The organism is Paenibacillus ehimensis NBRC 15659 (assembly GCF_004000785.1).
In the GTDB taxonomy this organism is placed as follows: Bacteria; Bacillota; Bacilli; order Paenibacillales; family NBRC-103111; genus Paenibacillus_G; species Paenibacillus_G ehimensis.
In genome coordinates this window covers 56,054-103,544 of sequence record NZ_BILX01000018.1, presented here as the reverse complement: position 1 = coordinate 103,544, position 47,491 = coordinate 56,054, and the positions used below count along the sequence as shown (strand labels likewise).

Sequence of the window (47,491 nt, the reverse complement as noted above, 5' to 3'; positions counted from 1 at the left end):
AAAAATAAGCGGACAGCCCCTTTCCAAGTCGAAGGTGCTGCCCGCTTATTTTTCATTCATCTTCGATAATTACTTTCTTACACCGAGAAGCTGTACGCCACCTCGTCCGCTTCGTGCCGGACAAGTCCGGTCCATTGCTCCCGCGGCACAAGATCGACCACGGCTTTGACGGCGATCCGGTCGAAATCAAGCTGCGGCACCTGCTGGAGCGTCAGCCGGTCGGTCATCAGTCGGCCCAGCAGGCCGGGAAAGCGGGCTTCCATCTGCTTCAACCGATACAGCCCGGTTTCAAAGTCCTTGCGCGACGCGTTCACCGAGCCGAGCACGCATTTATTCTCCAGCACCAGCTCTTGATTAATCTGGTCGGAGGAAATGCGGATGCTCCGGTTGCCCGGAGTTACGCCGAGAAGTGCCAGCACGCCGTTCGGCCCCAAGGCGGCCATCGCGTCGAACGCGAGCGGGCTGTAGCCCGTGCATTCGAAGATGAGGTCCGCGCGCCGGCCGTTTCGCTGCAGGTACGCCTCCAACGCGGATACGGCAGGAGCGCCCCCAGAGCCTGCCGGGACGGCGGCTTCGTCTTCCGCCCGCGCGTACATCGCTCCGCAGGCCCGGACCAGCTCGGCCCCGACCGAATCGTCCGGCGACTTGGACCATACCACGGTATCCAGTCCCAGGCACCGGCACGTGAGTGCAGCGAGCAGCCCAAGCGGCCCCGAGCCAAGCACCACAGCCGTCCTCGGCTGCCAGACGAGCCGCTGCTGAATGCGCTGCACCTCGGTCCATACCTTCTCGACAATGCTCTGCGGCTCGGCCAAAATCCCGTAAGCGAGACTGCCCGCGGGCACCTTGACCAAATATCTGGCATCCTCGACATAATAGTCCGACAAGTACCCATGCGCGCCGCGGATACCCCGTTCCGTATACTGCCCCGTTTCGCAGAAGTCCTGCTGCCCGTTCCGGCAGTTGACGCATCCCGGGTCCGCACACGGCCTGCGCACCAAGGCGCAGACCGCGTCTCCCGGCGCGAATCCCGTGGCCGGGTCCGCCTCTTCCACGACGCCGAGCGATTCGTGCCCGATCGTCAGCGACGTTTCGCCCTCAGGCGGCACGCCGTACTTGTCGCTCATGATCTCGCGGTCCGTGCCGTCAAGGCCGATGCAGAGCACGCGGACGAGCACGTCCGTCTTCGTCTGCCGTCCGGGGCGCTCGACCTCGATCAGCTCCAGCTTTGGCGACGCCGCCCCGGCTGCCGCTCCGCCCGCGGGTACAAGGCCGGTTACGCGCACCGCCTTCATCGCTTTTCCCCCGCCGCATGGAGCAGCTTCGCGTCGCTCTGATCCTCGCTGCCGCGTTCCCGGTGCCGGAACAGCTTCAGCTTCGCCAAATATTCCTGCACCACCTTGACGAAGGTCGCGTGGGACCAGGTCAGCGGTGAAACGGACATCGGCTCGCCGGTGAACGGATGCACCTGTTCGGCCAAAATCCCTGAAGGCAGCGCATGGCTCATCGTCCATCGCAGCAGATCCGCCGCCTCCTTGAGCTCTTCTTCGCTCTTCGCCGCGGCGATCACGTATTCCGCATACCAGAGCGTGCATATAAACCACGGATTGCCGGGCACCTTGGCGACATCCTTCGTCACCTGATGATAATAGTCGTTGGAATACCGGGCGAGCCCTCCCACCTCCGTCTGTACCCACAGCTGCTGACGGATCGCTTGCATCGTGGCAGCGACCCGCGGGTCGTCCGGCGCAAACATCCCGAAGTCGAATATCGCGTACATGCTCGCATCCAGCGTCAAGTCCGGCTCGTACGACTGCTTCTCGTCATTCCAATAGAGCGAACGGATAAACCGCTCCTCCTGCCCGGAATAAAGCGAATGCTCGACCGCCTGCTTCACGCTGGCTGCCTTATCCCGGTAATGCAGCGCCCTCAGCTTGTCCCCGAAATGCTCGGCGAAGCCCGCAGCGGCGAGCAGCCCCGCGTAGACGCTCGCGACCGTGAACAAATGCACGCCGTAGCGCTCCTCCCACAGGTCGTACGAAGGCAGCGGCAATCCCGAAGCATCGGTATAACGCGCCATGAAATCGGCCGCAGGCAGAACGAGATTGTCGTAGTCGTCGCGCGCTTCGTCCAGCGTCCGGGCCAGGCGGTGGTGATGCCACAGGGCGAACAGCACAAGCGCCGTCTCGTCCTCTTGAATGGCAAGCTGCTTCTCGCCGCGGGCGTTGACCCACGGATGCCAGCTCGAACCGACGGAGCCATCCGGGTTGTACTTGTGGAGCAAATAGCCGTCCTGCGACAATCCCCGCTTGCAAAACTGGAAAAATCGTTTCGTCAGCGCATGATAGCCGCTTCGGTCAAGCGCATGCGCAATCAGCGCGCCATCCCGCGGCCACATGTACGAATACGTATCGCGCGCAAACTTCAAAATGTCCGAATCGTTGGCGGCCAGAATGGCCCCCCGGTTGTCCGTATTCGTACGGACCACGAGCAGGCTGCGCTTGTAGAAGGATGCGATGTCCGGCTCAAGAAGCTTCAACTCGTGCCGGTCCTGCCCGAGCCACTGGCCCCAGTAATTGTACGTGCGCTGCAGCAGCGCATGCGGCGTAGCCGACCGGACCGTGCGTTCCAGCTTGCGGATTTCCTGGTCCTCCCGGGCGAAGCATACCCAGAACCAGGCTTCCTTCGACCCTTTGGCCGGCACCCGCAAGGCCAGCTCGACCGTTCCGTCAACCGACCCTTGCGCAATCGGGTTGCCGCCGAGCCGTCCGTCTTCCGCATCCCGCCATGTCCCTTCGAGCCGGTTCATTTCCTTTTGCCCGGTCGCATACGAAGTAACTCCCGCCTCCTTCTGATCCTGCCCCCGACACGACAACGACAAGTACCGGTGTCCCTTGTAAAATACAAGCGATCGCAATTCCGGGTCGTAGTATACCGTATCGCCCACGCCGTTGCCGTACAAGTGCAGGTCCAGATGGAAATACAGCTTCACCTCGCGTTCCCGGTCCCAGTCGTTTTCCACGACCACCTTGCGGATGAATACATTCTCCTGCACGTCCACGCCGTCGCGAAGCTGCAGCTTGAGGCCGAGCCGCTCGTGCGTGCAGGCGACGTTCGTAATCATGGAATCGTTCAAATAGCCGGACTGCTTTTTCAGCTCCGGATGGTCGATCCAGAAAAAATCTTCCGCCGTCCATACGCCAAAATGCGATAAATGGTCCAGCGCTTGATTCTCCTGACCGACATAAGGGAAATAAATATCCCGAACATTGTAATGAACGTCAAAATTAATAAGCACGTTGCCGTTGCCTATAGGCAAATCACGGGCCATAACGCTTCATCCCCTTCCTGCTCACCCTAATTTTCCCCATGAGTGGAAGGAATTTATGCATTCGACATAAAAACCCGTCGCATCCTTTGGTATATTATGGTATACTTAAAGTAAATGCAAGAAAAGGCCGACCAGTAGAGGTCAGCCTTCGTATGAAAATGGTTATGGGCAAGTGCCGCTTATTTGCGTTTTCTTCCGTGTTTCACTAAGGTCATGCGACGGGTGTGGCGCAACCAGGAATAATAAGCTTTCAGATCACGAAGTTGAATATCCTGAGACACGCGGCCCAAGAACGTAACGACAATCATTTTATGCAGAGGATTGCCTGCGATATCGATTTCATCCTTCAATTCGACAAACTCGGCGACCATCACAAGGTCATCGTCAATCAGGTAAACGTCTTTTTCATTTGCATAATACGGTTGGATTTTACAGTTCTTCAGTCTTTCCCATAAAAAGGAGCAAATATGTTCGATTCCGCCCTGCCCGTTCTCCACCCGCTCCGACCATCGGCTGAGCGCATGGCTGGTAATGACGATATCTGCTACTTTGTAACCATTAAATTCAATATAGTAGGGTTCGTAGGTGCTCCAACGGTTCATAACTTTGTCTCTCATTACAATCCCACCCCCTTTTGTAACGCTAAAAAAGTGTGCTACTTCTAATGTAGTATCCGTATTACATAGAGTCAAGAGGCAGATAACCATGATAAACGCTTTTTTAGAAATTGCTATTTCCTTTCATACGTTTGTCCATTACAATAGTTTCAGAGAGGAGTGACCAGGTTTGGGACAACCTATTCCCGATTTCGGAAAATTTCTTGAGGGTCTTCGAGGCTCGATGTCTTTGCGAGAAGCGGCTCGCAAAAGCGGTCTTTCCCATGCCTACATCCGGGATCTTGAGCTTGAGCGAAACCGTTCGACCAATGACAAAATAACCCCGTCGCCGGATACGCTTCAGAAGCTGTCGGCTGCATACGGCTACCCCTATACCGATTTGATGATCAAAGCAGGGCATCTGATGAGCAGTCATATTTCATCGTCTTTCGCCCCCCAGCGAAACGAGGATATTGACCTGTCGAACGTCTACTTCATCGAGATCGGCATGAAAGAAATTACGTATTACCAGAAAGGAGCGACAATTACGAGGAGCATTGAGTCGCTGCTTGATTTCAGCAGCTTTTTGGACCGGTTGGAAGAGAACGATTTCAAGAAGATGGACACCGATCTTTACGTCAATTTCAATCACATCCGCAAATATGACGAACGGCGCGGCCAGCTTTATTTTAATGAAAACGGCGAGGGCCCGTACGTCACCATCTCAGCAATCCGCCAACGGAAATACCACGAACAACTTCTGCGCAAAGTGGCGATCAACACCAAAAAAAGCCTGGAATTTTCCTTCAGCAAAAGCGGCAAAGCGTCGGCTTTCTCCACTGCGGAGAAGAACGTCTGATCTCAACCTGCATCATCGTGACTATCACCGCCCGCGAGCGCGTACGACTGCCCGCGGGCTACTTTTGTACCCGATTCTGCCAGAAGAAGCGGGAGTGAATATCGGTTAGTATTATTCTATGCTTCCGATCCCTGTTTAGAATGCATTCGCTGAGAGTGTTCATAGTTTTTTAGCCGCTCGCCCGGAGGTTGTCCTTCTTTATTGCTTGCATACTCCAAAATAATCCACGTTACGAAGTTTGTCACCCCCTCAAATCTGTAACCTCCCTCTTAATAAATGCGCACCTGGGTACGAAACAGCTTATCCGTGTCCTCGGGAGCCATGTTGGCTTTGGCCAGCAGCTTATACGCTTCCTTCAGGTACTCGACGGCATCCGTTCCCGGCTGCTCTTGAAAAAACTGAACGACCTCCAGCAGCATCCCGGTACAGCTCTCATCCCCCAAAGCGAAGCGGGCTTCCGATAAAATCAACTTGGCCATATGAATGTTGCGGCTGTTCCAGCTTTGCCCGATAATCTGGCGGCAGATCGTTTCCGCTTCCTCGTATTCTCCGCATCGGTTATGCAGCTTGGCCAGCCGCAGCCGCGCGATCTCGACAAAATAAAGCTGTTTCGTCGCCTCTCCGATTTCCAAGGAACGGCGCTGATGCTCAAAGGCCAGCTTGTACTCTCCCATATCGGCATACAAATCCCCGATATTATTGTTAAAGAGCAGCTCAAACGACGGATGATACGCAAAATAAGCGGCAGTCTGCTTGTATTCTTCCTCCGCTTCCGCATACTTTCCAACGGCCTGATAGCATTTGCCCAGCAGATTATGCGAGCGAAACCGGGAGATCGGGGAAAGCCTTTTCCTGCTTTTGACGGCTTGAAGAAGCGAAATGGCGGTATGGTATTCTCCGATTCCGTAGCGATAGGCGGACATCGTAAGCTGAACCGAAACCGCAAGCTCCTGCGGAACGCTATGGCGCTGCACTAGAGCGTAAGCTTCTTCAATCCATTCGGAGGCATGGCCCGGATCGATGTTCACATACATGAACGAAAGCCGGTTTAAGCCGGCGGCGAGCATGGGCATGTCCTGCAGCTCCCGGGCCAGATCAATCCACTGCTTGTATTCGCTCTCCGCTTCCTTGAAATTTTGTCGAACGTCCTCGACAAATGCCCGGAGAGAATGCAAACCGGCCCGGTACACCGGCTTCACCTCGAAGCGCAGCTCTTTCAGGTGTTCCGTCCATTTCCGGATCGTCTCGTAATCCCTTTCCTTCTCGTACCTTTCCTGGAGGTAATCGAGAATAAGCCCCAGCGCTTTCTGATCGGGGTCCTTCAGGCTCATCCGCTCCAACCAATCGAGAATCGGGACCCCAAGCCGGTCGAGCAGCTTCTCGACAATCGTGATATGCGGAAAATAGTCCTCATTTTCAATCCGTGAAATCATGCTTCGGGTACAAATGCCGGCGGAGAGCTCCTTTTGCAGCATCGAAACGGCTTCGCGTTTGGAGCGAATGAGCTGCCCGAAATGATCCAGATTCATCGTAAGCTCCCCTCCTTATCCGCACCAATAATCCACAGATTGCTGCAGTACGATTTGGTGATCCAGTCAAGCTTGGCGTACGTCTCTTGAGAGACGTGGCTGCTTCGCGCGCCGGTCATGGATCGGATCTTCAGCCCGCAGTCCAAGAGCAGCCGATGCAGCTCGACCGGCATCAGCATATTATAGTTTGTCGTCTCGCCCCGCAGACGCTTCAGCGCTTCTTCGTGAGGCAAATTGCCGGGACCCAGGCAAGCGATGACCACTCCGCCTCCCGGCTTGATCACCCGGGCCATTTCACGGATCATCCCATACGGATTCCGCGCCCACTCCACCACCGTGCAGCAGAAGACATAATCGAAGGTCTCGTCCTCCTCCGGAATCGGATCGCAATCCGATACATACGCCTCGACCTGCCTTGCCTTCGCACTCTCGACCATGGCCGGAGAAATGTCGATGCCCATCGCGAGAAAGCCCATCTCGTTTAAGCGCTTCGTACCGATCCCCGGCCCGCAGCCGACGTCGAGCACGCGCCGTCCTCCATCCCGGACCGCAAACTTCGCAAAATACTTAAGCAGCAAGCTTCGGCTGCCGTTGTCCCACAAGTCTTCATTCGAAAAGAAGGCGCTAAACTCGTCCCACCATGCCCCGCTATATACGTCAACCGTCATTAGGCGCATCCTCTCTTTTTCCCAGATCATCGCTCTATCCCGCTTCGGACCGAGCCGTTCCTATGCCGTAAAACACGGCATAAAGTCGCTTGAAGTTCACTACGGACTCTTGTACACTGTAGCTTTGGAGCAAAAAAAGCCTGCTTTGGTTGCATGCAGCCTCTATCTCTAACACTACCAAAGTCCGGGCTTCTTTGCCATTACTCTTGAACCAAACGTAGCGATAGATTAGAGATTTGCAAGCTTCAGGAAAACTGAATTTGGAGTAAGGAAGTGTTTTATGGAGCACATTGGTCTGTTTTCTGTTTTATGCTTCATATTTTGGTCCTCGGTTTTTGTCCTGACTTTGGCGTTGTTCCGACAAAATGTTAGGCCTCATCTTAAGAGCATTCTCATCAGTGCCCTCATCATGACTCAAATTTCACTCATAACGCAAACCAAAATGCTGCTTTTAGGACTAGCCGTTTTACAACCGTTTTTCACGATTCTCTGTTTCAGTCTTTTTTTCAGGCTTCATGAGCGGCGGGCTTATTTTGTTAACGGCTATTATTTCGTCTTTGTTTGTTATAGGAACCAAAAGCAGTCCGGGAACCGTTCTTTTGATTGCCTTTATCCATTATTTATATGTAAAGGAAGTTGCGGATATATAGGAGGGTGTAAAGAGCCTTTTTAATATTATCGGTAATCGTGGAAGATCATGATTAGAAAGGTGTCCATATCATCAACACTGACAGGAGTAACAAACGTGAATAAACGATATGCGTATATCTTAATAATATTCTATTTATTTTCAGGACCTGGCCCAATATTATTTTTCTTAAACAAATTTACTGTTTCTTTCTTGCCAATCGTTACTCTCGGTGTAATCCTTTTCATATTAAAAAATGAAATACTCTTAATCGATTTCAATCAAGTTATTAGAAATATAAAAAATTATAGCTTAGCTTTTAACGGTTTAAAATATTGCATCTTTTCACATGCCCTGTCAACGTTGATATTTGGGTTTAGTGAAATTGTCACTGACGATTTAATAAACTCCTATCTAATCGTATCTGTGAATACCGTTATTATTGCGCCTATTTTAGAAGAGACGGTATATAGGAAAATTATATTTGGATTTTTAAATAAACGGTATAACTTTTGGATAGGGTCAATCGCTTCATCCTTCATATATTCAATCGGTCATTTAAGTATGGATCGTTTCCTCGCTTACTTTTTAGTTGGGATGATTCTTTGCTTCGTTTATAAAAAGGCGGGCAATCTATTCCCGGCGATGCTAGCTCATGCTTCATTAAATTATATTTCCATTTTAGTAAGAACATTAAATGGATAAATTTCAAGTATGTAACAATTAATATTCGCTAATTTTCGACAAAAATTTTCTTGTGTACTTATTATGTGTATATTAAACTTATCTTGAAGTAAACGATTCTAAGGTTTTCCAAACAACTTTTATGTGATAGGACTTTTTTACCATATATGATAAATTGTAATAACGAAACTAACTTATAGTTTCTCAAAGGGGATTCCTCATGTTTACTTTTCTTGTAAAAATGGTGTCTACGACTATCGAATTTTTCGCAATGGTGTTGTTGGTTTTATCCGCTTTCCGTATATACTTCCGATATGCACTACATAAAGTATTCTTTATCGCTGTAATTCTATCTTTAATTTCGTTTTATGTTCGTGATTTTCTAGGACAGTTCAATTATGCTTTTTTGTCTATATTTGTAATCGAAATCGTGCTGCTAACCTTATTCTTTAGACTTCCTATTATTTTTTCATTTTTCATGTGCATCATTGCCAATATTGCAACAGCCATTTTCGAAGGTCTTGTCACTGCTATAGGTATGCAGATGAATTTAACGTCAGTGCAATTAATACAGACCAATCTAGTTCACTTTGTTACTTGGCAATTAGTTGTTACAGCCCTTCAAGTGCTGCTAATCCTTTTTTTACAACGCTATAAAATAGGGTTTCACTTCACAATAAATGATTCGATGAAAAAATACAATTTTTGGTTGTCAGCTATCCTTATCCTAAGCGTATTCGCACTTCAAGTGCAAACTTTAATATTGGGAGAATTTAAATACCATATTGCAATTCCAATCGTATTGGCAATCATTTTTCTTATTGGTATCGTGCTTTCGTATAAACATAATCAAAAACTATGGAAAGCAAGAAGAGAAAGGCTGTCCAAGAGATGAGCCCTATCGATTCAATGGCAACATACTTGGCAAAAGCTATACGTAAGTATAATGAACATGCCGGATCAGAAATAGCTTTGAAATATGCATTGAGTCTGACAATCAATACGAGCTTTGCTATAACCGTTTCCTTGTTAATATCAGTTATCACAAATCGTCTCGATGAAGCGATGATCGGAATAGTTGTATTTTTGTTGATTCGCTATGTTAGCGGCGGAGCTCATTTGTCTTCTTCACTGGCTTGCTGTATTACTTCAATTTTTATTTTTACAACTATCGCCAATGTGCCATCTAAGTACACAGAAGTATCCATGTATCTAAATATTGTTTCGTTTATGATCTTGCTGTTTACTGCTCCTAACAATATTAAAGATGTCAGCCGAATTCCTCAAAAATTCTATCCTTTATTAAAATTAATTACATTAGTTATCATATCCAGTAACTTTTTTATCAAATCTACAGTCTTTACTGCCGCTTTCATCATACAAGCAGTATTAACAACAAGATATTCCTACAAAATTATTAATTATTTTGAAAGGAGGCAACCGCATTGAAAAAAAAATTAGCTATTATTGCAAACTCACTGCTAATGGCTCTGGCCGCTTTTTTTGTGGGAACAAATTCATTAACTATGAACCGCCCAGAAACACCGGAAGAACTTCTCAAGAAATAACGCCTTAGCTTTCTGGGCTGGTAGTCCGCAGGTCTGCCAGCCTTATCCATGCCCGTCAATGCCCGCTAGGGCATAATTCATTTCTCTCCTTCGAGCGGCCCCCCTCCTCCGATACGCCACAATTTTCCGAATAGTATTTGTGCACATCGTTCAAGAAAGGGACGATTACCAGCCTTCCCGCGACGAAGAGACGGGTAGCGGAATGGCGGTCGTCTTTTTTGAGTTGGAACGCTCTAAAGTCATTATCAATGTGCCCAGTAATGTGCATTAGGGATAAGCTTCCTAAGCCGTGAAGCCGCAGGCTTACCGAAGGCGTTGAGACACAAGACCATCTCGAATTTCTGATCTCTCAAGGCTGCGACAAGATTCAAGTCTGCATGTTGAGTTTTCTCCGTCTTGCAACTTTTTTCGCTTTATTTCGTTTATAAAGGAGGATGGAGTCTAACCATACCATGGAAAGGATTTGAATTATGTCCGTACCGATGCCCGGCAGTCCTCGTACTCAGACGACCGCTGCCGCTGCCGCAAAGAAAAAAAAGAAGCCGGTTAAAAAGAAGAAACGGCGTTCGTCCACTCTGGCCTCAATTACACTCTATACATTCTTTTTCCTATTTTTGTTCGGAAGTGTGTTCAGCTTGTGGTTTTTTCTAACGGAAACCGGCACGAATCTGCGCATGATGATGGCCGATACGATTATTTCGACGCAGCACCGCGATTGGGCGAAATACCTCATCGGCGAGGAAGAGCTCAAAAAACGGGTTGACCGGTACTGGGCGCAATTTGACAAATATTCGGAGATCAAGGATAAAGACCTTGTGCGCGTTGAGAAAAAGCCGGTGGCGGTTGTCGAAAAAAAACCTCCCGTAGAGATACAAGACATTCAGGGAAAAAACTTCAAAGGCAAGCTGCTGATCGTCAACGATCCGAAATCGCTTCGTATCGCCGTCCCGGGCACGCGGGGCAAAGGAGAGAAGGTCTCCTCGATGGTGAAGCGGCTGGGGGCCATCGCAGGCGTCAACGCAGGCGGATTCGTCGATCCGGAGTGGAAAGGCAACGGCTTTCAGCCGACCGGCCTCGTGATGTCAGGCGGGAAAATTTTCTACAACGACGGCGGCATGAACACGCGCAATCATATTGTCGGGATCGATAAGGACGGCAAGATGGTCGCCGGCAAATATACGCCGAACGAGCTGATCAAAATGGGCGTTCAGGAAGCGGTCACCTTCGCTCCGAAGTTTATCGTCAACGGCGTGGGCATGATCAAAAATCAGGCGGACGGCTGGGGGATCGCTCCCCGCACCTCCATGGCGCAAAAGGCCGACGGCACCATCATGTTCGCCATCATCGACGGACGCCAGCCGGGATACAGCATCGGGGCGACGTTGTATGATATCCAGAATATTTTCCTGGAGCATGACGCAGTCACGGCGGCCAACCTGGACGGCGGTTCCTCGACCGTACTGGTCAAGGATAACCAGATTTTGAACAAGCCTTCGAGCGAATACGGCGAACGGTATTTGCCAACCGCCTGGCTGGTGTTCGAAGAGCCGGCCAAAGCGAACATTAAAAACATTTGGGAAGGGCTCGATCCGAGCAAGATCGATCCGTCCAAATGGTAATTCCGACAAAAGCAAACGGGATCTCGGGCATGACGCCGAAGATCCCGTTTTTTTGCATAGCAAGCTTTAGTGCTCCTCGCGCTCGGCTGTCGTGGCGGCGATGGACGCTTCGGCTGCGGCTACATCGTCAGTGCCGCTCTCCGTTTTGCCGCTGCGCCACGATTTCACTTCCTGACTCACTTGAACCGCCGCCTGCTTCGCTTTTCCCGCCATCTCCGATGTCGTGCGCCCGATGCTTTCCGCTGCAGTGTGCGCTTTATCCGATACGGCGGAGACGATCCGCTTCGATTTTTCCGCAACGTCTCCTGCGATTTGCTGCGTCTTCTCGCTCACCTGATGGTAGCCCTCTTTCAGGTCGGCGCGCAGCTCGCGTCCGGATTTAGGCGCAAACAGCAGCGCCGTCACCGCGCCAAGCACGCTGCCAATTACGGCTCCGACGAGCAAGTCTTTATTTCTTTTTTCCTGTGTCATGTTCTTCACTCCTCTGATTTCATGGGTCTGGAAGCTTGCAGGCGATGCCAGAGGTGAAGGCCGGCGGCAGTCAGCTCCATCAGGTCGTTTGCGGTATCCCGATGGCTATGTAACGCTTTGCGCGCCTCAAGTGCCGTGCTCTCTATGGAGAGCGACACGGCTTTCACGATCCGGGATACCCGCTGTACCGCTTCTCCCGTCTCCTCCGCCGCCGCAAACCAGGCATCGACCGCTTGCATTTTGCCTTGCAAATCCTGCATGACCTCCGTCGACACCCGAAGCAAGCTTTCGGTGCTCTCCGTGGTTTGCCGTACCTGCTGCTGCATCGTGTCAAGCGCGGTCTCTGCATGCCTCAGGGCACGGATCGCCAAATACGCCAAGCGTATAGCCAGCCCGATGAGCACCAGAAAAGCAAAAATGCAGACCGCCGCTCCCCATTGCCACCACATGGCCTTCACCTCCGTTATCGGGGCCGCTTCTAGACGAATGCCTATGAGATAGTACAGTATAAGACGGAGGCGCCCAGTTTGACACAACTTCCGGAAAAAAAGGACGGGCAGCCTGCCAAAAAAGACAGCAAAAAAGACCGGATTCCTTAACAGCCGGTCTTAGTTCACCTATCTGGTCAAGCCGTCCGATTTAAAATATACCCTTTGCCCCGCTCGTTCAGCAGGACGGTAGGCTTCTGCGGATCCGGTTCGATTGTGCTGCGGATTTTGTTGATATAAATATACAGAACGCCTTCCGAGGTGCCCAAGTAGTCGACCAGTTCGTTCGCCGGGACATGCTTGCCTGCATTTTGGGTCAAATAATACAACAGCTTAAATTCCAAGGTGGAGAGCAGACGGACTTCCCCGTTCGTATAAATGCAGTGGCTGGCGATATCAAAGAACGTCTGATCGGTTAACATCACTTTGCCGCTAATCTTCGAGAGGCGGGAAGTGTCGTCGGTGAAGTGAAGCGGACTCCGCGTCATTTCGCAAATGGATTGCTCTAAGAGCATGAGCTTTTTCAGCGCGCCTTTCTCATCCGGATTTACGATCATCAACGGGGCCGTCGTTTCGGTCATCAGCGAATCCAGCATACGTCGTCTTGCATTTGACTCGAATCGACCAGAAAGAAAAGGTTTTGCTTTTCCCTTGCAAGGACGGTGCGGAACGCATGACAATCGCGAATTTGAACGAGGCGGATCTGCCGGTTAAAAATATGGCTCGCGTATGTAAAGAAAAAATCGTTATTCGTGTAAATGACCTTAAAAGCGGTTAAGATTCGTTTTTCTGCCAGCAAAAAAAGCCTGGTTGCCCAGGCTTTCAAGTGCGGCTTAGAACAGCCGCTCCAGCTCCCGCTCGATGCGCTCCACGGCTTCATCCGCATGACGGACGCGGAGTCGGATCGGCTCCATGGTATAACGTTCCTCCGCATGCTCGTAGCGCGGATCGTAGTAATATTCGAGCAGCAGCCTTGCGGCTTCCTCGAATTCTCGGTCCAGCAGATGCCGCTCGATTTGCGCGGCAACCGGCGTATGAATCCGGCGGCGAATTTGCCGAAAAGCGGCAAGGCAAGCGTCCGCGTGCTCCTGCGGCCGATACTCCTGCACGATGTGCCGTATCCGCTCTTCCAACGGAACCTCGATCCGGATCGGAATGCCGCTTGCTTTGGCTTCCGCCAGAAAGTCGGGCATGACCGCCCGGCCGATCCGGCGGCTTTCCGCCTCCATCAGCACGAAAGGCCGGTCCTCATAGCGCAGCAGTTCATGGACAAGCAGCGATTCGAACGTCTTTTGGTTGTTCGGCGCAAGCCCGATCTGTCCGAAGATGGAGCCGCGGTGTCCGGCCATCCGCTCAAGATCGAGCACGGGGTAGCCCCGTTCGGCCAGCTTGCGGAGAAGCAGCGACTTGCCGGTGCCGGTATGGCCGGCAATGACGACGACCTTGGGCTTGAGCTCGAACGACTCAAGCGTCCGGACTACCCACTGACGGTAAGCCCGGATGCCTCCGGTCAGCCGGTAGGCGCGGATGCCCATGAGCGACAGCAGCGTGGCCGATGTCCGGCTTCGCATACCGCCCCGCCAGCAGAAGACGGCTTTGTTCGGGCCGAGCGCCTGAAATTCCCGGATAAAGGCCGGCAGCTTGGCGGACACGATCTCAAGCCCGCGCTGCTTAGCCGCTTCGATGCTGACCTGCTTGTAGGTTGTACCGATCTCCGCCCGCTCCCGGTCATCGAAAAGCGGTATGTTCAAGCTGCCGGGGATCGTAAATTCTTTGAACTCTCCCGGAGAGCGGACGTCGACGAGTGTCAGCTCCCGTTCTTTATGCAGGCGCAGGAGCTCCTGCACGGTGATGTCTTGTAGCAACGCGTCCATCGCTCCTTTGCTTCATATGAGGGCTGCGGCTTACAGCGATTCCAGGACGCGGATTTCGCCCGGATGGCCGGCGGTCGTCTCGCCGATGATCGCAGCCTCCACGCCTGCGCGGCGCAGGTCGCCCAGCAGGGCGTCGGCCTTGTCCGCGGCGACGGCGATCAGCAGCCCACCGGAGGTCACAGCGTCGCAGAGAATCCATTGATCTATCTGATCGATGGATTCGGCGAAGCCGACGGTGCCTTCAAGGTGCGCGTAGTTGTTCTTGGTGCCGCCCGGGACAAAGCCCGCTTCGGCCAGCTCACGGACACGAGGCAGCACCGGCACCTGGGCCTTCCCGATGCGCACGCCTACGCCGCTGCCTTTGGCCATCTCGGCCGCGTGGCCGAGCAGCCCGAAGCCGGTCACGTCCGTACAACCGTGCACGTCGTACGGCTCCATCGTTTCCGCAGCCGTCTTGTTCAACGTAGTCATGACCTTCGTGACCCGATCGATTTCTTCCGGGCTTAAGGCATCCTTCTTGATTGAGGTCGTTAAGATGCCGACGCCGATCGGCTTGGTCAGAATCAGCTTGTCTCCCGGCTTGGCCCCCGCATTCGTTTTCGCTTTGGACGGGTGCACCAGTCCGGTGACGGCAAGACCGAACTTCGGCTCGTTATCGTCAATGGAGTGGCCCCCTACGAGCGTCGCTCCGGCTTCTTTGACCTTATCGCCCGCACCGCGCAAGATATCGGCCAATACTTGCTTGTCCAGCTTCTTGATCGGAAAGGCCACGATGTTCAGCACCGTTAGCGGCTTCCCGCCCATCGCATAGATGTCGCTTAGCGCATTGGCCGCCGCAACCTGGCCGAAAGCGTAAGGATCGTCGACGATGGGCGTAAAGAAGTCGACGGTTTGGACCAGCGCCAGCTCGTCCGTCAGCTTGTACACCCCGGCATCGTCGCTCGTATCGAGACCGACGAGCAGGTTCGGATCGGGCGCCGCCGGTGGAAGCGTCCGGATCACCTGCTGCAGGTCCGCCGGACCGATTTTGCAGCCGCATCCGCCTTTTGTTGAGTAAGAGGTTAGTTTGACCGGTTCGTTCACACTCATCTTTCGGATCAGCTCCTAGATATGGTTTCCATAAAATCAGGTTAGCACAGTTGGCATTTAAAAAAAAGAAGGTATAATGAAGTCAATGAAACGGGGGCTTATCCCCGCGACAATGGGATAAAAGCAAGCCAACACGGGAGGATGCAGCGGATGGATCAGGAACAAGGGCTTCAGTTGATCGAGAAAGTAAGGATCGTCGCCATTGTGCGCGGCGTGGAGGAACGGCATATCGAGGGCTTGGCGGATGCGCTGGCCAGCGGCGGGGTGCCGGTCATGGAAGTGACGCTGAATACGCCGGGGGCGCTTGGCATGATCGAACGGCTCCAGACCCGGTTCGGGGAGCGGATGTACATCGGCGCAGGGACCGTCGTGGACGTGGACGACGCCCGGAAAGCGCTGGATGCCGGGGCGTCGTACTTGGTTACTCCGAACACGGACGAGCAGGTGATCCGTTACGCTGTGGAGCGCGGCGCTCCGATTTTCCCGGGAGCGATGACGCCAACGGAAGTTGTGAAAGCCTGGAAAGCCGGGGCGACGGCGGTGAAAATATTTCCGGGCGCCAGCCTCGGTATCGGCTACATCAAGGAATTGATGGGCCCGCTGAATCATATCCCGATGATAGCGGTCGGCGGTGTGAACGAGGACAACATCGCGGAGTTTATGAAGATCGGCTGCTACGGTGTCGGCATCGGCGGCTCGCTCGTGAACCTGAAGGAAATTGCTGCCGGCAATTTTGCCTGGGTGCGGGATAAAGCGGCCCGGCTCGTAGAGCGGTCCAGAGGCTGAATCGCGTCGGTTTGAGGAGGGACCTGCTGCTTAAAGCAATATGCGAAATTGCCGCTCCGGCACGAGTCCTTCTCCGGTGTTGCCGTGAAGCTTACAAGTGGCGGGAGATTAAGGGTGACGTGAGTTTACGTACATTAAGAGTTTATGAACGTTGACAGCTTTCAAAGGCTGAGTTGTGAGCCGGCGAGAGTTACTTCAATGAGCATTACGAGTGGCGCGTTACAAGTCGAGAGAGTCACCGGCGGAAAAACGAGATGAAACGAGCCAACGCAAGCTTCCGGGGCATGCAGCCGGTCCCAACCAACAAAATAGATGATCTGCTGTGCGTTATTGGACTGGAATCCGCAGGCTTCCCCTAAATAGCGGAACTAAAAGGACCCTATCGCCTTCTTCCTCGGCAGCTTGAACATTTTTCGACAAGCTTAGTGCACTTTGACTTCCGCTATGTGCTCGTCAGCGGCCCAAAACTTTAGCATAACACATGCTAGTTCCTCTATTGTTAAGCCGGGACCTCCAGCCCTCACCCTGCCCTCGCAGATTGCTCATTTGAAGGTACAAGGGGCGTCATTAATAGCTTTTCAACGAACCGGACAGCCCTTTCCTTTCTTGAGCATCAAAGGATGCGGATTGCACTTCATACTAAAAAAGCGGTCCTCCACAGCTGGAGGCCGCCTTCTTGCGCATCTATGCTTTTAACACGTCGTGGTCGACATAACGCTCGCCGTTCAGCTCGCTGATCAAATTGATCGCAACCTTGGCCCCGTCGCCTGCGGTAATGATCGTATGCACGCTCACGCCCGCCGCTGTCCCGGCCGCCCAAATGCCCGGCACGTTCGTCTTGCCTTCCGGGGTAGCGTCGACTACGGTTTTGATCCGCGGCTCGGTTCCCGGCTTCGTATTCACGCCGATCTGCTGCGCCAGCTCGGCGTTCAGCCCCGTGGCGAGCACGACATGCTTCGCTTCGTAGCTTCCGTTCTCCGTCTCCAAGCGGAATCCTTCGCCTTCCTTCGCAACGGCGACGACTTTGCCTTGCACCAGCTCGGCTCCGAACTTGGCCGCCTGCTTCTTCCCGATCTCCACCAGGTCCGGCCCGGTAATCTCGGCTACGCCGTAATGGTTTTCCACCCAAGCGCGCTTCGTAATGCTCTGATCGCTGTCAATCACCAGCGTCTTCTTGCCCGCCTTCGCCGTGAAGAGAGCAGCGCTTGCTCCTGCAGGTCCTGCTCCGATAATCGCTACATCGTAAGACATCATTCATCCTCCCTTTCAGAAAGTGAAAAGTCGAACGTGCGAATGGAAACGGATTCGCCCCGGTCTTTTCCATTATCCCCCATCGGATTCAGGCTTGTCAAATGATGCGCGGGGAGCTTCCGTGCCCTGAGCTTCGACCTCTTCCAACGGCAGCCGGACCGTTACCGTCGTTCCTTCCCCTTCTGCCGAATCGAGCCGGATCGCGCCTTGGTGCAGGTCGACGATCTCCCGGCAAATGGCAAGTCCGATGCCGGTTCCTTCCGCTTTGGGGTCCGCCTGGTAAAACTTCGTTTGGACGTTTCCGAGATGCTCGCGCGATATCCCGATGCCGTTATCCGTGACTCGCACGACAGCGTCGCGGTCTTCCCGCTCCAGAGAAATTGCAATGCAACCTCCCGGCCCGGTAAATTTGATCGCGTTATCGATCAAATTCAAACCAACCTGCTTCAGCCGATTCGCATCCCCGATGACCGTCATGGGTTCGGAAGGTACGTTCAATCGAAGGTCGATCCGCTTTTGCTCCGCTTTGGAACGCATTTGCAGCACCGCCTCCCTCAGCAGCTCGTTCATCGGCACCCGGGCGAGATCGAGCGTAATGCTTTTCTGGTGCAGTCTGGAGAAGTCAAGCAGCTCCTCGACGAGGCCGATCAAGCGGTCGGTTTCCTTTGCGATGATGCCGAGCCCGAGCCGCGTCTCCTCCTTGTCCTCCATGCCGCCTGTCAGAATCGTTTCGCTCCAGCCCTTAATGCTGCTGAGCGGCGTCCGAATCTCGTGAGAGATGGAAGAAATAAAATCGTTCTTGAGCGCTTCGCTGCGCACGATTTCGCGGGCCATATAATTCAGCGTCCCCGCCAGCTCGCCGATCTCGTTATCATACGATTCGTTGACCCGCACGTCGAACCGGCCTTTGGCCATCTCAGCGGAAGCGGCCGTCATCCGTTTGATCGGCCGGACGATCGAATTGGCGAAGGGAAGGCTGACAAGCAGCACCAGCAGCAGCACGACGGCGCCAACGCCCGCCGACACGGCGTAAATCGTGCGCAGCACCCGGTCTACCTCCGTCAACGAAGTGACATACCGGATCACCGCCAGCGTCTGCCCTTCGTAGACGAGCGGGTTGGAGACGGCCATCACGCGCTCGTTGGTCACCGCTTGGTTCCCGGTCCATACCCCGGTCCGGCCCGCCCAAGCCTCCTTCACATCGCTTGTCCGAATGCGCTCCCGTATGTCAAAGCCGCTGGACGCCGCCAGCACCGTGCCGTTACGGTCCACAATTTCCAGCTCCGCCGTTTCGTAAGCGAAATACTGCACCATCCGGTTCAAATGCTGGCTCAAGTTATTGTAAAACAAGTCCCCCGCAAAGTTGGCGTAGAAGTTCGCCGAGACGACGGCATGGTTGGTCAGCACATTGGCGATGCCGTTATAATAAAACTGGCGGACGGCAAAGAAGAAGACGCCTTCCATCAGGAGGAGCGTCAGCAGAACAATCCCCAGAAAGCGCATGACAACCTGCCGTTTCAGACTTCGGCGCATCTTCATGTCGAGGCGTCCCGCCCCTGCCAGCGGTAGCCGAAGCCCCATACCGTCTCGATAAATTTCGGAGCGGACGGGTCCTCCTCTACTTTTTGACGGAGCCTGCGGATGTTGACATCGACGATTTTCGGATCTCCGATGTACTGTACGCCCCAGATTTCATCGAGCAGATCGTTACGGCTCAGCGGCTTGCCTTCTTTTTCGATCAGGCGCTGGATCAAAGCAAACTCGGTCGGGGTCAGATCGATCCGTTCACCGTTTTTGCGGAGCTCGACTTTCTCCGAATGAATTTCGAACGGGCCGGAGCGCAGCGTTCCGCTGTCCTCCCCGCCGGCCGGCTGCCTGCGGACACGGCGCAGCAGCGACCCGATACGCGCCATCAGCTCCCCGGGACTGAACGGCTTGCCGATATGATCGTCCGCTCCGAGCGACAGCCCCATCACTTTGTCCTGCTCCTGCACCTTGGCGGTCAGGAAGATGATGCCGATCCGCTCGTTAAACTCCCTCACCCGCCGGCACACCTCGAAGCCGTCGATCCCTGGCACCATGACGTCGAGCAGCGCAATATCGAAGCTGTCGTCCTGCTTCAGCAGTTCCAGCGCCTCGTCTCCGGTAACCGCCTCCGTAATCTCGTACCCTTGCCGCTTCAGATTGACGACGACAAAGCTGCGGATCGAATCCTCATCTTCCAGAATAAGTATTTTACTCATGCGTCTGGCTCCCTCCTTCGGCTCCTGCTTCCGATAGCAAGCGGAAAAAGCTTCGATAAGCCGCTCCGTTCGTATCGATGGCATACACTTGATCCATCGTCCGGCTCAACACGGTCCAGGACTTCTGCTCGTCCGTCCATTCCGCCTGTGGAAATACCCGGATCTCCGCCAGCAGCAGCCCGTCCCCGGTATTCGTAAAACGGACGGAAGCCTCCGATTTCTTCACCGTAAACCGGTCTTTCCACTCCGGTGGAATGTCAAAGGTAAATCCGTATTCGCCGTTAAAGTACCGTTCCAGCACCGTCGTAAGTCCCCGAGCACCGTCCCATTTGGCAAAGGTCTCGATCCAGGGGATGAACGCCATCGCCTCGTTCTCGTAGCCCGGTGGAGCGTACATGCCGGCTATTTCGAGGATGCCGTCGCCGTCGGCGTCTTCGCTCTTGCCCGAGTATGCTTTGTAAGTCGTTTGAGGGTTAAGCGCCCGCTTCAGCTTCCCTCCCTCGTACACAAGCAGCTCGGTATACGAGGAATGGGCGCCTACCGAAGCATCGAGCACGACGCCCCGCTTGTCTGCTGAAACGCGCCCTCCGAGCACATTATAATAATCGTTCACGGTCGAATCCAAGCGGACGCTGCCCAGCTTGCGAAGCTCGCTTTCATATTGGTAGAGGGCGGCATTCGACGATTCCCCCCTTTCGTGAACAATGACCGTTACGTCTTTTTTTCCGTCGCCGTTCAGGTCGTCGATCACGTAGTCCGTATATGGCAGCTCCAGCTTCTTCATCATCCGTCCGGCCTCGAAGGAATAGACCGCCAAGCCTTTGGCCGATTCCGCTCCCGTCGAATAGCCTGCGATAACGTCCTTCCTGCCCTTCTGCACCACATCGTCAAACGTCAGCGAATCCAGCTCGAACCCGGCGCCCTCGAACCGGTCAAGACGCTGCCATGACTCGTCCTTCATTCTCCATATTTCGCCATGCAGCTGTTCCTTGTTTTTGATCTTATAAAAGAACACCGCTTCCTCGCTGCCGTCGCCGTCCAAATCGATCAGCGAGAACGCTCCCTTCTGCTCTGCCTTGCGGGGGCGGATCAACGCCGCGCCTTCCGGCAGCGACCGTTCGATCGTCAGCTTGAGCGCCTCCTGCTCGGCCGGGAGCTTCGGCAGCCGCATGTATGCCCCGGGCTGCCCCATGAAGCCGCAGCCCGTACAGCCTAAAACCAGCGCCAGCCAAGCCGCCGCCGCTTTTCTCATCATCGTCATATGTCACTCCCCAAGCGGTGGTCCGAACGTCCGGGTTTCGTTGTTTTTCAAATGATAGCCTTTCCTTTTGCGAAAATCAATCGACGGGGCGAAATAGGTGTGATCCGGCCCATTTCAGGGTAAAAAAGAGTAGCTCTCTCCATTGTAATCGCTTGTCGAAAAAAGAAGGTAACAAAACGATGACAAAAGAATTGGCGAAATTTTAATATTTTTGTAACCTTTTGCTCCATGTTTTGCGTTATTATGGTAGACAGTGTTTCGAAAGAGCATTGACAGGAGGTTTCATGATGGTTCCTTCCCGCCAAAATATAACGATCAAACCCCGCAAAACCTTGCGGAATGTTATTATAGGTCTTGCCCTGCTTGGAGCAGGCGCTGTCGCTTACGCCGGATATTTGCTGCATCAAGCCGATAAGGCGCTGGAAAATATGTCCGTCGCCCCGCCGGTAAAGACGACTCAGCAAGGCTTGAACAGTCTCGTTGCCCCTGCGGAGAACTTTAAGCCGATGACCTTTTTGCTGACAGGTATCGACAGCCGTCAAGGCAGCGGCGGCACACTGAACACCGATGTGCTGATGCTCGTCTCGCTGAATCCGGAGACCCGCTCCGCCACCGTCGTATCCATTCCCCGCGATCTGGAGATGAAGCCGAGAGAGTTCGGCCTTCCCAGCCAAAAAGCAAACTACTATTACGCCTACTATTACATACAGGACAAAGACACCGCGATTCAGAAGACGAAAGAGCTGTACGGCGATATGTTTAACGTGCCGATCGATTATATGGCGGCGATCGATTTCGACGGCTTCCGCAATGTCGTCGACGAGCTCGGCGGCATCGAAATGAACGTCGATATGGATATGCGCTATGTCGATGAAGAAGACGGTACGGATATTAATCTGAAAAAAGGGTTTCAGACGTTAAACGGCAAGCAAACGCTTGATTTCTTGCGCTACCGCAAATCCAACCGGGGCACCGAAGAGTCCTCGGACCTCGCCCGCAACCAGCGTCAGCAGGAAGTGCTCGATAAGCTGCTGCAAAAGATGACGTCGTTCAATGGGATTGCCCAATGGGGCGGATTGCTGAAGATCGCCGGAGAAAGCGTAAAAACGGATATCCCTGCCGACGAGCTTCGCCGGTTTCTGCTTTCTTTCCAGAAGCTGAAGCCTGACCATATCGAATTCATCCACCTGGACGGCCGATGGGACAGCCCTTATATCGTTGTCAAAGAAGACGAGCTTACGGCAGCGATCGCCGCGTTGCGGACGCAGCGAGGCCTTCCGGCCGAAATCCCGGGGACTACCGTGACCGGTTCGACCTACAGCGTGTACAGCAAACGCTTCGGCATCGATCCGGCTCCCCTGAAGATCAAGGAAACAAGCACGACGACCAACAAAAACAGCAGGTCCCGCTAAGCGCGGCAGACCTGTTGTTTTTTTAATTTAATTCTGCATGACCTACGGATGTCGAACACTTGTTCCAGTACTAGATGAAAATAGTACTTATCCCCTCCTCCCTGTACCCTTACAATTATTGTAACTCAGTACGGAAAACGATATCGGGGGAGGAACGTTAGGCATGAAAGAGCGGCTGCGCAGGCTGCCATCACACTGGCCCGGGGCCGTGGTGATTTTGGGCGTCTTCCTATATGGGCTCTTCCTTACGCTAGGGAAAGGGCCTCCGTCGGGTGCAGGCATGCTGGCCACGGCGGCAGGGGCAGGCTGGATCGCCTATAAATGGCGGTTAAGGCTCCTCTTGAACGTATCGCTGCTCGGAGGATGGCCGGCGCTCCTGATTCTAAGCCCGGGCCCGGATGTAGGCTGGATGCTCGGGACCGGTTTATTGGCATTGAACGTCGTTTATTTTACCCTCAGTCTCCGGCTCGAATGGAACGAGCTGAAATTCACCGCGTTCGCAGGCACGTGGCTGTTGTATTTCCTGTTTTACTTGAAGCTCCAGCCGGACGCCGCCGAAGGCTGGAGCCTTGCGTACCGCTATGCGCTTCTGACTTATATTTTTTACATTGCCGCCTTGTCCGCCTTGATATGGAAGAAACGGACAGATGACGGCGCCGACCTGTTCCTGGGTATCGCGAATGCCGCCGTCTTCGGCTTCTGGGCGTTCGTCTTGTGGGAGCGGGTCGTGCCGATCGCCTACCCGATGCTGTTCATGGGGATGTTGTACGTCCTCCTGGCCTGCCTCATCCGACGCTGGTTACCCGAATTCTCCACGATCGTCCTGATGAAGCTGTTCGGCGGGATTTTGCTCATCCTCCTCGCATCGCTCCACTTCCTCAAGGAACGGACCTTAGAACCGGTCACCCATGTATTTATATGGCTTCCTGCCGCCATCGCCATGCTGGGACTCGGTACCGTAAAACGTTGGGATGCGCTCCGAGGAGGGGCGGCCGTCGTCTGGCTTGGCGTCTTCGGCTACTGGCTTTTTGGCGCCTGGACTGCGGCTGAGGCGGACCCGTTCGGCAATCTCTCACCTTTTGCCCACGGGAATATGCCGGCTTGGGCGCTGCTGGCCGCCGTAGGGTTTTATTTGTCGGCCAAAGGCCGTTTCGAACGTTTGCGGGAAGACGACAACCGGATGCTGTCCAATGGATTCACCCTTCTCAGCCATCTGGCGGTCGGCGGAGGGCTTGCCTGCGGAACGCACAGCTTCTTTGCCTATTACGGGCTATCTCCACGCCCGAACCTGCAGCTTACCCTGTCGGCCGTCTGGGGCTTGTACGCGCTTTTGCTGCTGCTGTGGGGCGCTTACCGGAAGCGGAGGCCGCTTCAGGCCTTGGGCTCGTTGACGCTCATCTGTCTCGCTGTCAAGACGATACTATTCGACCTGTCCGGGAGTCCGGCGCTGGACAAGGCGATCGTGTTCTTCCTGTTCGCGGGATTATCTGCCGGCATCGCTTACACGACGAACCTTCGAACGGCCCCAACCAAACGGACCAAGCCCGACAACGAAGCGGCCCCCCCTTCCTGAAACGGCAAAAAACCATCTCTTGCGGAGAAGCGGCACCGAAGAGATGGTTTTTCTATTGGTTTGGCCGAATGGCATACGTGCATTTGCCGCCGCCTTTGGCGAGACATTCCGTCCGTTCCACTTCGGCCTCCGGACCGAGCAAACGCTGAAACATCGCGAGCTCGCATTGGCAAGCATGGGTATATTGATTGGCTACCTGAGAGATCGGACAATTGTACTCCTTAAGCAGATAACCGCCGTCCTCTGTCGGCTCCAATTCGACCATGTAGCCATTCGCATTCTGAATCTCGGCCAGCTCCTGAACGCGTCCGGCGAAGGGCTTGTCTTTCATCCGTTCCCCATACCGTCCAATCAGTCTCTCCTTGCGCCGCTCGAACAGCAGGTTCACGTTGCTTTCCCCCAAGGAGGCTTCCAGCTCTTCCAGCAGATCCAATGCGAGATGCTGATACTTTTTGGGAAATAAGTCGTCGGCATTCGGTGTCAGCGAATACAAATTCGAAGGTCGTCCCATCGCCTGCCGCACCAGCTTCGATTCGATCAAATTATCCCGCTCTAGCGTATTCAGGTGCCGCCGCACCGCCATTTCCGTGATGCCTAGCTGCTTCGACATGTCCCCGACGCTGAGCGCCCCTTTGGTCTTGAGCATCGTGAGAATGACGCGCCGCGTCGATACGTCCGTTTCCTGGTTCATCCGGTCTCACCGTCCTTCTTGTTTGCAGGCCGCCTGTTTCATTCTGGGCGAAGCTATGCTGTACCGTATGAATAAAAATATTGTATACGAAATGGGACGATAAGTAAATTAATATACTACTATGTATGTAAAATACTAACCGAGGAAAAGGCTGGCTGGAACAAAAGCGATAAAAAGTCGAGGCTTCCCCGCTATGCTGACAATAGGTTGTCAGGGTTAACCCATTAAGCTGGAGGTAAGTGTTATCCGATACGAGGAGAGGAAGATTAGCGGATGGACAAGCTCGAGCTTACCAAAATGTACAAGACCTATTATAAAGCCAATACGGAGCCGGAGCTTGTAGGATTCGGCGAAGCACCGTACTTGACGATTGCCGGTCAAGGCGACCCGAACGGCGAACGGTTTGCCCAAGCTGCCGCAGTGCTGTACGCAGCCGCATACGGCGTCAAAGCGCTTGGCAAAGCGCAGGGGACCGATTTCACGGTGCCAAAGCTGGAAGGGCTGTGGTGGGTGGAATCCGATCAGCCCGCATTGGAAGTCCCGCGGCAGGAATGGCGCTGGAAGCTGCTGATCCGAATGCCCGACTTCATTACCGGGGCCCTGGCAGCCGAGGCCAAGGAGAAGACGGCCCTGAAGAAAAAAGAACTCGCCGGCGACATCACTCGTGTGGCGTACGAGACGATGGCCGAAGGGCTGTGCGTGCAGATGCTCCACGTCGGCCCTTACGAGAGCGAGCCGGAAACGGCGGAGCGCATGAACGCTTACATGGAAGCGCGCGGACTGGTTCAAAACGGACTGCATCATGAAATTTATTTGACCGATCCCCGAAAAACCCCGCCCTCCGGCTGGAAAACAATTCTGCGCTTCCCCGTAGAACAAAGGGACCTGTCCTGATCCGGACGGTCCCCGTTCTTAACGGCGCTACAGCATTTCCTTACGGATAAACGCCGGTACGGCATCGGCAAAAGCGCTCAGCGCCCCGGGCAGCTTCGCGATCGTCGGATGCAGCCCGCTGCGCGGCAGCGTGTTATATTCCTGCGTCAGCGGACGGCGCAGCTTCACAAGCTCCGTCAGAACGAGCGCTACGTCGGCCCCGAACACGCCTTCGCCGGCGAGGATCTCGACGATATCCTCATAGCTGCTGGCGTCCCGCATCATGAACGCGTCGATCAGCAAGCTGCCGACGTCGGTCACCGTCTCAATCGCCAGATGCAGCGTCCGCTCCTGCGCGAAATGCAGAAGCAGCTCCGAATCCGCTTCCTTTACGCCAGTCTTTCCCCGGGCTTCCCAAGCGGACTCCAAGGCAGCGCAAGCTTGAAGTAATTCCGGCACGAAGGCCAGCCGGGCGTCGATTTGTTCCTGATTCACATAGTACATATCGCTTATCTCCGTTTCTTCTTTTTCCACTTGGACCACAGCGCGATGCCGGGGAAAAAGGCGATGAGCAGGACGATGAGCAAAACCGCCTGCATCAAGTATTCATAGCTCATGGTATCGGATGCTCCTTCGTCTGCTATTCGGCCGCCGCGCGCTCGCGCACGTACGCCCAATGGTTCGTCGGACCGTGGCCGGCGCCGATGCCGAGCGTATGCCGGATGGCAAGCGTAATAAATTGCTTGGCCGTATGAGCGGCCTCCAGCAGCGTGTTTCCTTTGGCAAGCTCCGCACAGACGGCCGCGGAGAAGGTGCAGCCTGTCCCATGCGTATGGCGCGTTTCGTACCGCTCGCCCGTCAGCAGGTGAAATGCCTCGCCGTCGTACAGCACGTCTGTCGGTTCACCGCTGCGGTGGCCGCCTTTGACGATCGCCGCGCCCGCGCCGAACTCCTTAACAATGCGCCGCGCCGCCTCTTTCATGTCCTCTATCGTGGCGATCGAAAGGCCTGTAATCACTTCCGCCTCCGGGATATTGGGCGTCACCAGCGCGGCCAACGGCAGCAGCTTCTCGCGCAGCGCGTTCTGCGCATTGCCGGCGAGCAGGCTGGCTCCGCCTTTAGCGACCATCACCGGGTCGACGACAAGCCGCTTCAGCCCGTGCTTGCGGATGCATCCCGCAACGAGCTCGATAATTTCCGGCTGCGACAGCATGCCCGTTTTGGCCGCGTCCGCTCCAAGATCGGACAGTACGGCGTCGATCTGCTTCTCGATCCCCTCCAACGGGATATCGTAAATGCCGTGAACACCCAGCGTGTTCTGGGCCGTAATTGCCGTAATGGCGGACATCCCGTACACATCGAGCATTTGGAACGTTTTCAAATCCGCCTGAATCCCCGCTCCGCCTCCGCTGTCCGAACCAGCGATGGTCAATGCTTTGAATATCGTCATGCTGCTCCAGCCTCCCGAATCGCTATACCTTTCATAAGTTTAGTCTTCTCCTTCCCTACCGTCAAGAAGCCCGGCAAGCCCGCGGTCTCCGGTTCGTGATCATTTTATGACAAGTGGGACAAACGCTTTGACGCCGCGGAAGCGAAAGCGTTATGATGAAAATACATTTCAATGGAGAAAAGGAAGGTCCGATCCCGTATGTCCCGGAGAACCCATGTGCTGCACGTTATTACGACCAGCCGGCAGGAGCTGGATGAGGTAGCCGCCATTGTGTCCCGCTGTCCGTTCGAGCTGGTCGACGCGCTGCACATCCGCGAGAAGCACCGCAGCGCCAGCGAGCTGGTGCGCTGGCATGCGCGGTTGAAGCCGCTGCTGCCGCACACGGCAGTCGTGCTGAACGACCGCCTGGATGCCGCGCTGGCCGCCCGGGCGGACGGCGTGCAGCTTACCGGCGGCAGCTTGTCGCCGGCCGAAGCGCGGGCCATCGCTCCGCACGGCATGATGCTCGGCTGCTCCGTCCATTCGGCCGCGGAAGCGGCCGAGGCAGGCCGGCAGGGAGCCGATTACGCTCTCTTCGGCCATGTGTACGCGACCGGCTCGAAGCCAGGCCTACAGCCGCGCGGCCTGAACGGACTGGCGGAAGCGGTGGAAGCGGCGGACGTGCCCGTCCTGGCGATCGGGGGCATCGAGCCGCAGCTTGTGGACGACGTCTTGTCCACCGGCGCAGCCGGCATTGCCGTGCTGTCCTCGGTGCTGCTGCATGCAGACCCGCCCGGACAAATTGCCGCATTCCGGGAAGCGCTCGATCGGACGAAGCATACCCCAAGGAGAGGATTGTCATGAGTACGGATTCAAGTCATACGGGCACCAAGCCGACCGTTATCATCGTCGGCGGCGGCATTATTGGCTGCAGCGCGGCCTATGAGCTCGGCAAGGCCGGCTTTGCCTGCACGCTGATCGAGAAGGGGGCGCTGAATCAGGAGGCGTCCACCGCCGCCGCAGGGATGCTGGGGGCTCAATCCGAAACGCACCGGCCCGGCCCTTTTTACGAGCTGTGCCGTCTGAGCCAGCAGCTGTACCGCGCTTGGACAGACGAGCTGGAGCAGGTCAGCGGCCTTACGGCCCAATATGTGGCTGAGGGAATCGTCCGCGCGGCCCTTACGGAAGAAGACGAGGCCGAGCTGCGCGGCCGTTTGTCGTGGATCCGGGACGCCGAATGGGTTCAGCCTGCAGAGATGCTGAAGCTGGAGCCCGAGCTGACCAACGCCGTGCGCGGCGGGCTGTATTTGCCTGCCGATCATCACGTGCACCCGGTCTGGCTCGCCAAGACGCTGCAGGCCGCGATAGCCAAGCAGGGCTGCGCCATCCGCGAGTGGACGCCGGTCATCCGGCTGTTGACGGAACCCGGAAGCGGCCGGATCCGCGGCGTACAGACGTCGGAAGGCCCGCTGTACGCGGACCTCGTCGTGCTCGCTGCGGGCGCTTGGAGCCCGGCATTGACCGAGCCGCTCGGGCTGAGCTTGCCGATGTTTCCGGTCAAGGGCCAGTGCATGTCGCTCAAAACCGAAGCGCCGCTCATCCGCTCCACCGTCTTCACCAAAGGGTGCTATGTCGTACCGAAACGGGACGGCAGCTGCATTGTCGGCGCAACCCAGACGGAAGCCGGCTTCGACAAGCGGCCGACCGCCAAGGCGATCGCCGAACTGCACGCCAAAGCGGCGGCGCTGCTGCCGCGGCTTGCCGATGCCGAATTCATCTCGACTTGGGCGGGTCTTCGTCCCGGCACGCGGGACGGCCTGCCGTTCCTCGGAACGTGGGACGCGGCGCCCGGCTTGATTTTCGCTACCGGCCACTACCGCAACGGCATTCTGCTCGCACCGGCCACCGCACGGATTGTCGCCGAGCTGGCGCAGGGCCGGCCGACTTCGGCGGACTTGACGCCGTTCACGCCCGCCCGGGCTGCCGCCGGTACAGCCGCCGTCTTATGATTTCATACGGGCGAGGAGCGCCCACCGCCGTTCGTGGCGCCGCTTATATTTGGGAAGCCCCCGGTACAGTTCCACCGCTTCGCGGAACGCCCGGCGGGCTTCTTCGTTTCGCCCCAGCCCCCGGAACAGCAGCCCGAGCCGGTAGTACGCTTCGCAGGACGAAGAATTGACCTCTCCGAACCGTTCCAGATACCGGATCGCCTTCTCCGGATCGCTGCCTGCGAACGCTTCGCCCAGCCGCAAATAAGGCTCGCCGTATTTTACCCGTGGGTTCAGCTCCAATGCCCGCAGCAAGAGGCGTTCGCCTTCCTCCGTCCGACCCAGCTTCAACTCGCAGATGCCCTGCTCGCTGAGCACGTCCGCTGAATCGTCCATCACCCGGGCCACCTCAACCAACAGTTCGAGCGCCGCGCCGTATTTTTTTTGCTCCATATAAAGGCGGGCGATTTCCAGCTTGGTCGACGTATGATGCGGATTGAGCCGAAGCTCATCCTTCAAGCGGGACAAACGCCGCGCCCGCTTCAGCGGCTGAAAAATACTCGGGGTCAAGCCGACAAACCGGCGGTCGAGCATGTACAGGATGATCAGCAGCACAAGAAAGGCCACAAACGGATTCCCGGTGACCCACCATAATAAAGAAAAGATTAAAACTTTGCTCACGCCTGGCGTACCTGCCTTTCGCTTGTTCTCCCACCGATTGTACCACAAATTGCCATACGGGGCACAGTTCTTCATGTGTCCCGTATGGTCTAAAGATGAGCAGGGAGCCCAAGCGGAAATCAGCGTCTATCGGACGTGAGCAAATTCAAATTTAAGCCGTACAAGCTTGAAATTTTATCGATAAACCGACCGTATCTGGCCGCTTTTGCCTTTCCTTTCTCGCATAAAAACGATGGACGAGTACATTGTAAAATAATGTAACCTTTTCATTCAACCAGCTCATTCGATGTTATAATGCTATTCTCAACTTACACGCGCTTCCAAAAGTTCAGATGTGAACGTTTCCCGAACAGGCAGGAATTTACCGCCTGCTTCGCGAATGGAATGTCCATGAAGCTATCGGGGGGAACAGCCATTCCATGAGTACTGCAAATGAAGACAAGGCCGCCAAATGGCAAAAAACGCGGCAATTGGGCAAAGCAAAATATGTGATGTACTACGGCGTTGCCATGTGGGGGATATCGCTGGCGGTGCTATTTACGGCGATCGAATGGCTGACGCAGCAGACGCTGACGCCGTCCTGGTTTACGATCCGTATCATCGTATTCGGGATTATCGGCTTTTTTATCGCGAACTTCCGTTGGGACGGAAACGAACGCAAATACGCGCCGCGCCCGGCGAACAAGAAGCGCTGAACGGCGGTAAAATAAGAAAAGCTTCTTATCGAAGCCTTTTCGAAGAAGATACATTCGTGTCTTAGCGGAAGCTTTTCTTGAAATGATAGAATGGTTCAGTCCGCTGAAAACTTATACATTCTATCATTAGTTGATAAAGTAGTCAGATGAGATAATAGAGGTTACGATGGGGTGGGGTATCCACTTCCGACCGCTACTCCACCCCGCAAAGTGAAGTTGAATCAAGGAAGCTTAGTCCGAGTACTTTGCGGGGACCCCGGGTCCTCGGGAAATTTGATTGGAAGCCGCTTAATAGCGGACATTTCCCGAAGACAAAGGCGGCCGCTATCGCTTCTCCAGTGGATACCCCACCTCCGTATGCATCTCTATTTTTGTAAACGACCACTTTCTCAACAAGCCCGTCTGTTTTTTGGTTGTCCGGCTTTACGGATTACACCTTCTGCAGCCTCGCTTCCTCCAGCTTCTGACGTATCTGCTCCCGAACGTCACCGAAGCTTAGCACCTGCTCTTTAAACGCTTCTCTCGGGTGCCAATGCGTCTCTCCCGCTTCGTCGGCGAACAGCTTCTCCGTGACATCGACATAAGCGGCATGCAAGTCGTTGTCGTACCAATCGATATCGCGGTCTGTATCTTTTTCCCCATATCGTAATCGTTGTCATGCGACTCTGCAAACAACGCCACCAGATGGTTGTCCCTCCCTTTGACACGAACTTCCACATCCGCGCAAAGCTGGTTGCCACGCTCCAACACCCGTCGGCATTCTGCATGTTCAATCGGATTCATAGCCATTTCTCCCTTTCCAGCGCTTCGCTGCGAATAGCTTTCCACTCCCGGAAATCCGCTATACCTTTTATTTTTAAAATTAAATAAAACACTTGACTTTAGTAAGTTACATGTTTTATTATACTTACATAAAGTAAGTTATTAATTTTGCTCGACCCTATTACTTTTTCGCCATATTAAAGGAGGCTTTCTTTTTATGTCCAACGTACTTTTCATTAAAGCAAACGACCGGCCGGCCGATCAGGCCGTTAGCGTAAAGCTGTATGACGAATTTCTGAAATCATACCGCGAAGCTCACCCGCAGGACCAAATTACCGAGCTTGACCTGTTTGCTGCTAACCCGCCTTATTACAATTCGGTTATGATGACTGGTCTGTTCAAGCAAGGTAAAGGCATGGAGCTGACAGCGGAAGAAAAAGCTGCGGCCGATGTGGCCAACGGGTATCTGGATCAATTCATGGCTGCGGACAAAGTCGTCTTCGCGTTCCCGCTCTGGAACTTTACGATTCCGGCTCAATTGACCACTTACCTGTATTACCTCTGCCAAGCCGGCAAAACGTTCAAATATACGGAGCAAGGACCGCAAGGTCTCGTAACCGGGAAAAAGGTCGCACTGCTGAACGCGCGCGGCAGCGTTTATTCCGAAGGACCGATGGCCTCCCTTGAAATGTCGCTGAATTATGTTAAAACCATCTTGGGCTTCATCGGCGTGACAGACCTGACTACGGTCGTCGTCGAAGGCCATAACCAATTCCCGGACCGTACCGGAGAAATCGTGGAAGCCGGTCTTCGCGAAGCCGCGCAAGCCGCAACCACCTTCTAATTTCACAGCTGCATCACACCGTCGGCTCCTTTCCAGGGGCCGATTTTTTTGGCTTTCGCCTAAGTTCCGCCCCGGGCGAATAGGATGTCCTATGGGACAAACGCAGAAAATTTTCTCAATTTTTTGTACCTTTTCGCAAACTCGTATATGATAATGGTGGGGCCTTATTGCCCTCATTCCAAACTTCACCATTGTTTCGCGAATCTGAATGAGAACTAAGGTGCGTGAAAAACTATGTCTGAAGCCAACCCCAAAATTTTGATTCTCTACGCCAGCTACGGCGACGGCCATCTTCAGGTGGCTAAAGCGCTGCAGCAGCGTTTTGCCCGCTTGGGAATCGAGCGGGTCAAGCTTGTGGACCTGCTTGCGGAGGCCCATCCTCTCATGAACGCCGTCACCCGTTACGTTTATCTGAAAAGCTCTACCCTGGGGCCGGATTTATACGGCTGGAGCTTTTATTGGACCCAGCATCTAAAGCACGATACGGCGTTTACCAAATGGCTGAACCGGCTCGGCACGCGCAAATTCAAGCAAATGCTGCAAGCCGAGCAGCCCGATGCGATTGTTTATACGTTTCCGCTGCCGGTCGTCTCCGGGCTGATGTCCCGCAACGGTACGGCCGTCCGGACGTATACCATACTAACCGACTTTGTCCTTCACCAACGCTGGATTCATCCCGATATTGATAAATATTACGTAGCCACGGAGCAGCTAAAGCAGCAGATCGCCGCTTCCGGCGTCCCCGGGCACCGCATTGAGGTGTCCGGCATCCCGCTTCGCAGCCCGTTCAGCGAGCCGATCGGGCAGCAGGACGTCTGCCGGAAGTACGGCATTGACCCATCCAAGCCCGTCGTCTGCCTGATGGCCGGAGCCTACGGCGTCTTGAAGCACATCAGCCGGATGGGGCAAGCGCTGCTCCAGTTGGACGAAATCGAGCTTGTCTTTGTGTGCGGCAGAAACAAACCACTCAAGGAGCAGATCGAAGCCTCGTTTGCCGGGCATCCCCGCGTCCGCATTCTCGGGTACGTCGAACACATTCACGAGCTGATGGCAATCTCGTCGTGCTTAATTACGAAAGCTGGAGGCATCACGCTCTCGGAAGCCTTAGCCATGCGTCTGCCAGTTATCGTATTCCGTCCCCTCCCGGGCCAGGAGAAAGAAAACGCGCGCTTCCTGGCGCAGCAAGGAGCGGTCGAAATTGCGCTACGCCCGGATGAATTGACGTCGCTCGTTAAGCGGATCGTCTCTCTCCCCGGACAAGCGGAACGGATGAAGGCGGCCATGGAGGAATTGTATCGCGGAGACGCGGCGGAAGCGGTCGTCCAGGATATGCTCGAAGGTCTCTCCCGGACCAGGACCGGACTTTTTGGCTAGAGCGGAGGCTCGGCTTTTGCTTGTGATACAGGAGGTGTTTAGGTCAGGTGTCGCGAAAAATCGCAATGGACAAAGATGTACTGCCGCTCGCGCTCATTTTGTTTTTAGTCGAATTCGTTCGGGGCGCCTATCTGGTCTCCTTTTTGCCGACCTATGCTACGGGGATTCTCGGTCTTTCCGTGGCCGTCGTCGGCGCGGCCGTGTCCGTTCATTACGTCTCGGATACGGCGATCAAATGCTTGGCCGGTTATTTGCTCGATCGCTTTTCGCTACGGCTTATCCTTCATTCCGGGTTGTTCGTTTCGCTGCTTGGCCTGCTTGCGATGTATTTCTTCCATCAGGCATGGGTGCTGATTGCAGCTGCCGCCGTATTCGGCATCGGCGTGTCCCCCGTATGGCTTGTCTGCCTCAGTAAAATTAAGGAAGAGAATCGGGCCTCCCAAATGGGCATCCTTTACACGATATGGCTGGTCGGATTAGGGTCGGGGCCGGTCGTGCTCAACTTTTTGATCGATAAAGGACACCGGCTCTCCTTTTGGCTGATGGTCGGCTTGTGGGCTCTCGGGTGGCTGCTCGCGCTGCGGATGAAAAACGAAGTCTCCTCCAAGCAGACCTACATTCCGCTGAAACGTCAGGCGGAGCTGCTGTGGGAACGAATGAAAACGATGAAGCCGCTGCTGCCGGGCATGATTCTGCAAACGGCGGCCGCCGGCATGCTTGTCCCGATCCTGCCCGGCTTTGCCGCCAAAACGCTGGGCATCAGTCACAGCGGCTATTCGCTCGTCCTGATGGCGGGCGGCGCTTTGACCGTCCTGTTCCTGATCCCGATGGGAAAATGGTCCGACCGCCTGGGACGCAAATGGTTTCTCGTCTTCGGGTTCGGGGTGATGGCTGCCGCTCTTTTCCTTCTGACCCGGGTTACGGCCCTGCCTGCCGCCGTATTGATCGCCGCAGTCCTCGGCTTTGCCTACTCAGCCGTCCTTCCGGCATGGAATGCTCTTCTGGCGGACTATGTGCCCAAAAACCAGCAGGGTCTCGGATGGGGATTATTTTCGAGTGTGGAAGGGATCGGCGTCGCTATCGGCCCGATGATCGGCGGATGGCTGGCCGCCGCGTTTCATGAACCGGCCGCCGTATTGACCAGTGCAGCTCTGCTAGGGGGGATTGCTTTGTTTTATTGTTTCGTTCCTGTAGAAAGAGTGATGGAGCATGGCTGAATCGATCACGATTCTCGTTATCGTCCTCACTTTATATACGCTGATTCCTACATTTCTGATGCGCGTCTTCTCGCTGGGCGCGTACCCGAAGGAAAACACCGAGCACGGCATTGCGCTCACCTTCGATGACGGTCCGGACCCGAAATATACGCCGATTCTGCTTGACCTGCTGGCGCGGCACGGCGTCAAAGCGACCTTTTTCGTGCTCGGATCCAAGGCGGAGCGTTACCCCGAACTTATTCTGCGGATGCACAACGAAGGCCACCTGATCGGGGTTCATAATTATGTCCACCGCACCAATGCCTTGATGATGCCTTGGAAGGTCCGAAAGCAAATTAATCGGACCGCCGGGGTGATCGAGAAGATAACCGGCAAATCCCCTCAATTTTATCGCCCGCCCTGGGGGGTTGTGAACATCTTTGACTTTTTCTTGTCCCGGCGTTTTCGCATCGTGCTCTGGTCGCTTATTGTCGGGGATTGGCTGAACCGGACGGGCAAGGACAAAATCAAGCAGCGGTTGTTCGCTCAGCTTCAGAGCGGTTCGGTGATCGTGCTTCATGACAGCGGGGATACGCTCGGGGCGGACCCGGATGCGCCCGAGCTCATGATTGCCGCGCTCGATGAATTTTTGACGGAAACGGCGCGCCGCGGCTTTAGATTCGTCCGCATTGACGAGCGCTTCCCGCTGAACGAAGCGGAGGATCGCCCGCCTGCGCGAAAACGGTGGATTGCCGCGGTCTGGCTGCAGTGGGAGCGGCTCTTTCAATGGCTGCTTCATGTGCAGCCGATCGATCCGCTTAATGCGCTGCTCCAGTTTCGGTTGTGCCGGTATCATGGCAAGCGGATTCCGCTCAACGACGGACAATTCATCGAACCCGGCGACCGCGTCATGGAGCTTCACCTTGACAATGCGACGCTGCTCGACTTCGGTATACAGGCCAGATCTCCAATGCAGCTGGCCGTACAATTGATCCGCGCGATGGAGCGGTGCTTGCCGCACGTATCCGAACGACTGGCAAGCGATCCGACGCTAAGCGACGTGAAAGGCTTATACGGCGTCTCGATCATCCATCGCGGGGCTACCCAGCTTGGCTTTACCGTCTCCGATCTCCCCAAGGGCCTCTTCTTATTTTGCTCCAAGCTTTACCTGCGGTGGCTGCTGTACGTCATTCACCCGCAGGGCAAGCGGAGATTGGAGACGAAAACCGCGCTGCTGACGCCGAAAATGATCGCCATCTCCGCAAACGAGATCCGCCGGAGATACCCGTCCAGCGGCTTCCACAATCCGAAGCTGACTTCGAATCCGCTGACGGCTGCGAGAGGCTACGACGAAAGCATGTATCAAGGGATGTAAAGGAAACACGAACCTCTGCAAAACAAAGAGCCTGCAATCTTCGCGATTGCAGGCTGTCAAGGATTGTATATATTAAAAAGGGGGTCGATTGTTATTATAGGCAAGGAACGTTAACGCAGGATGAAATTCAGATTACAGTTTTGTTACATTTCAATAGTTACTGTAACTAGGCATCTGGGTCCGGGGCCGGATCGCCGCCGATTTTTTTCTTCATGATCAGTTGAGCGAAAAACAGCAGCACCTCATTATTCACAAACGAAATTCCCAGTCCGAACAAACCGAACATCCGGGAAAACTGCTGCTCGGAGCCCGCAAACACCGACGACCACCACCAGACCGCGCCCGCCGTCAGCAGAACGTTGACCACCGTCCCCGCCAGAAACGAAAGCAGCAGCTTTTCGGTCTTCCACATCATCAGAACCCCAACGAGTCCCGTGAATACAAATCCGGCCCCCAGCATGAGCCAATAAATCGAATCGTATGTCAAGGCAAGTCCCACTCCTGTCCGGTCGCATGTTTATCCCTTCCAAGGTTACCACGAAAGAAGAAGCCGTACAACCGGTTCCACAGTTCGCCTCAAAACTGTCAAACTCCGGCCGTCTGGTCATCCTCCCTCAAGAAGCGTATAATAGAAGGGATAACCGATTCAGGAGGTGCCGATATGGCCAAAAGTCAAGCATGGAAAAAACGGCGGAAGCTGGAGCGTGAAGGCTCTCGCAATCCCGAGTTGAACCGCGGAAGCTGGCATGGCGTCGTTCCGGTCGAACGCACGACCCCAACGCTGCACGAGAAACAGAGACGTTTCATGGATAAGCACAAAAAGAAATGGAACCGCACGCTGCCCCCGGACAGTGACGGTTCCATTTTTTATTATTCACCGGCAGCTCCGGCTTTTGGCCTTATACAATATCGGTTCCGTTCAGACGCTGCTTCGCATACAGTGCGCTGCCGACGATGCCCGCATCCTCAATCCGTTCCGCAGGCTTGATGACGAGATTGTCCAAATAGAACGAAAGCGTGGACCGCTCGATTTCTTTGCGCATCGGCGCAAACAGTCTCTCGCCTGCCAGCGACCCGCCGCCGCCGATCACGATCGCCTCCGGGCTGAACAACGGAATCGCCGCAGCCAGGCCCCGGCCGAGCAGCGTTCCCGTGCGCTCCATCACGGCAATCGCCGCAGGGTCTCCTTCGTCGTACGCGCGGGATACGTCCGCGGCCGTCAACCGTTCAAGCTTGTCCCCGGAGAAACGCTCGGCCAATATCGTCGCTTCGCCTCGCTGTACCGCTTCCCTCGCTTGACGGGCAATGCCCGTTGCCGAAACGGCCGTCTCCAGGCACCCGGTCATCCCGCAATTGCAGCGGTAGTCCAGGCCTGGAACCGGGATGTGTCCGAATTCGCCGGCACGTCCGCCGCTGCCGTAGTACAGCCTGCCTTCGTTAACCATCGCAGCCGCAAGCCCCGTCCCGACCGTAAGACCGAACACGTGCTTATAGCCTTGGCCCGCCCCGGCTACCGCCTCGCCGTACACATACATCCGCACATCGTGGTTAAGGTAAACAGGCAGTCCGCCGAGATGCTTGCTCAGCTCCGATGTGATCGGGACGTTTTTCCAGCCGAGGTTGACGGCGAGCACCGACACTCCGTTCACATGGTCGACAAAGCCGGGAATGCCGATGCCGACCGCCTCCGGCGATACGCCGGCTTCCGCGATCAATTCGCTCACGGCCTTCCCCAGCCGCTCGATCACGTCCTCGCTGCCCCGCTGCGCCTCCGTCGCCACCTTCGTCATGCGCAGCGTCCGTCCCGTCTCGTCCGTCAAACCGCATACCATATTCGTACCGCCGATATCGATTCCTACGTAATGTTTCACCGGATCTCCTCTTTTCTTTGCGTTTCGCTCTAGTAATCTCCCCATCAGAGGACGGGAGCCGCCGGCTCCGCCAAGTGCAGCGCGATCCCCTGCTCTTCCAAATACCGCTTCAGCTTCCCGTCGGCCGGCTGGTTCGTTATGCAGCCCTGCACGGCCGTCAGCGGCGCGATGCTGAACAGCGAAGTGCGGCCGACCTTCGTATGGTCGAAGACGGCCACCGTCCGGCGCGACCGCTTCAGCATCAGCCGGGCGATGTCGGCTTCCTGCTCGGAGAAGGTGGTCAAGCCCTGCTCCTCGGTAACGCCGTCCACGCCCAGAAACATCATGCCGATGTTGACACTGTCCACAATTTTCTCCGCAAGCGGACCGCACAGCTCGAAGCTGTTGCGCCGCATCACCCCGCCGGTCAGCACCACCTGTATGCCGTCGCTCTCGGACAGCTCCATGGCGATGTTCACCGCATTGGTCACGACGGTGATGCCTCTGCGCAGCTTGAGCTCCCGGGCAATTAAAAATGTCGTCGTGCCTCCGCTCAGCCCGATGACGTCGCCTTCCTCCACCAGCGAAGCAGCCTTGGCCGCAATGGCTTCCTTTTCCAGCCAGAGCAGCTCCTTCTTCTCGTTGAAGGGGACTTCCCTGCCGGCAGACGGGGACGGCGTATCGAGCTGTGCGCCGCCCAGGCTGCGGATCAGCCCGCCCTGCTTCTCCAGCAGGTCCAAGTCGCGCCGGGCGGTCGCTTCCGAGCATGCGAACTTGTCAATGATGTCTTGAATCGTAATTTTTCCTTGGCGTTTCAGCAGGTTCATAATCTGCTCGCGCCGCCGGTCGCCCTTGCTGAGCATCTTTCCGCTCATGGCGTCCCCTCCTGTCGTTCCCATCCGTTTGACAATCTAATGAAATAATAAATCATTTTTTTGACGATATCAATCAATTTCAGTCAAACGGGAAGAAAGGCGCCTTCCCTCGCAGGCGAACGCCGCTAAGCTGTTCCCGGGAGCGGCGAACCAGTTTATTGCACGAGGTCCCATTCGTGAATCTCATAGCGGCGGGCGCCGTGGAGCACGTACGGATCGTTCTCCGCCCAGGCTGTCGCCTCTTCCAACGACTCGGCCTTGTAAATGACCATGCCTCCAGAGCCGTCCATAAACCGTCCGTTGGCGAAAATACGCCCTTGACCGCGCTGCGCCTCCAAATAAGCCAAATGCTCGGGGCGATAGGCCGCGCTCTTCGCTTCGTCGAGCATCGGCAAAAACACAACGAAATGCTTCATTCTGGAATACCCCGTTTCTGTATTAATGACGGGCCGATTATTCCGGCACCGTGTTTACGGGCTTTCCTTCGAGGAAAGCCCGGACGTTCGCGCACGCCGTGTCCATCAGTCGGGCCCGCGCTTCCTTCGTCGCCCAAGCGATATGCGGGGTGACGATGCAGTTCGGGGCCGCGAGCAGCGGGTTGTCCGGGTGCGGCGGCTCCGCCGACAGCACGTCCAGACCCGCGCCCGCAAGGCGGCCTTCGCGCAGCGCCGCGGCCAGGTCGCTCTCGACGACGAGCGGGCCGCGGGCGGTGTTGATCAGCATCGCCGAAGGCTTCATGAGGGCGATGCGGTCTTGGTTGATCAGCCCGTGCGTCGCGGGCGTGAGCGGGCAATGCAGGCTGATGACGTCAGCCTGCCGCAGCAGCTCCGGCAGCGTCACCCATTCCACCCCCTCCATGGGGGTGGAATGGGTGCGACCGCTGCCGACGGCGATGACGCGCATGCCGAACGCTTCGGCGATGCGCGCGGTTTGCCGCCCGATGCGGCCGAGCCCGATCAGGCCCATCGTTTTGCCCGCCAGCTCCACGAGCGGCGTCTTCGTGAAGCTGAAATCCGGGGAAGCGCTCCATTCCCCGGATTTCACCGCTTCGTCGTGCCGCCCCACGCGCTGGCACAGCTCCAGCAGCAGGGCGAACACGAACTGCGCCACCCCCTGGGTACCGTAATCCGGCACGTTGGTTACGACAATGCCCCGCGCCTTTGCCGCTTCGGTATCGATAATGTTGTATCCCGTCGCCAGCACCCCAATGTAACGAAGGTTCGGCAGCCGCGCAATCGTCTCCGCAGACAGCGGCGTTTTGTTCGTCAGCACGATGCCGGCCTCTCGTGCCCGATCCACAATCTCTCCGACCGGCGTCCGGTCGTACAGAGCGACGGATCCCAGTCGTTCCAGCCCTTCCCAGCTCAAATCGCCGGGATTCAGCGTATAGCCGTCGAGTACGACAATCTGCTCCATTCCAGTCCTCCATCTCAGTCCTAAAGTCCCGTTCCGCCCGATCATCCGACAGGACGAAGCTTGGCCCAATTATCTCCATCATACCGTTTTTTCCCCAAAGCGTAAATTGAAACCGCCCCCGCTCTTGGCTTCATTCTTCAAAGAAAAAAGTCCCGCCTGCAAAGTCTTATCAAGACCTTGCAGGCGGAACTTTCCACAAGCCTAAAGCCATGAACGATTACGGCTGCCGCAGCGTCCCGATGAGCCGGCGGGCCGGACCGTACGGGGTGTCGATCACTTCGTATACCCGCATCGTCAGCGGATGATCGAACTGATCCGACGGCGTGTCCGTAAAGTAAATCGACTGTTCGCCGTTCTCCACGCGCCCCTCGCCCGTCAAGCTGAGCGTCTGTCTGGCGACCTCGCGGGTATCGCTGCCTTCGATCACCAGCTGAAGCTTGGAATAACCGCCGTCCACGATGACCGGCTCGGTCGTCGTCAGATCGACGTTCCACTTCAGCTTGTACGTATACGTATACGACTTCGTGAGCGGGTTCGTGCCGGTCGTGTAGGCCAGCGACCAATCTTTCACCTTAAGCGCATAAGGATAAAAAGCAGCCGTTCCGTCCTCGTCCTTCATCTGATTTACGTTCAAACCAACCTGTCCGATGGCCGTTTTGTACGGTGCGGCCGTTTTGCTGTCGCTGAATTTCAGCCTAAACCGGTCCCCTGCCCCTTCCAGCGGCAGCACGAAGGTGTAATTCATCACATATGCCGTTCCGGGAAGCACTTCCTGGGCCGCCGTCTTTTGCGCGCTCCCCGTGTACGAGGAGCCGCCCGCGCCGATCAGCTCCGCCGCCAGCTGCGGTACCGGAACCGGCTTGTCGCCGCCGTTCGCAAGCTTCAGCTTTACGACGCCCGTCCGATAGCTCTGCCCTTTGTTTTCGTACAGCCGGAAGTCCGTGACCGATACGGCCAGGTCGGGATGCACCGCGCTGTTCAGCGGATCGAACGCCAGACGCGTGCCGAAGCCTTCTACGGTAGGCAGCCCGCTTGGGCTGCCGGGCTGTGCCTCGGGGAGCGCTATGCGCAGCCGCCCGACGGAATAGCTTACGGCTGCCGCCGCATCCGTCCGATTCGGAATCTTGTAGCTCTCCGGCGTCTGCACGGTCAAGCTTTCGAGCGGCTTGTCGGCTTCGTACGGAATCGATACATACAAATATTTTTTCTCGTTCGGATCGACGCTGACGGCCGCTTGCTCCTGGCGGGACCCTTTGTACGTTTGTCCCGCCGCCTTGCCGTCCACCGTAAACGCGGGAACCGTTTCAGCCTGTGTACCGGTATTGGTCACCAGCAGCTGAAGCAGCTCGACGGGCGCCCCATCCTTGAATTGTTTGGTGAAGCCGACCGGGGTATAGATCAAAGAGGACTCGATACCGGGTATCGCGAACGGCGTCCCCCATTCTGTGACGGGAATCGAACCGTTATCCGCCGCGTCCCCGTACCAGACCAAGCCGCTTACCGGCAGCTTCAACATGGAGGTTTCCACCTTCGGGTAGACGTCTTTGTTCACGTCAACCCACACGAGATCGGCCGGCTGCACGGCATCGGAACGGTCAATTTGCGCCATATAGCTAAGCTCGACCGAAGAAGACGCCGGGACGGAGCCGGGATTGTCTCCGCTTGGCTTAAGCACGTAGCTAACGCCCGCCGAGGTAACGACGCGCAGCTCGTAATCCGGCACACGGGCCGTACTCCCCCAGACGTTATACATTTTCACGACGACGCCGACACGGGTGCCGCCGTTCGCCCGTTCGCTGAGCAGGCTCTTCACCTTCACCTGCAGCGGATCGGACAGCACGGCCGGATACCGCACATCGACGACCGGCTGCGGATGTTCCGCCCGTACGGCCCCTTGAAAAGACAAGGCCAAGGACACAATCAGCGCCGTTGAAACTACTCTTTTCCATGTATGCATAGGATGTCCTCCATCGTTCTTAAGTCGTTCGTTTGTCGGCGCGCCATCAATTGCGGACAATCGCCTTGTCTTGATCCTTCAGCTCCCGCTGCCCGGATACGATCACCTGCTCGCCTTCCTTCACCCCGCCGAGCACCTCCCGGTTCGGCCCGCTCTCGCGCCCGAGCGTCACCTGGCGCTTCTCGGCATGGTCGCCAGCCAGGACGAAAACGAAGCTATTGTTGCCTTCCTTCACAATGCCCGAAGCCGGCACGGTCAGCGCCTCCTGCTTCGCATCGCCGCCAAGCTGCAGCTTCACCCGCATGCCCGGCTTCAGCTTCCGGTCCGGGTTAGGCGCGGTCAGCTCCAGCACATAGGTTTTGCTTTGCGGGCTCATCACATCGGCCATATAGGCGACGGTCCCCGTCATTTTCTCGCCCGTGTCCTGGACGACGAACGGAATATCCTTTTTGCCGCGGACCAGCTTCGCCGTCGTCTCGGTCACGTCGGCATGCAGCTTGATCGGATCGACCTGCTGAATCACGCCCGCGACATAACCGGGGGCGACCGTCACGCCCTGCTCCGGATACAGGTCCGTCAACAGCCCGCCAATCGGCGCCTTCACGTCGAAGTCGGACAAATTTTTCTCGATATCCTGCAGCGCCAGGTCCGTGCTTTCGATCTGGATCTGCAGCGGAGCGAGCGGATCGGCCGATTCCAGATTCGCAAGCTGCTTCTTCGCCGTGTCCAGATCGAGACGGGCCGTTTTCAGCTGGGTTTCCGCCTTGTCCACCTGCGATTTGGGGGCCGTGCCCGCATCGTAGTCGTTGCGCGCGTTATTGTACGCTTTTTCGAGATCTGCGATTTGCAGCTCCAGCTTCTCGATCGTATTGTTCAGGACGCCTTTATTGGTGGCAATATCCTTGCTTGTTTTGTCCAATTGCGATTCGAGGTTTTGCCGGGACAACCGGTTTTTCTCCTTGTTGCGGACGGCATCCGTGGAATCGAGCCGGAACAGCACCTCGCCCGCCGCGACCGCGTCCCCGCGTTTTTTGAGCAGCTCCGCCACGTCGCCGTTCGTTTTGACGACGACATTGGCCTGCGAGGACGGAACCGCATCGGCGTGCTGCTCCGCCGAGCCGTCCAGCTGCATCTTCGAAACGACGGCCACCTTTACCGGCTTGGCCCCGCCTTCTCCCGCATTCGCCGTAGAGCAGCCCGCAGCTGCGGCGGCGGTCAACAGAATAGCCAGCCCGGCCAGCGCGCTCCGCTTCCAGCCGGCAGTTTCTTGATTGTTATAGGTCATGGAATTCCCCGCTCCTTTGCTTTGCCGAACGTTCGGCCGTCCGTTCGTCCTGTTGTGTTTATTCGCCCATCATATGTACGCCGGCCCCGCCTTTGGCTTTCGCGCCTTTGAGAAACAGGCTGAAAACAACGGCAAGCAGCGAAAGTCCGGCGGTTAAATAAAAGACGTCGTCCAGCGCAATGATCGTCGATTGTATCTGCACCTGTCCTCCGATATAGTTCAGGGCGCTTATTTTGGCCTGCGCGGCCGACTGCCCCATGGCGATAAACTGATTTTGAATTTTCGTGACTTGATCGATCACCGTGGTCGATACCATGTTCAACTGATCGGATAAATAAGCCGTATGAAAATCTTTGCGGTCTCCGAATAACAGCGACAGCCAGGCGATGCCGAACGCGCCGCTCACCTGCCGGATCGTATTGGAAAGCGCGGTCCCTTGACCGACCTTCTCCATCGGCACGGTATTCATGCCTACGGTTTGTACCGGCATCATCATAAGCCCCATGCCAACCGCACGAAGCGTCAGCCAGAAAATGATGGTCGCGCGCGAGGTTTCCATGCTCAGATTCGAGGTCAGAAACAGCGCCACCGCCGTAATCAGCAGTCCGATGACCGCCAAAGGACGCGCCCCGAATTTGTCGAACAGCCCGCCGGCAATCGGCATCATAATACCGGAGGCGATCGCTTGCGGCAGCAAAATCAAGCCGGTCTCGACTGCAGATAAGCCCGAAATGTTTTGCAGAAAAATCGGGAGCAGAAACAGCATCCCCATCATGATGACAGTCACGAGGCTCGAAACGAGCAACGACAACGTATACATGCCGTTTTTCAGCAGGCTTAAATCGAGCATCGGCTCCTTCACGGTCAGCTCCAAAATGACGAAGGCCACGAGGAATACGATCCCTATGGTAAGAAAGACGACGACTTCGCTGTCGCCCCAGCCTTTCTCCGACACTTTGCCTATGCCGTAAAGCAGTGTGGCCAGCCCCGTGCTCGACGTAATAAAGCCCCAGACGTCGAAGCGCTTTTTGACTTCCATCTTGAACTCCTGCAGCACGGCCATCGACAAGAAGATGTCCACAATCCCGATCGGCACGTTGATCGTAAAAATAAGCCGCCAGTCCAAATATTCGACGATATAGCCGCTCAGCGTCGGGCCGGTCGCCGGGGCGAACATGATCGCGATACCGAACAATCCCATCGCCATGCCCCGCTTCTCGACCGGGAACATGCGGAAGATCATCGACATGCTGATCGGCATCATCGCGCCGCCGCCGATCGCCTGAATAATACGAAACACAATCATGCTTTCGTTGCTCCACGCGATGCCGCACAGTCCGGAGCCAATGGTAAAAATAACTAGCGAAATGATATACATCCGCTTATAGCCGAAGCGGTCGCCCAGATAGCCGGTCGCCGGCACGAGCGCCCCGCTGACCAGCGAATAAGCCGTGACGACCCATTCGATCTGCGATTGGCTGACGCCGAAGACGTTCATCATTTTCGGAATCGCCACGTTGACGATGCTCGTATCGAGAATAGCCATGAAGACGCCGAGAATAATGGCCAGCATGGCAAGTCCGGACCCTTTGGAAGAGGCTTTAGCCTGATCTGTGGCTTGGTCGTTCATTCCGAGTGTTCCTCCTTCCGTTCCCGGGTGCCCCTATTTCTCGATTTTGACGGTTGCATTCAAGCCCGGAATGAGCCGTTTCCCATGGAAATCGTCCAGTGCGATTTTGACCGGAATCCGTTGAATCACCTTCGTATAATTGCCGCTGGCGTTAGAGGAAGGAAGCAGGGAAAAAGAAGAGTTGGTCCCAAGGCCGATCCGCTCCACCCGTCCCGTAAACTCCGTGTCCTTAAAAGCGTCGATCCGGATCGTCACTTTGTTGCCGACTTGGACGCTCGTAATTTCCGTCTCCTGTAAATTGGCCGTCACGTACAGCTGATTCAGGTCGGCGCTCAAGGCAAGCGTTCCGCCGGGCGCAACCGTCTGATCCTTCACGGCGTTCGATTGAATGATCGTTCCGGCATCCGGCGCAATGATTTCCGCCGTCATGGCCGGGGTCGTCCCTCGGGCCGGCGACGTTTCCACGATGCCGAGCACATCGCCTTTGCCGAACGAGTCGCCTTCCTTATAGCGCCATTCGATCAGTTTCCCGGCGGCCAACGAGCCGATGGCCCGCAGATCGCCCTGTACTTTCGCATCCTCCGTCGTTATGTATTTGCTCGCGATATTGTAATAGTACGCCCCGGCGGTCCCTCCCCCCACCAGGACCAAAGCCAGTACGGTCAGCATAATGATCTTTTTCTTCATTCGGATGAAGCTCCTTTCCTAAGGTCCCGTGTCGGTGTCTGCTTGCTCAAGCCAGCGTGGAGATCATTTTGCGGACCAATGCGATAAACTGCTCCGTCTCTTCCTCCGTCAAGCCGCCGAACATTTGCATCAGCAGCTTTTGTTTGAACAGCCGAAATTCCTTCATATGATTGACCGCCTCATCGGACGGCTCAAGCCAAACGACGCGGCGGTCGGCGGCGTCCCGGGTCCGCTTCACAAAGCCGGCTTGCTCCAGCCGGTTCACCGCAATCGTTGTCGCGCTTGCCGATAGCTGCAATTCCTCGGCCAGCTCGGTCACGGTCACCCGCTGCTTGCCGCACAAGGCATGCAGCAGTTGGATTTGCTGCTTCGATAAATCTGCGTCAGGCGGCGACCAGCGACGGGCATGTCGTATGGCGACCGCAATCAGTCCTTCCAGCTCCGTCAGCTTTTGCTCCAGATTGCTCAAGACTTCCCTCCTTTTATTATTTTTAGATTAAAATAATTTTATAGTGCAATGATTTAACATTAAATAAATTAGCACGGAAAATTTTTAACGTCAATCAAAATTTTTCATGCCAAACCGTGGCGCCGAAAACTTTTTGAAACCAAAGGGGGTCCACCTGCGTATTACTTTATATTTTGTCGTACTCTATCTTTACCGGTAACAATTTAAGGGGGCTATTATGGTACACCGACAAGATTTATATGAGCTGGAGGAAGCGTTCCGCTTAATGTTTCGCAAAGTGAAAGCCAGTTGGACCCGCTTTGAAGCGCATGGCGTCTCCGCCTCGCAAGCGGTTATTCTGGAAAAATTGCAAAACGAAGGTCCGCTGAAGGTCTCACAAATCGCCGACGCGCTCTGGATCACGTCGGGCGCGGTGACATCGCTTTCCGATAAGCTGATTTCCGGCGGATTCGCCGAAAGAACCCGCTCCGAGGAAGACCGGAGAGTGGTCTATATGGAGATTACCGACAAGGGAAGAGAAATTATCGAGGAGCTTCGCCTGCACCGCCAGCGAGTGGTCGAGGAATATTTCGGCAAGCTGCCTGACGAGGACATTAAACATTTGACCCGCATCTGCAAAGCGATATTAAACGAAACGCAAGAAGTGAAGGTGTAAGCGGCGAAGGCAACCCGGTCGGGAAGCCTTCGTTTTGCTTTTCTATCATTTTTTCGCGAAACGTTCATAAACTGGTAGCATACGGCAGGAAAGGATGCGATCCTATTGGTCCATACGATCTCGTTTCTCATGTGCCTGATGCTGCTCTGCATGATTATCGTCGCTTTTATGGCTGTGCTGCTGGAGTTCGTTCTGCGCGATACGACCGATTACGATATGGAATTTTTGTGGAATCATAAGTATACGCTGGAGGATTTGCACCTGGACGGACGAAAAGAAGGGAAATGACAAGGATAGGAGGCTCCCGGGCGATAACGCTTGGGAGCTTTCATCTTTATGCCGCGTTTCTTTGCGGCGCAGAAGCCGCTTTATGTCCGCACGATACGTGCTTGCTTGCGGAACGATTACGTGCTATATTATCCAATATCCCAATCATCGGATGTTTGGAGGTTTACAAGATGGAACTGAAACAAACAACGCGCTCCACGCTGGTGGAACAGGTCGTTTCCCAGATGGAATCGCTTATCGAATCCGGTCAATGGCCGGTCGGATCGCGAATCCCGGTCGAGCCGGAGCTCGTCAAGCAGCTGGGCGTCAGCCGAAATACCGTCCGCGAGGGGGTCCGGGCCCTGATCCACGCCGGACTTCTGACGGCACGCCAAGGCGACGGCACTTACGTTCGCTCGTCGAGCAGCCTCGGCCCCGCTCTCGTCCGGCGGCTGCGGCGCTCGAACGCCGCGGAGACGCTGGAGGTACGCTGCGCGCTCGAACAGGAGGCGGCTAGGCTGGCTGCCATGCGGCGCACGCCGGAGGAGATCGAGACGTTCCG

The 47,491-nt window shown here is 55.5% G+C and carries 49 protein-coding genes (1 of these 49 only partly in view); 20 read left to right on the top strand and 29 right to left on the bottom strand.

The window, feature by feature from the left end; genetic code table 11:
• Positions 1-77 precede the first annotated feature (77 nt).
• The 3 genes from PEH01S_RS13330 to PEH01S_RS13320 form a co-directional block, all read right to left on the bottom strand.
• Entirely contained in the window at positions 78-1,295 is a 1,218-nt protein-coding gene (locus tag PEH01S_RS13330; RefSeq protein ID WP_025851731.1) for a glucose 1-dehydrogenase, read from the bottom strand.
• Positions 1,292-3,331, bottom strand: a complete 2,040-nt coding sequence (locus PEH01S_RS13325; protein ID WP_025851732.1) for a glycoside hydrolase family 15 protein — start codon at positions 3,329-3,331, stop codon at positions 1,292-1,294. The genes PEH01S_RS13330 and PEH01S_RS13325 overlap by 4 nt, the downstream gene beginning before the upstream one ends.
• 179 nt (positions 3,332-3,510) lie before the next feature.
• Complete coding sequence (locus PEH01S_RS13320; RefSeq protein WP_025851733.1) at positions 3,511-3,948, bottom strand: hypothetical protein; 438 nt, start codon at positions 3,946-3,948, stop codon at positions 3,511-3,513.
• A gap of 223 nt (positions 3,949-4,171) precedes the next feature.
• On the opposite strand from PEH01S_RS13320, the gene PEH01S_RS13315 reads away from it, so the two are divergent.
• On the top strand, positions 4,172-4,786 hold the full coding sequence (locus tag PEH01S_RS13315) for a helix-turn-helix domain-containing protein (protein WP_246062908.1): 615 nt from the start codon (positions 4,172-4,174) through the stop codon (positions 4,784-4,786).
• A 269-nt stretch (positions 4,787-5,055) separates the two neighbouring features.
• Here the strand turns inward: PEH01S_RS13315 and PEH01S_RS13310 are convergent, their stop codons facing one another.
• A complete protein-coding gene (locus tag PEH01S_RS13310) occupies positions 5,056-6,315 on the bottom strand; it encodes a helix-turn-helix transcriptional regulator (protein WP_127485968.1) in 1,260 nt (419 codons plus the stop codon).
• Positions 6,312-6,983: a class I SAM-dependent methyltransferase gene (locus PEH01S_RS13305; protein ID WP_127485966.1), complete on the bottom strand. Its 672-nt coding sequence runs from the start codon at positions 6,981-6,983 to the stop codon at positions 6,312-6,314. The genes PEH01S_RS13310 and PEH01S_RS13305 overlap by 4 nt, the downstream gene beginning before the upstream one ends.
• 745 nt (positions 6,984-7,728) lie before the next feature.
• Between PEH01S_RS13305 and PEH01S_RS13300 the strand changes: the two genes are divergently transcribed.
• The 5 genes from PEH01S_RS13300 (at position 7,729) to PEH01S_RS13280 (ending at position 11,482) form a co-directional block, all read left to right on the top strand.
• Positions 7,729-8,316: a CPBP family intramembrane glutamic endopeptidase gene (locus PEH01S_RS13300; RefSeq protein WP_164827820.1), complete on the top strand. Its 588-nt coding sequence runs from the start codon at positions 7,729-7,731 to the stop codon at positions 8,314-8,316.
• Positions 8,317-8,515: 199 nt separating this feature from the next.
• Positions 8,516-9,190, top strand: a complete 675-nt coding sequence (locus PEH01S_RS13295; protein ID WP_127485962.1) for a hypothetical protein — start codon at positions 8,516-8,518, stop codon at positions 9,188-9,190.
• Positions 9,187-9,744, top strand: a complete 558-nt coding sequence (locus tag PEH01S_RS13290; protein WP_164827818.1) for an accessory gene regulator B family protein — start codon at positions 9,187-9,189, stop codon at positions 9,742-9,744. Before PEH01S_RS13295 ends, PEH01S_RS13290 begins: the two co-directional genes overlap by 4 nt.
• Positions 9,741-9,863, top strand: a complete 123-nt coding sequence (locus PEH01S_RS13285) for a cyclic lactone autoinducer peptide (protein ID WP_127485958.1) — start codon at positions 9,741-9,743, stop codon at positions 9,861-9,863. The genes PEH01S_RS13290 and PEH01S_RS13285 overlap by 4 nt, the downstream gene beginning before the upstream one ends.
• 470 nt (positions 9,864-10,333) lie before the next feature.
• Positions 10,334-11,482 (top strand): phosphodiester glycosidase family protein, encoded by a 1,149-nt coding sequence (locus tag PEH01S_RS13280; RefSeq protein ID WP_127485956.1) that lies wholly within the window; start codon positions 10,334-10,336, stop codon positions 11,480-11,482.
• Positions 11,483-11,548: 66 nt separating this feature from the next.
• Here PEH01S_RS13280 and PEH01S_RS13275 read toward each other — a convergent pair whose 3' ends face one another.
• The 5 genes from PEH01S_RS13275 to selD all read right to left on the bottom strand — a co-directional run bounded on the left by PEH01S_RS13275 (position 11,549) and on the right by selD (position 15,404).
• Entirely contained in the window at positions 11,549-11,953 is a 405-nt protein-coding gene (locus PEH01S_RS13275) for a YtxH domain-containing protein (protein ID WP_127485954.1), read from the bottom strand.
• A gap of 5 nt (positions 11,954-11,958) precedes the next feature.
• Positions 11,959-12,402 (bottom strand): DUF948 domain-containing protein, encoded by a 444-nt coding sequence (locus tag PEH01S_RS13270; RefSeq protein WP_127485952.1) that lies wholly within the window; start codon positions 12,400-12,402, stop codon positions 11,959-11,961.
• A gap of 176 nt (positions 12,403-12,578) precedes the next feature.
• On the bottom strand, positions 12,579-13,037 hold the full coding sequence (locus PEH01S_RS13265) for a winged helix-turn-helix domain-containing protein (protein WP_127485950.1): 459 nt from the start codon (positions 13,035-13,037) through the stop codon (positions 12,579-12,581).
• Between the two features lie 237 nt (positions 13,038-13,274).
• On the bottom strand, positions 13,275-14,306 hold the full coding sequence (gene mnmH / locus PEH01S_RS13260; protein WP_025851748.1) for a tRNA 2-selenouridine(34) synthase MnmH: 1,032 nt from the start codon (positions 14,304-14,306) through the stop codon (positions 13,275-13,277).
• 39 nt (positions 14,307-14,345) lie between these two features.
• A complete protein-coding gene (gene selD, locus PEH01S_RS13255) occupies positions 14,346-15,404 on the bottom strand; it encodes a selenide, water dikinase SelD (protein WP_025851749.1) in 1,059 nt (352 codons plus the stop codon).
• Between the two features lie 150 nt (positions 15,405-15,554).
• On the opposite strand from selD, the gene PEH01S_RS13250 reads away from it, so the two are divergent.
• On the top strand, positions 15,555-16,190 hold the full coding sequence (locus tag PEH01S_RS13250) for a bifunctional 4-hydroxy-2-oxoglutarate aldolase/2-dehydro-3-deoxy-phosphogluconate aldolase (protein ID WP_127485948.1): 636 nt from the start codon (positions 15,555-15,557) through the stop codon (positions 16,188-16,190).
• Positions 16,191-16,874: 684 nt separating this feature from the next.
• Here PEH01S_RS13250 and PEH01S_RS13245 read toward each other — a convergent pair.
• The 4 genes from PEH01S_RS13245 to PEH01S_RS13230 all read right to left on the bottom strand — a co-directional run bounded on the left by PEH01S_RS13245 (position 16,875) and on the right by PEH01S_RS13230 (position 20,939).
• Positions 16,875-17,441 carry an NAD(P)/FAD-dependent oxidoreductase gene (locus tag PEH01S_RS13245; RefSeq protein WP_063179815.1) on the bottom strand — a complete coding sequence of 189 codons (567 nt, stop codon included), beginning with the start codon at positions 17,439-17,441 and terminating at the stop codon, positions 16,875-16,877.
• Positions 17,442-17,513: 72 nt separating this feature from the next.
• Entirely contained in the window at positions 17,514-18,980 is a 1,467-nt protein-coding gene (locus PEH01S_RS13240; protein ID WP_127485946.1) for a sensor histidine kinase, read from the bottom strand.
• On the bottom strand, positions 18,977-19,684 hold the full coding sequence (locus PEH01S_RS13235) for a response regulator transcription factor (RefSeq protein ID WP_127485944.1): 708 nt from the start codon (positions 19,682-19,684) through the stop codon (positions 18,977-18,979). The genes PEH01S_RS13240 and PEH01S_RS13235 overlap by 4 nt, the downstream gene beginning before the upstream one ends.
• Complete coding sequence (locus PEH01S_RS13230) at positions 19,677-20,939, bottom strand: hypothetical protein (RefSeq protein ID WP_127485942.1); 1,263 nt, start codon at positions 20,937-20,939, stop codon at positions 19,677-19,679. The genes PEH01S_RS13235 and PEH01S_RS13230 overlap by 8 nt, the downstream gene beginning before the upstream one ends.
• A gap of 293 nt (positions 20,940-21,232) precedes the next feature.
• Here PEH01S_RS13230 and PEH01S_RS13225 point away from each other — a divergent pair, with 293 nt between their 5' ends.
• Together PEH01S_RS13225 and PEH01S_RS13220 are read left to right on the top strand one after the other, a co-directional pair.
• On the top strand, positions 21,233-22,357 hold the full coding sequence (locus PEH01S_RS13225) for an LCP family protein (RefSeq protein WP_025851758.1): 1,125 nt from the start codon (positions 21,233-21,235) through the stop codon (positions 22,355-22,357).
• Positions 22,358-22,520: 163 nt separating this feature from the next.
• Entirely contained in the window at positions 22,521-23,930 is a 1,410-nt protein-coding gene (locus PEH01S_RS13220) for a DUF2339 domain-containing protein (RefSeq protein WP_127485940.1), read from the top strand.
• A 52-nt stretch (positions 23,931-23,982) separates the two neighbouring features.
• Here the strand turns inward: PEH01S_RS13220 and PEH01S_RS13215 are convergent, their stop codons facing one another.
• Complete coding sequence (locus tag PEH01S_RS13215) at positions 23,983-24,621, bottom strand: helix-turn-helix transcriptional regulator (protein WP_025851761.1); 639 nt, start codon at positions 24,619-24,621, stop codon at positions 23,983-23,985.
• Positions 24,622-24,894: 273 nt separating this feature from the next.
• On the opposite strand from PEH01S_RS13215, the gene PEH01S_RS13210 reads away from it, so the two are divergent.
• Entirely contained in the window at positions 24,895-25,515 is a 621-nt protein-coding gene (locus PEH01S_RS13210; protein ID WP_127485938.1) for a GyrI-like domain-containing protein, read from the top strand.
• A gap of 27 nt (positions 25,516-25,542) precedes the next feature.
• Here the strand turns inward: PEH01S_RS13210 and PEH01S_RS13205 are convergent, their stop codons facing one another.
• Both PEH01S_RS13205 and thiD read right to left on the bottom strand, forming a co-directional pair.
• Positions 25,543-25,998 (bottom strand): DUF86 domain-containing protein, encoded by a 456-nt coding sequence (locus PEH01S_RS13205; RefSeq protein ID WP_025851765.1) that lies wholly within the window; start codon positions 25,996-25,998, stop codon positions 25,543-25,545.
• Positions 25,999-26,134: 136 nt separating this feature from the next.
• Complete coding sequence (gene thiD, locus PEH01S_RS13200) at positions 26,135-26,944, bottom strand: bifunctional hydroxymethylpyrimidine kinase/phosphomethylpyrimidine kinase (protein ID WP_025851767.1); 810 nt, start codon at positions 26,942-26,944, stop codon at positions 26,135-26,137.
• A 198-nt stretch (positions 26,945-27,142) separates the two neighbouring features.
• Here thiD and PEH01S_RS13195 point away from each other — a divergent pair, with 198 nt between their 5' ends.
• Positions 27,143-27,787 carry a thiamine phosphate synthase gene (locus tag PEH01S_RS13195; protein WP_127485936.1) on the top strand — a complete coding sequence of 215 codons (645 nt, stop codon included), beginning with the start codon at positions 27,143-27,145 and terminating at the stop codon, positions 27,785-27,787.
• A complete protein-coding gene (gene thiO / locus PEH01S_RS13190) occupies positions 27,784-28,932 on the top strand; it encodes a glycine oxidase ThiO (protein ID WP_127485934.1) in 1,149 nt (382 codons plus the stop codon). Before PEH01S_RS13195 ends, thiO begins: the two co-directional genes overlap by 4 nt.
• Here thiO and PEH01S_RS13185 read toward each other — a convergent pair.
• Positions 28,927-29,592, bottom strand: coding sequence for a tetratricopeptide repeat protein (locus PEH01S_RS13185; protein WP_127485932.1), 666 nt, complete (start codon positions 29,590-29,592; stop codon positions 28,927-28,929). The two genes, thiO and PEH01S_RS13185, sit on opposite strands and share 6 nt — an antisense overlap.
• A 419-nt stretch (positions 29,593-30,011) precedes the next feature.
• Between PEH01S_RS13185 and PEH01S_RS13180 the strand changes: the two genes are divergently transcribed.
• A complete protein-coding gene (locus tag PEH01S_RS13180; protein WP_025851776.1) occupies positions 30,012-30,287 on the top strand; it encodes a hypothetical protein in 276 nt (91 codons plus the stop codon).
• Positions 30,288-30,717: 430 nt separating this feature from the next.
• Here the strand turns inward: PEH01S_RS13180 and PEH01S_RS35405 are convergent, their stop codons facing one another.
• Complete coding sequence (locus PEH01S_RS35405) at positions 30,718-30,882, bottom strand: hypothetical protein (protein ID WP_246062907.1); 165 nt, start codon at positions 30,880-30,882, stop codon at positions 30,718-30,720.
• Between the two features lie 384 nt (positions 30,883-31,266).
• Here PEH01S_RS35405 and PEH01S_RS13170 point away from each other — a divergent pair, with 384 nt between their 5' ends.
• The 4 genes from PEH01S_RS13170 (at position 31,267) to PEH01S_RS13155 (ending at position 35,838) form a co-directional block, all read left to right on the top strand.
• Complete coding sequence (locus tag PEH01S_RS13170) at positions 31,267-31,893, top strand: FMN-dependent NADH-azoreductase (protein ID WP_127485930.1); 627 nt, start codon at positions 31,267-31,269, stop codon at positions 31,891-31,893.
• 234 nt (positions 31,894-32,127) lie between these two features.
• The gene (locus PEH01S_RS13165; RefSeq protein WP_127485928.1) at positions 32,128-33,267 is read left to right on the top strand and encodes an MGDG synthase family glycosyltransferase; all 1,140 of its coding nucleotides are present in this window, start codon (positions 32,128-32,130) and stop codon (positions 33,265-33,267) included.
• A gap of 47 nt (positions 33,268-33,314) precedes the next feature.
• Positions 33,315-34,484, top strand: coding sequence for an MFS transporter (locus PEH01S_RS13160; RefSeq protein ID WP_025851783.1), 1,170 nt, complete (start codon positions 33,315-33,317; stop codon positions 34,482-34,484).
• Positions 34,477-35,838 (top strand): polysaccharide deacetylase family protein, encoded by a 1,362-nt coding sequence (locus PEH01S_RS13155; RefSeq protein ID WP_025851784.1) that lies wholly within the window; start codon positions 34,477-34,479, stop codon positions 35,836-35,838. Before PEH01S_RS13160 ends, PEH01S_RS13155 begins: the two co-directional genes overlap by 8 nt.
• A 166-nt stretch (positions 35,839-36,004) precedes the next feature.
• Here the strand turns inward: PEH01S_RS13155 and PEH01S_RS13150 are convergent, their stop codons facing one another.
• From PEH01S_RS13150 to PEH01S_RS13100, 10 genes are all read right to left on the bottom strand, one after another.
• Positions 36,005-36,325, bottom strand: coding sequence for a hypothetical protein (locus PEH01S_RS13150; RefSeq protein ID WP_025851785.1), 321 nt, complete (start codon positions 36,323-36,325; stop codon positions 36,005-36,007).
• 412 nt (positions 36,326-36,737) lie between these two features.
• Positions 36,738-37,709, bottom strand: a complete 972-nt coding sequence (locus tag PEH01S_RS13140) for an ROK family protein (protein WP_025851787.1) — start codon at positions 37,707-37,709, stop codon at positions 36,738-36,740.
• 44 nt (positions 37,710-37,753) lie between these two features.
• Complete coding sequence (locus PEH01S_RS13135) at positions 37,754-38,563, bottom strand: DeoR/GlpR family DNA-binding transcription regulator (RefSeq protein ID WP_127485924.1); 810 nt, start codon at positions 38,561-38,563, stop codon at positions 37,754-37,756.
• A gap of 155 nt (positions 38,564-38,718) precedes the next feature.
• Positions 38,719-38,979, bottom strand: coding sequence for a YciI family protein (locus tag PEH01S_RS13130; RefSeq protein ID WP_127485922.1), 261 nt, complete (start codon positions 38,977-38,979; stop codon positions 38,719-38,721).
• A gap of 37 nt (positions 38,980-39,016) precedes the next feature.
• On the bottom strand, positions 39,017-39,979 hold the full coding sequence (locus PEH01S_RS13125; protein WP_025851793.1) for a D-2-hydroxyacid dehydrogenase: 963 nt from the start codon (positions 39,977-39,979) through the stop codon (positions 39,017-39,019).
• A gap of 217 nt (positions 39,980-40,196) precedes the next feature.
• Positions 40,197-41,936, bottom strand: coding sequence for a hypothetical protein (locus PEH01S_RS13120; protein ID WP_127485920.1), 1,740 nt, complete (start codon positions 41,934-41,936; stop codon positions 40,197-40,199).
• Positions 41,937-41,982: 46 nt separating this feature from the next.
• Complete coding sequence (locus PEH01S_RS13115) at positions 41,983-43,221, bottom strand: efflux RND transporter periplasmic adaptor subunit (RefSeq protein WP_127485918.1); 1,239 nt, start codon at positions 43,219-43,221, stop codon at positions 41,983-41,985.
• A gap of 58 nt (positions 43,222-43,279) precedes the next feature.
• Positions 43,280-44,851 (bottom strand): DHA2 family efflux MFS transporter permease subunit, encoded by a 1,572-nt coding sequence (locus PEH01S_RS13110; RefSeq protein ID WP_127485916.1) that lies wholly within the window; start codon positions 44,849-44,851, stop codon positions 43,280-43,282.
• 33 nt (positions 44,852-44,884) lie between these two features.
• Positions 44,885-45,538 carry an efflux RND transporter periplasmic adaptor subunit gene (locus PEH01S_RS13105; protein ID WP_036714924.1) on the bottom strand — a complete coding sequence of 218 codons (654 nt, stop codon included), beginning with the start codon at positions 45,536-45,538 and terminating at the stop codon, positions 44,885-44,887.
• Positions 45,539-45,584: 46 nt separating this feature from the next.
• The gene (locus PEH01S_RS13100) at positions 45,585-46,007 is read right to left on the bottom strand and encodes a MarR family winged helix-turn-helix transcriptional regulator (protein ID WP_025851799.1); all 423 of its coding nucleotides are present in this window, start codon (positions 46,005-46,007) and stop codon (positions 45,585-45,587) included.
• 217 nt (positions 46,008-46,224) lie between these two features.
• Here PEH01S_RS13100 and PEH01S_RS13095 point away from each other — a divergent pair, with 217 nt between their 5' ends.
• The 3 genes from PEH01S_RS13095 to PEH01S_RS13085 form a co-directional block, all read left to right on the top strand.
• Entirely contained in the window at positions 46,225-46,662 is a 438-nt protein-coding gene (locus PEH01S_RS13095) for a MarR family winged helix-turn-helix transcriptional regulator (protein WP_025851800.1), read from the top strand.
• 105 nt (positions 46,663-46,767) lie between these two features.
• The gene (locus PEH01S_RS13090) at positions 46,768-46,950 is read left to right on the top strand and encodes a hypothetical protein (RefSeq protein ID WP_025851802.1); all 183 of its coding nucleotides are present in this window, start codon (positions 46,768-46,770) and stop codon (positions 46,948-46,950) included.
• A gap of 170 nt (positions 46,951-47,120) precedes the next feature.
• Positions 47,121-47,491 carry the 5' portion of a FadR/GntR family transcriptional regulator gene (locus tag PEH01S_RS13085; RefSeq protein WP_025851804.1) on the top strand. The gene runs 334 nt beyond the window's last position, so only the first 371 of its 705 coding nucleotides appear in the window; it begins with the start codon at positions 47,121-47,123; its stop codon lies beyond the right edge, outside the window.

Bases quoted from the DNA above. Each gene is read 5' to 3' on its own strand.
- PEH01S_RS13330 (WP_025851731.1), bottom strand. From the start codon at position 1,295: ATGAAGGCGGTGCGCGTAACCGGCCTTGTACCCGCGGGCGGAGCGGCA.
- PEH01S_RS13325 (WP_025851732.1), bottom strand. From the start codon at position 3,331: ATGGCCCGTGATTTGCCTATAGGCAACGGCAACGTGCTTATTAATTTT.
- PEH01S_RS13320 (WP_025851733.1), bottom strand. From the start codon at position 3,948: ATGAGAGACAAAGTTATGAACCGTTGGAGCACCTACGAACCCTACTAT.
- PEH01S_RS13315 (WP_246062908.1), top strand. From the start codon at position 4,172: ATGTCTTTGCGAGAAGCGGCTCGCAAAAGCGGTCTTTCCCATGCCTAC.
- PEH01S_RS13310 (WP_127485968.1), bottom strand. From the start codon at position 6,315: ATGAATCTGGATCATTTCGGGCAGCTCATTCGCTCCAAACGCGAAGCC.
- PEH01S_RS13305 (WP_127485966.1), bottom strand. From the start codon at position 6,983: ATGACGGTTGACGTATATAGCGGGGCATGGTGGGACGAGTTTAGCGCC.
- PEH01S_RS13295 (WP_127485962.1), top strand. From the start codon at position 8,516: ATGTTTACTTTTCTTGTAAAAATGGTGTCTACGACTATCGAATTTTTC.
- PEH01S_RS13290 (WP_164827818.1), top strand. From the start codon at position 9,187: ATGAGCCCTATCGATTCAATGGCAACATACTTGGCAAAAGCTATACGT.
- PEH01S_RS13280 (WP_127485956.1), top strand. From the start codon at position 10,334: ATGTCCGTACCGATGCCCGGCAGTCCTCGTACTCAGACGACCGCTGCC.
- PEH01S_RS13275 (WP_127485954.1), bottom strand. From the start codon at position 11,953: ATGACACAGGAAAAAAGAAATAAAGACTTGCTCGTCGGAGCCGTAATT.
- PEH01S_RS13270 (WP_127485952.1), bottom strand. From the start codon at position 12,402: ATGTGGTGGCAATGGGGAGCGGCGGTCTGCATTTTTGCTTTTCTGGTG.
- PEH01S_RS13265 (WP_127485950.1), bottom strand. From the start codon at position 13,037: ATGCTGGATTCGCTGATGACCGAAACGACGGCCCCGTTGATGATCGTA.
- selD (WP_025851749.1), bottom strand. From the start codon at position 15,404: ATGAGTGTGAACGAACCGGTCAAACTAACCTCTTACTCAACAAAAGGC.
- PEH01S_RS13250 (WP_127485948.1), top strand. From the start codon at position 15,555: ATGGATCAGGAACAAGGGCTTCAGTTGATCGAGAAAGTAAGGATCGTC.
- PEH01S_RS13245 (WP_063179815.1), bottom strand. From the start codon at position 17,441: ATGTCTTACGATGTAGCGATTATCGGAGCAGGACCTGCAGGAGCAAGC.
- PEH01S_RS13240 (WP_127485946.1), bottom strand. From the start codon at position 18,980: ATGAAGATGCGCCGAAGTCTGAAACGGCAGGTTGTCATGCGCTTTCTG.
- PEH01S_RS13235 (WP_127485944.1), bottom strand. From the start codon at position 19,684: ATGAGTAAAATACTTATTCTGGAAGATGAGGATTCGATCCGCAGCTTT.
- PEH01S_RS13230 (WP_127485942.1), bottom strand. From the start codon at position 20,939: ATGATGAGAAAAGCGGCGGCGGCTTGGCTGGCGCTGGTTTTAGGCTGT.
- PEH01S_RS13225 (WP_025851758.1), top strand. From the start codon at position 21,233: ATGGTTCCTTCCCGCCAAAATATAACGATCAAACCCCGCAAAACCTTG.
- PEH01S_RS13220 (WP_127485940.1), top strand. From the start codon at position 22,521: ATGAAAGAGCGGCTGCGCAGGCTGCCATCACACTGGCCCGGGGCCGTG.
- PEH01S_RS13215 (WP_025851761.1), bottom strand. From the start codon at position 24,621: ATGAACCAGGAAACGGACGTATCGACGCGGCGCGTCATTCTCACGATG.
- PEH01S_RS13210 (WP_127485938.1), top strand. From the start codon at position 24,895: ATGGACAAGCTCGAGCTTACCAAAATGTACAAGACCTATTATAAAGCC.
- PEH01S_RS13205 (WP_025851765.1), bottom strand. From the start codon at position 25,998: ATGTACTATGTGAATCAGGAACAAATCGACGCCCGGCTGGCCTTCGTG.
- thiD (WP_025851767.1), bottom strand. From the start codon at position 26,944: ATGACGATATTCAAAGCATTGACCATCGCTGGTTCGGACAGCGGAGGC.
- PEH01S_RS13195 (WP_127485936.1), top strand. From the start codon at position 27,143: ATGTCCCGGAGAACCCATGTGCTGCACGTTATTACGACCAGCCGGCAG.
- thiO (WP_127485934.1), top strand. From the start codon at position 27,784: ATGAGTACGGATTCAAGTCATACGGGCACCAAGCCGACCGTTATCATC.
- PEH01S_RS13180 (WP_025851776.1), top strand. From the start codon at position 30,012: ATGAGTACTGCAAATGAAGACAAGGCCGCCAAATGGCAAAAAACGCGG.
- PEH01S_RS13170 (WP_127485930.1), top strand. From the start codon at position 31,267: ATGTCCAACGTACTTTTCATTAAAGCAAACGACCGGCCGGCCGATCAG.
- PEH01S_RS13165 (WP_127485928.1), top strand. From the start codon at position 32,128: ATGTCTGAAGCCAACCCCAAAATTTTGATTCTCTACGCCAGCTACGGC.
- PEH01S_RS13155 (WP_025851784.1), top strand. From the start codon at position 34,477: ATGGCTGAATCGATCACGATTCTCGTTATCGTCCTCACTTTATATACG.
- PEH01S_RS13135 (WP_127485924.1), bottom strand. From the start codon at position 38,563: ATGAGCGGAAAGATGCTCAGCAAGGGCGACCGGCGGCGCGAGCAGATT.
- PEH01S_RS13130 (WP_127485922.1), bottom strand. From the start codon at position 38,979: ATGAAGCATTTCGTTGTGTTTTTGCCGATGCTCGACGAAGCGAAGAGC.
- PEH01S_RS13125 (WP_025851793.1), bottom strand. From the start codon at position 39,979: ATGGAGCAGATTGTCGTACTCGACGGCTATACGCTGAATCCCGGCGAT.
- PEH01S_RS13120 (WP_127485920.1), bottom strand. From the start codon at position 41,936: ATGCATACATGGAAAAGAGTAGTTTCAACGGCGCTGATTGTGTCCTTG.
- PEH01S_RS13115 (WP_127485918.1), bottom strand. From the start codon at position 43,221: ATGACCTATAACAATCAAGAAACTGCCGGCTGGAAGCGGAGCGCGCTG.
- PEH01S_RS13110 (WP_127485916.1), bottom strand. From the start codon at position 44,851: ATGAACGACCAAGCCACAGATCAGGCTAAAGCCTCTTCCAAAGGGTCC.
- PEH01S_RS13105 (WP_036714924.1), bottom strand. From the start codon at position 45,538: ATGAAGAAAAAGATCATTATGCTGACCGTACTGGCTTTGGTCCTGGTG.
- PEH01S_RS13095 (WP_025851800.1), top strand. From the start codon at position 46,225: ATGGTACACCGACAAGATTTATATGAGCTGGAGGAAGCGTTCCGCTTA.